43 protein-coding genes, 1 tRNA gene and 2 pseudogenes are annotated in these 45,953 nt (G+C 41.5%); 29 read left to right on the top strand and 17 right to left on the bottom strand.

Going from position 1 to position 45,953, the window contains the following annotated elements; translation table 11 throughout:
* Positions 1-181: 181 nt before the first annotated feature.
* On the top strand, positions 182-1,114 hold the full coding sequence (locus tag DXB52_RS08520) for an Rpn family recombination-promoting nuclease/putative transposase (protein ID WP_118106944.1): 933 nt from the start codon (positions 182-184) through the stop codon (positions 1,112-1,114).
* An 81-nt stretch (positions 1,115-1,195) separates the two neighbouring features.
* On the opposite strand, the gene DXB52_RS08515 is transcribed toward DXB52_RS08520, so the two are convergent.
* Complete coding sequence (locus DXB52_RS08515) at positions 1,196-2,062, bottom strand: LysR family transcriptional regulator (protein WP_117542584.1); 867 nt, start codon at positions 2,060-2,062, stop codon at positions 1,196-1,198.
* A gap of 241 nt (positions 2,063-2,303) precedes the next feature.
* On the opposite strand from DXB52_RS08515, the gene DXB52_RS08510 reads away from it, so the two are divergent.
* The 4 genes from DXB52_RS08510 (at position 2,304) to DXB52_RS17020 (ending at position 5,201) form a co-directional block, all read left to right on the top strand.
* A complete protein-coding gene (locus DXB52_RS08510; protein ID WP_117569970.1) occupies positions 2,304-3,569 on the top strand; it encodes an SLC13 family permease in 1,266 nt (421 codons plus the stop codon).
* 107 nt (positions 3,570-3,676) lie between these two features.
* Positions 3,677-4,576 carry a L(+)-tartrate dehydratase subunit alpha gene (ttdA, locus tag DXB52_RS08505; protein WP_015529419.1) on the top strand — a complete coding sequence of 300 codons (900 nt, stop codon included), beginning with the start codon at positions 3,677-3,679 and terminating at the stop codon, positions 4,574-4,576.
* On the top strand, positions 4,576-5,067 hold the full coding sequence (ttdB, locus tag DXB52_RS08500; RefSeq protein WP_472520049.1) for a L(+)-tartrate dehydratase subunit beta: 492 nt from the start codon (positions 4,576-4,578) through the stop codon (positions 5,065-5,067). The genes ttdA and ttdB overlap by 1 nt, the downstream gene beginning before the upstream one ends.
* On the top strand, positions 5,052-5,201 hold the full coding sequence (locus DXB52_RS17020; protein ID WP_472520048.1) for a hypothetical protein: 150 nt from the start codon (positions 5,052-5,054) through the stop codon (positions 5,199-5,201). The genes ttdB and DXB52_RS17020 overlap by 16 nt, the downstream gene beginning before the upstream one ends.
* A gap of 148 nt (positions 5,202-5,349) precedes the next feature.
* On the opposite strand, the pseudogene upp reads toward DXB52_RS17020, so the two are convergent.
* Positions 5,350-5,978, bottom strand: a pseudogene (gene upp, locus DXB52_RS08495) (uracil phosphoribosyltransferase).
* 265 nt (positions 5,979-6,243) lie between these two features.
* Between upp and udp the strand changes: the two are divergent.
* The 8 genes and pseudogenes from udp to DXB52_RS08455 all read left to right on the top strand — a co-directional run bounded on the left by udp (position 6,244) and on the right by DXB52_RS08455 (position 13,317).
* The gene (udp, locus tag DXB52_RS08490; protein ID WP_118106943.1) at positions 6,244-7,026 is read left to right on the top strand and encodes a uridine phosphorylase; all 783 of its coding nucleotides are present in this window, start codon (positions 6,244-6,246) and stop codon (positions 7,024-7,026) included.
* Between the two features lie 41 nt (positions 7,027-7,067).
* Positions 7,068-7,486, top strand: a pseudogene (locus DXB52_RS08485) (cytidine deaminase).
* A 143-nt stretch (positions 7,487-7,629) separates the two neighbouring features.
* A complete protein-coding gene (locus DXB52_RS08480) occupies positions 7,630-8,289 on the top strand; it encodes an IS607 family transposase (protein ID WP_118106942.1) in 660 nt (219 codons plus the stop codon).
* Positions 8,237-9,400 carry an RNA-guided endonuclease InsQ/TnpB family protein gene (locus tag DXB52_RS08475; protein WP_118106941.1) on the top strand — a complete coding sequence of 388 codons (1,164 nt, stop codon included), beginning with the start codon at positions 8,237-8,239 and terminating at the stop codon, positions 9,398-9,400. Before DXB52_RS08480 ends, DXB52_RS08475 begins: the two co-directional genes overlap by 53 nt.
* 179 nt (positions 9,401-9,579) lie before the next feature.
* Positions 9,580-10,566 (top strand): adenosine deaminase, encoded by a 987-nt coding sequence (add, locus tag DXB52_RS08470; RefSeq protein WP_118106940.1) that lies wholly within the window; start codon positions 9,580-9,582, stop codon positions 10,564-10,566.
* 54 nt (positions 10,567-10,620) lie between these two features.
* Positions 10,621-11,442 (top strand): purine-nucleoside phosphorylase, encoded by an 822-nt coding sequence (locus DXB52_RS08465; protein ID WP_117542238.1) that lies wholly within the window; start codon positions 10,621-10,623, stop codon positions 11,440-11,442.
* Between the two features lie 15 nt (positions 11,443-11,457).
* On the top strand, positions 11,458-12,648 hold the full coding sequence (locus DXB52_RS08460; RefSeq protein ID WP_055166470.1) for a phosphopentomutase: 1,191 nt from the start codon (positions 11,458-11,460) through the stop codon (positions 12,646-12,648).
* A 93-nt stretch (positions 12,649-12,741) separates the two neighbouring features.
* A complete protein-coding gene (locus DXB52_RS08455) occupies positions 12,742-13,317 on the top strand; it encodes an HD domain-containing protein (protein WP_117826968.1) in 576 nt (191 codons plus the stop codon).
* Positions 13,318-13,435: 118 nt separating this feature from the next.
* Here DXB52_RS08455 and DXB52_RS08450 read toward each other — a convergent pair whose 3' ends face one another.
* Positions 13,436-14,254 (bottom strand): ATPase P, encoded by an 819-nt coding sequence (locus DXB52_RS08450; protein WP_472520047.1) that lies wholly within the window; start codon positions 14,252-14,254, stop codon positions 13,436-13,438.
* 270 nt (positions 14,255-14,524) lie between these two features.
* The gene (locus DXB52_RS08445) at positions 14,525-15,970 is read right to left on the bottom strand and encodes a carbon starvation CstA family protein (RefSeq protein WP_118106938.1); all 1,446 of its coding nucleotides are present in this window, start codon (positions 15,968-15,970) and stop codon (positions 14,525-14,527) included.
* Between the two features lie 262 nt (positions 15,971-16,232).
* On the opposite strand from DXB52_RS08445, the gene DXB52_RS08440 reads away from it, so the two are divergent.
* The 3 genes from DXB52_RS08440 to DXB52_RS08430 all read left to right on the top strand — a co-directional run bounded on the left by DXB52_RS08440 (position 16,233) and on the right by DXB52_RS08430 (position 19,710).
* Entirely contained in the window at positions 16,233-17,222 is a 990-nt protein-coding gene (locus DXB52_RS08440) for a nucleotidyltransferase family protein (protein WP_117836476.1), read from the top strand.
* A gap of 31 nt (positions 17,223-17,253) precedes the next feature.
* Positions 17,254-18,666: a L,D-transpeptidase family protein gene (locus DXB52_RS08435; protein ID WP_055173435.1), complete on the top strand. Its 1,413-nt coding sequence runs from the start codon at positions 17,254-17,256 to the stop codon at positions 18,664-18,666.
* A 93-nt stretch (positions 18,667-18,759) separates the two neighbouring features.
* Positions 18,760-19,710 carry a DMT family transporter gene (locus tag DXB52_RS08430; RefSeq protein ID WP_118106937.1) on the top strand — a complete coding sequence of 317 codons (951 nt, stop codon included), beginning with the start codon at positions 18,760-18,762 and terminating at the stop codon, positions 19,708-19,710.
* On the opposite strand, the gene DXB52_RS08425 is transcribed toward DXB52_RS08430, so the two are convergent.
* Positions 19,649-20,461 (bottom strand): Cof-type HAD-IIB family hydrolase, encoded by an 813-nt coding sequence (locus DXB52_RS08425; protein WP_117542244.1) that lies wholly within the window; start codon positions 20,459-20,461, stop codon positions 19,649-19,651. The two genes, DXB52_RS08430 and DXB52_RS08425, sit on opposite strands and share 62 nt — an antisense overlap.
* 38 nt (positions 20,462-20,499) lie before the next feature.
* The gene (locus DXB52_RS08420; RefSeq protein ID WP_118106936.1) at positions 20,500-21,948 is read right to left on the bottom strand and encodes a nicotinate phosphoribosyltransferase; all 1,449 of its coding nucleotides are present in this window, start codon (positions 21,946-21,948) and stop codon (positions 20,500-20,502) included.
* A 246-nt stretch (positions 21,949-22,194) separates the two neighbouring features.
* On the opposite strand from DXB52_RS08420, the gene DXB52_RS08415 reads away from it, so the two are divergent.
* From DXB52_RS08415 to DXB52_RS08385, 8 genes are all read left to right on the top strand, one after another.
* Entirely contained in the window at positions 22,195-23,016 is an 822-nt protein-coding gene (locus DXB52_RS08415) for a CvfB family protein (protein WP_020436798.1), read from the top strand.
* A 252-nt stretch (positions 23,017-23,268) separates the two neighbouring features.
* A complete protein-coding gene (locus DXB52_RS08410; protein WP_055173445.1) occupies positions 23,269-23,511 on the top strand; it encodes a hypothetical protein in 243 nt (80 codons plus the stop codon).
* A gap of 117 nt (positions 23,512-23,628) precedes the next feature.
* Entirely contained in the window at positions 23,629-27,102 is a 3,474-nt protein-coding gene (locus tag DXB52_RS08405) for a DNA polymerase III subunit alpha (protein ID WP_118106935.1), read from the top strand.
* 148 nt (positions 27,103-27,250) lie between these two features.
* Positions 27,251-28,213 carry a 6-phosphofructokinase gene (gene pfkA / locus DXB52_RS08400; RefSeq protein ID WP_472520052.1) on the top strand — a complete coding sequence of 321 codons (963 nt, stop codon included), beginning with the start codon at positions 27,251-27,253 and terminating at the stop codon, positions 28,211-28,213.
* A 192-nt stretch (positions 28,214-28,405) separates the two neighbouring features.
* Positions 28,406-28,597, top strand: a complete 192-nt coding sequence (locus DXB52_RS17015) for a hypothetical protein (RefSeq protein ID WP_472520046.1) — start codon at positions 28,406-28,408, stop codon at positions 28,595-28,597.
* Positions 28,561-29,226 carry a glutamate racemase gene (gene murI / locus DXB52_RS08395; protein ID WP_472520051.1) on the top strand — a complete coding sequence of 222 codons (666 nt, stop codon included), beginning with the start codon at positions 28,561-28,563 and terminating at the stop codon, positions 29,224-29,226. Before DXB52_RS17015 ends, murI begins: the two co-directional genes overlap by 37 nt.
* Before the next feature lie 103 nt (positions 29,227-29,329).
* Positions 29,330-29,806, top strand: coding sequence for a YwiB family protein (locus tag DXB52_RS08390; RefSeq protein WP_117542249.1), 477 nt, complete (start codon positions 29,330-29,332; stop codon positions 29,804-29,806).
* Positions 29,807-29,880: 74 nt separating this feature from the next.
* Positions 29,881-31,284, top strand: a complete 1,404-nt coding sequence (locus DXB52_RS08385) for an alanine/glycine:cation symporter family protein (protein ID WP_118106934.1) — start codon at positions 29,881-29,883, stop codon at positions 31,282-31,284.
* A gap of 47 nt (positions 31,285-31,331) precedes the next feature.
* Here DXB52_RS08385 and DXB52_RS08380 read toward each other — a convergent pair whose 3' ends face one another.
* Positions 31,332-31,775 (bottom strand): hypothetical protein, encoded by a 444-nt coding sequence (locus tag DXB52_RS08380; protein ID WP_117542251.1) that lies wholly within the window; start codon positions 31,773-31,775, stop codon positions 31,332-31,334.
* 257 nt (positions 31,776-32,032) lie between these two features.
* Between DXB52_RS08380 and cls the strand changes: the two genes are divergently transcribed.
* The 3 genes from cls to DXB52_RS08365 are packed head-to-tail and all read left to right on the top strand — an operon-like array spanning position 32,033 to position 35,381.
* Entirely contained in the window at positions 32,033-33,508 is a 1,476-nt protein-coding gene (gene cls / locus DXB52_RS08375) for a cardiolipin synthase (RefSeq protein ID WP_117542252.1), read from the top strand.
* Between the two features lie 51 nt (positions 33,509-33,559).
* Positions 33,560-34,630: a trigger factor gene (tig, locus tag DXB52_RS08370; RefSeq protein ID WP_117836467.1), complete on the top strand. Its 1,071-nt coding sequence runs from the start codon at positions 33,560-33,562 to the stop codon at positions 34,628-34,630.
* Between the two features lie 25 nt (positions 34,631-34,655).
* On the top strand, positions 34,656-35,381 hold the full coding sequence (locus DXB52_RS08365; protein ID WP_472520045.1) for an aldose 1-epimerase family protein: 726 nt from the start codon (positions 34,656-34,658) through the stop codon (positions 35,379-35,381).
* 209 nt (positions 35,382-35,590) lie between these two features.
* Here the strand turns inward: DXB52_RS08365 and DXB52_RS08360 are convergent, their stop codons facing one another.
* From DXB52_RS08360 to DXB52_RS08320, 10 genes are read right to left on the bottom strand one after another with little or no spacing between them, the layout of a single operon-like run.
* On the bottom strand, positions 35,591-36,220 hold the full coding sequence (locus tag DXB52_RS08360) for a V-type ATP synthase subunit D (protein WP_055166441.1): 630 nt from the start codon (positions 36,218-36,220) through the stop codon (positions 35,591-35,593).
* 17 nt (positions 36,221-36,237) lie between these two features.
* Positions 36,238-37,623, bottom strand: coding sequence for a V-type ATP synthase subunit B (locus tag DXB52_RS08355; RefSeq protein WP_020436807.1), 1,386 nt, complete (start codon positions 37,621-37,623; stop codon positions 36,238-36,240).
* 15 nt (positions 37,624-37,638) lie between these two features.
* Positions 37,639-39,408, bottom strand: a complete 1,770-nt coding sequence (locus DXB52_RS08350) for a V-type ATP synthase subunit A (RefSeq protein WP_118106933.1) — start codon at positions 39,406-39,408, stop codon at positions 37,639-37,641.
* Positions 39,401-39,988: a V-type ATP synthase subunit E gene (locus tag DXB52_RS08345; RefSeq protein ID WP_227159757.1), complete on the bottom strand. Its 588-nt coding sequence runs from the start codon at positions 39,986-39,988 to the stop codon at positions 39,401-39,403. The genes DXB52_RS08350 and DXB52_RS08345 overlap by 8 nt, the downstream gene beginning before the upstream one ends.
* Before the next feature lie 36 nt (positions 39,989-40,024).
* Positions 40,025-40,333 carry a V-type ATP synthase subunit F gene (locus tag DXB52_RS08340; protein WP_118106932.1) on the bottom strand — a complete coding sequence of 103 codons (309 nt, stop codon included), beginning with the start codon at positions 40,331-40,333 and terminating at the stop codon, positions 40,025-40,027.
* A 30-nt stretch (positions 40,334-40,363) separates the two neighbouring features.
* Complete coding sequence (locus tag DXB52_RS08335) at positions 40,364-40,804, bottom strand: ATP synthase subunit C (RefSeq protein ID WP_117542256.1); 441 nt, start codon at positions 40,802-40,804, stop codon at positions 40,364-40,366.
* A 58-nt stretch (positions 40,805-40,862) separates the two neighbouring features.
* The gene (locus tag DXB52_RS08330; RefSeq protein WP_472520050.1) at positions 40,863-42,188 is read right to left on the bottom strand and encodes a V-type ATP synthase subunit I; all 1,326 of its coding nucleotides are present in this window, start codon (positions 42,186-42,188) and stop codon (positions 40,863-40,865) included.
* Positions 42,189-42,226: 38 nt separating this feature from the next.
* A complete protein-coding gene (locus tag DXB52_RS17010) occupies positions 42,227-42,796 on the bottom strand; it encodes a hypothetical protein (protein ID WP_472520044.1) in 570 nt (189 codons plus the stop codon).
* Positions 42,793-43,839 carry a V0D/AC39 family V-type ATPase subunit gene (locus DXB52_RS08325; protein WP_118106931.1) on the bottom strand — a complete coding sequence of 349 codons (1,047 nt, stop codon included), beginning with the start codon at positions 43,837-43,839 and terminating at the stop codon, positions 42,793-42,795. Before DXB52_RS08325 ends, DXB52_RS17010 begins: the two co-directional genes overlap by 4 nt.
* Before the next feature lie 3 nt (positions 43,840-43,842).
* The gene (locus tag DXB52_RS08320; protein ID WP_117542258.1) at positions 43,843-44,154 is read right to left on the bottom strand and encodes a hypothetical protein; all 312 of its coding nucleotides are present in this window, start codon (positions 44,152-44,154) and stop codon (positions 43,843-43,845) included.
* 192 nt (positions 44,155-44,346) lie between these two features.
* Between DXB52_RS08320 and trmB the strand changes: the two genes are divergently transcribed.
* Together trmB and DXB52_RS08310 are read left to right on the top strand one after the other, a co-directional pair.
* Positions 44,347-44,997: a tRNA (guanosine(46)-N7)-methyltransferase TrmB gene (gene trmB, locus DXB52_RS08315; RefSeq protein ID WP_117542259.1), complete on the top strand. Its 651-nt coding sequence runs from the start codon at positions 44,347-44,349 to the stop codon at positions 44,995-44,997.
* A 495-nt stretch (positions 44,998-45,492) separates the two neighbouring features.
* Positions 45,493-45,565: transfer RNA gene (locus DXB52_RS08310), tRNA-Lys, on the top strand.
* Positions 45,566-45,953: the final 388 nt, after the last annotated feature.

Here is a 45,953-nt window from a genome sequence, read left to right as displayed (position 1 = left end):
GAAGAATAATAGAAATTTAATGTTTCACATGATGAGAAAATATGTTCACATGATGAGAAAATATGTTATTCTTTTAAGTAGAAAATCAGATAACTGCCCAATACATTTCCATCTATGTAATGTTGAGAGAAGATCCAGTACAATTTAATCTTCGATTTGTTTTCATATAGGAGGAGAATGAATGACAATAGAAAAACGTCAGTTATCTGAGCAAAATGACAATTTTATCATGTTACCCACTGTAGACTTCTGCTTCAAAGAACTGATGCAAAATAAAGAAGTAAGAAAAGGTATTTTATCTGCATTGTTGGGAAAAAATCCGGAAGAATTAGAAGATACAGAGTTACTTCCAACAATTCTTCAACCAGAATATCAGGATGAGAAACTTGGAATTCTGGATGTAAGGTTTCTGTTTGCAGACGGGACACAAACGGATTTGGAGATGCAGGTAGTACAGTTTGACTTTTGGCCAAACAGAGTACTGTTCTATTTAGGGAAAATGTATACGGGACAGATTAAAAGAGGAGAGCCTTACGAGAAATTAAAGAAATGTATTCATGTCAGCATTCTTGATTTTCTTCATTTCCCAAAGGATGATAGATGTTTCCGTAAGATTACATTTTGTGATGTAGAGACAGGAGAGGTTTATACAGACCTGATGGAGATTTATGTTCTAGAGCTTGGCAAGCTTCCGACAGAAGATAGAAATGAGTCAGGTATTATTCGCTGGATGCGGTTTCTCAGTGGGAAATGCAAGGAGGACTTAAAGAAAATGGCAGAAAAAGATCCATATATTGAGAAAGCATATGAAGAATTAGAGAGAATGAGTGCGGATGAGAAGAAAAGACTGGAGTATGAGGCAAGAGAAAAGGCTCTCAGGGATTATAATTCACAGATGTCTAGTGCCAGAAGACGCGGTGAGGCAATTGGAAAGGAAATTGGAGAAAAAATAGGAATAAAACTTGGAGAGAAGAGTTGTGAAGAGAGAATTATCCTTAATATGCATCAGCTGGGAAAATCAGCTGAAGAAATTTCAGTTCTTACAGGATGCAGTGAGGAAATAGTATTAGAAGTTTTGAATCATGGTAAAAGCAATTTTGAAAAAGAGAATTAGAATCTATAAGAGGCGGGTATAGTTCAATGTATCTGCCTCTTAAAAATAATGAGTTGTCAAGCAAAATAATTGGCATAATGATTAATAATTCTTCAAATATTTAATAACTTTCTCAGTTACCGCATTCTGATACTTTCCTTTTCTCCAGATAACACCAATGCGCTGCTCGATTGCCGGAAAGACAGGTATTCCGACAAGATCTGGGTACATATCTACCATAGATTTATATAAAAAGCAGCCAATCTTATCGGCCTTTACCATGTTGATCAGTGTTGTGATCTGGCTGGTGTTTAGTACCACATGGGGATTTACTCCTGCGGCCTTGAACTGACGGGTCAGTGTCATAACCTGGACAGAATCGGTGTTAAAAAGAACTAATGGCTCGTCAGTCAACATATTTAGAAGAAGCGTGGATTGTTCTGCAAGTGGATGCTCCTTTGATACGCAGAAGAGCAGCTCTTCATTATCAATAACATGGAGGTTGCATTTATCAATCGCAGACTGTTCTGCATTGACAATCGCGAGGTCAAGTTTCTCTTCCAAAACAAGTTCACAGGCTTTGATCGATCCATATTCATATAGTCGCAAATCCACGTCAGGGAATTCTTCCTTCAAAGAAAGATACATATCCGGCAGATAAATGGTTCCAAGCATGGGAGGGATTCCAATACGGATAGGAGTGATCTGCTTCCGGAGTTCATGAAGTTCAGATCTGACTGCATCTGCATGGGCTAAAAGCTCCTCAGCACTTTGATAAAATTTTTCTCCTTCCGGTGTCAGTGTCAGTTTATTATTATTTCTGTAAAAGAGATTAATACCAAATTCTTCCTCCAAAGCTTTGATCGCATTGGATACCGAAGGCTGGGTGACAAAAAGCTCTTTGGATGCGCGTGTGATATTGTGGTATCTTGCAGCAACACAGAAATATTCGAGTTGTGTCAGTTTCATTTGTAAAAACCTCCTATATCTAAATTATTGCGTATTAAAGGTTTCCATAGTTTTTTCTTATAGTACCATATTTTTTTCAGAATGTACATTTTCGATTGTATTTTCTATAATACAACCATAGCAGAGAGGTAATCGAAACGGCCGGAAATTACTTAAAGCGAAGCTAAAATAATAGCTGAAAAAGATTTGAAAAAGTTAAGAAGTAAAAGAAAAACAGAAACAAAGGAATGGAGGAAAACATATGAGTCCATCAACAATAACTCTTCTGTTTCTCCTGTTTGCGGTAATCATGTTTGTATTAGAAAAGATACCGCTTGGAGTAACATCCATGATTGTCTGTATTGGTCTTGTAGTGACTGGGGTTTTAGACGTGAAAACAGCCTTTGCAGGATTTATTGACAGTAACGTAATCCTTTTTGTAGCAATGTTTATCGTAGGAGGTGCGTTATTTGAAACAGGAATGGCGAATAAAATCGGAGGAATTGTTACGAAGTTCGCCAAGACAGAAAGAACGCTGATCATTGCGATTATGGTGATCGTAGGATTGATGAGCGGAATCCTGTCAAACACAGGAACTGCAGCAGTTCTGATTCCGGTAGTTATCGGAATTGCAGCAAAATCAGGATACAAAAGATCCAGACTTCTGATGCCGCTTGTATTTGCAGCAGCAATGGGAGGAAATCTTTCCCTGATCGGTGCACCGGGAAACCTGATCGCACAGAGTGCACTCAGTGAAATCGGACTAAAATTTGGATTTTTTGAGTATGCAGTTGTCGGTATGCCGATCCTGATCGCAGGAATTATTTTCTACGCAACAATCGGTTACAAACTGCTTCCAAGTCACGATGTAAAAGATGATGGAGCATTTGATACAACAAAGGATTTCAGTGATGTGCCGAAATGGAAACAGTGGTTATCACTGATCATTCTAGTATTTACATTGCTGGCAATGATTTTTGAAGATAAAATCGGTATCAAGCTTTGCATCTCCGGTGGAATCGGAGCATTGCTTCTGATCCTTACAGGAGTTATCTCAGAGAAAGATGCACTTAAGTCAATCGATCTTAAGACAATCTTCCTGTTCGGTGGAACACTTTCACTCGCATCTGCTCTTCAGGAGACAGGAGCTGGAGAAATGATCGCCAATAAAGTAATCGGAGCGTTGGGTGCGAACCCATCACCATATATTCTGACATTTGTTGTATTCCTGCTGTGTTGTATCATGACAAACTTCATGTCAAATACAGCAACAACAGCACTGATGGTTCCAATCTGTCTCTCAATCGCACAGGGGATGGGAGCGGATCCAAGAGCTGTGCTGATGGCATGTGTAATTGGTGGCTCCTGCGCATATGCAACACCAATCGGAATGCCGGCAAATACAATGGTGGTTGGAGCCGGCGGATACAAGTTTATGGACTATGTAAAAGCAGGATTTCCATTAATCATTATCGCAACCGTTGTAAGTATGATTATCCTTCCAATTGCATTTCCGTTCTTCCCGTAAGAATGAGTGTTGTTGGACTGAGATATAAAAGAAACAATTAAAACAATAAACGAACCTAATCATCAAAGTTACTGAAAATTGCAACAGTAATGAAAGGAGACCTAAAAATGGATAAAAAAGCACAGGTAGAGCAGCTTACTACTTATATGGCGAACTTTGTTTCCTATATTGGTAAAGTACTGCCGGATGACATCAAAGCAAAGATTGACGAGCTTGCAGAGAAAGAAGACAGCCCGCTTTCAAAGGTTATTTATCAGACAATGCAGAAAAACCAGGTTCTTGCAAAAGAGCTGAACAGACCAAGTTGTCAGGACACAGGAGTATTACAGTTCTGGGTAAAATGTGGAACAAACTTCCCACTTATTGGAGAACTGGAAGCACTTTTAAAAGAAGCAGTTGTGAAAGCTACATTTGAAGCTCCGCTTCGTCATAATAGTGTTGAGACATTTGATGAGTACAACACAGGAAAGAATGTAGGAAAAGGAACACCGACAGTATTCTGGGATATCGTACCGGATAGTGATCAGTGCGAAATCTATACATACATGGCAGGTGGCGGATGTACACTGCCAGGAAAAGCTATGGTTCTTATGCCGGGCGAAGGATACGAAGGAGTTACAAAATTTGTTCTTGATGTTATGACATCTTACGGACTGAATGCATGTCCTCCGCTGCTTGTCGGAGTCGGTGTTGCTACATCTGTTGAGACAGCAGCATTACTTTCCAAGAAAGCTCTTATGAGACCACTTGGAAGCCACAATGAAAACGAACGTGCAGCATCTATGGAGAAACTGCTTGAGGATGGAATTAATGCAATTGGACTTGGACCTCAGGGAATGGGCGGAAAGTATTCTGTTATGGGAGTTCATATTGAGAATACAGCAAGACATCCATCCACCATCGGAGTTGCTGTTAATGTTGGATGCTGGTCACACAGACGTGGACACATTGTTTTTGATAAGGACCTTAACTACACAATCACAACACATTCGGGGGTGACATTATAATGTTGGAAATAAAAGATGGAAAAAAGATTTTAACAACACCAGTCTCAGCTGAGGATCTCAAAGATATTCATGCAGGAGATATCATTTATTTGAACGGAAGTATGACAACTTGTCGTGACGTTGCACACAGAAGACTCGTTGAAGAAGGACGTGAGCTTCCAGTTGATGTAAAAGATGCAGCAATCTTCCACGCAGGCCCAATTATCAGACCACTTGAGAATGACAAATTTGAAATGGTTTCTGTAGGACCGACAACAAGTATGCGTATGGAAAAATTTGAGTATGAATTTGTAAAAGAGTCCGGTGTCCGTGTAATCATCGGAAAAGGTGGAATGAAAGAAAACACAGAGCGTGCATGTAAAGAATTCGGAGCAATCCACTGCGTATTCCCTGCAGGAAATGCTGTTGTTGCAGCAACAGAAGTTGAGGAAATCGTTGATGCTCAGTGGAGAGACCTTGGAATGCCTGAGACACTGTGCACTGCCGCGTAAAAGAGTTCGGACCACTGATCGTATCTATTGACACAGAGGGACGCAACCTGTTTGAAGAGAACAAAGTAGTCTTCAATGAGAGAAAAGAAAAAGCGATCGAAGAGATCTGCAAACATGTAAGTTTTATTAAATAAGAATTTAAACCAATTTTACTGCCATGTAAAAATATACCATAAAATATAAGCCAAATGATCTGTTCGGCCAGGGACAGATAAAAAAGATATCGAGGCACACAGAAAATGAAAGTGTGCTTCGATATCTTTTTTATTTTGCAAAATCTATTTATTTTGTTCCGAAAATACGATCCCCGGCATCCCCAAGTCCCGGACAGATGTAAGCATCTTTGTTCAGTTCTCTGTCAATATGTCCTACGTACAGCTGAATATCCGGATGCGCTTCCATCAGACGTTCCACTCCCTCTGGAGCAGCAATGATAGCCATGAATTTGATTTTCTTTCCACCGTGCTGTTTGATAAAATCAACAGCAGCAACAGCAGAGCACCTGTAGCCAACATAGGGTCTGTAACAACGATCAGACGCTCAGAGATTGGGCTTGGCAGCTTGCAGTAGTATTCGTGTGGTTCATGTGTCTCTTCATCACGATACAGACCAATATGACCAATCTTTGCAGTTGGGACTAAAGCCTGAAGACCGCTTACCATTCCAAGACCGGCACGTAAGATTGGTACAATAGCAAAGTTCCTACCTGCAATCTGTGGTGTCATACATTTTTCAATCGGTGTTTCGACTTCCACATCTTCTAATGGAAGGTCTTTTAAAGCCTCGTATCCCATTAACATAGCGATTTCTTCTACCAGCGCACGGAATTCAGCAGTTCCTGTATTTTTGTCTCTTAATCGGGAAATCTTATGCTGAATCAGTGGGTGCTTCATCTCAATTACATTATTCATTTTGAATTCCTCCATCCATTTTCTGCCCCCTATTATAACGAGTTTCTTGTTTTGAGACTACCCCTTTTTTTAATAAAAGGGACTTTCGAACAAGATTATTGAAAGTTTGTCGAGTTTTATTTCATGCAATGAATAGGTAGCTTGAGTTTTACAAGATATTAGAGTAAAGTAATATTAAAAGAAGTCAAGAATTTCTACAGGTACTGTTCAAGGTAGTTGTGCCCTCAATGGCATAAGATATGAAGTGGTAGAGAGGTGAAAAATTATGAAAAATTATTCAGAAGATCCGAGCAGACAATACCATATTCAGGTAGCAAAAGGAGAAGTTGGACGTTATGTGATCATGCCGGGAGATCCAAAACGCTGCGTTAAGATCGCACAGTATTTTGATGATCCGGTTTTGGTAGCAGATAACAGAGAGTATATTACTTATACAGGAACACTGGACGGAGTAAAGGTAAGCGTTACATCTACAGGTATCGGTGGCCCGTCTGCATCAATCGCTATGGAAGAGCTGTATAAATGTGGAGCAGATACTTTCGTAAGAATCGGAACATGCGGAGGAATGCAGACGGAGATTAAGAGTGGTAATGTTGTAATCGCAACTGGTGCGATCCGTATGGAAGGAACATCCAAAGAATATGCACCGATCGAGTATCCTGCAGTAGCAGATCTTGATGTTACAAATGCATTGGTTGCAGCAGCGAAAGAGAAAAACTTCACACATTATACAGGTGTTGTTCAGTCTAAAGACGCATTTTACGGACAGCATGAGCCAGAGAAAATGCCGGTAGGATATGAACTTATCAATAAATGGGAAGCATGGAAGATGATGGGATGCCTCGCATCTGAGATGGAATCAGCAGCAATGTTTATCTGTGCATCTAAATTAAGAGCAAGAGCAGGTTCTTGTTTTCTTGTTGTTGCAAATCAGGAAAGAGAGAAACTTGGTCTTGCGAATCCAGTTGTTCATGATACAGATATGGCAATCCAGGTAGCCGTTGAAGCAATTCGTAAATTGATCAAAGCAGACCAAGAAAATAAATAAGAAAACTGGTAGTAGCATATGAAAGAAAAGAGGAGGCTGTGATGGAACAGGTTATGGTTGAGAAATTGATCGATACAGCGATTGAGCAACTTAAGTTTTCCTATACACCATATTCGAATTTCAAAGTTGGAGCGGCACTTCTTGCGAAAAACGGAGAGATTTTACAGGATGCAATATAGAAAATGCATCCTATACACCGACTAACTGTGCAGAGCGGACTGCTTTTTTCAAGGCAGTGAGCGAGGGAGTCAGAGAGTTCCGGGCAATCTGCATTGTGGGAGGTAAAGATGGAAAACTGACAGAATACACTGCACCTTGCGGTGTGTGTCGTCAGGTTATGATGGAATTTTGTGATCCGAAGACATTTCAGATCATTCTTGCAGTGGATAAAGAACGATATGAAATTTATACTTTAGAAGAGCTGATGCCTCTTGGGTTTGGACCATTAAATTTGGTATAATGTGAAGAAAAGGATATATTATACGAATTAAAAGCTGACAAAGGAAGGTTATTAATAGTTAGATATAAATTATAAAATCATATAAGTCGGTATTGAGTTTTATAAGATATTAGAGTGGAATATTATTGAAAGGAGTTGATACTTTGAGTAAATATTATTCTATACATGAATTTTCAAAAATTATAGGCGTATCTGCTCAGACATTACGAAATTGGGATGCCAATGGAAAACTTCATCCGCATCATACTACAGTAAGTGGCTATAGATATTATTCCGATGAGCAACTCAACCAAGTAATAAATGTAAAGCCTAAAAATCGCATTACAATTGGATATTGTTGCGTTTTCAGCCATAAACAAAAAGAAGATTTGGAACGACAGATTGATAATGTCAAGACATATCTTCTGGCAAAAGGGCAGCCGTTTGAGATAATAAGTGATATCGGTTCTGGGATTGATTATAAGAAAAAAGGGCTTCAGGAATTGATCAGACGAATCTCTCAAAATCAGGTTGAAAAGGTTGTTGTTTTATATAAAGATAGGCTATTGCGATTTGGTTTTGAGTTGATAGAATATATCGCTTCACTTTATAATTGTGAGATTGAGATTATTGACAATACTGAAAAATCTGAACAGCAGGAACTTGTTGAAGATCTAGTTCAAATAATCACAGTATTCAGTTGTAAATTACAAGGAAAACGAGCGAACAAAGCTAAGAGACTTATCCGAGAATTGATACAGGAGGAAACAGATGGTAAAAGCCATAAAAGTAATGTTGATACCAAACAACGTACAGAAAACTAAGATGTTTCAGTACGCAGGAGCTTCAAGATTTGCTTATAACTGGGCTTTGGCCAGGGAAAAAGAAAGCTACGAAAAAGGTGGCAAATTCATTTCAGATTCAGAACTCAGAAAAGAATTTACAAAGCTTAGACATTCTGATGAATACGCATGGTTATTAAATATTTCAAATAATGTAACCAAACAGGCAATCAAAGATGCCTGTACTGCGTATAAGAACTTTTTCAAGGATTTGCAAAAATTCCCAAGATTCAAGTCCAGAAAGAGATCAATGCCGAAGTTCTATCAGGACAACGTTAAGATACAATTCAGTAATACCCACGTTAAGCTTGAAGGTTTTTCTTCCAGCAGGAAAGCAAATAAGCAAAAAAAGAATTGGGTAAGACTTGCAGAACATGGAGGTATTCCAACAGATGTTAAATATATGAATCCGAGAATATCCTTTGATGGATTGAACTGGTGGATCAGTGTATGTGTAGAATTTCCTGACTGTAAGGAAACACTTAATGATGATGGAGTTGGCATAGACTTAGGAATTAAAGACTTAGCTGTCTGCTCTGATGCCGTTAAGTATAAGAACATCAATAAGAGTCAGAAAGTAAAGAAACTAGAAAAACAGAAACGTAGATTACAGCGTAGTATCTCTCGTTCTTACGAGAAAAATAAGAAAGGGGAAAGTTACTGTAAAACAAATAATGTAATCAAAAAGGAAAAACTTTTATTAAAACGAAATCACAGATTAACAAACATCCGTAAAAACTATTTGAATCAGACCATATCTGAGATCGTGAATCGAAAGCCAAGATTTATTTGTATTGAAGATCTGAATGTCAGCGGAATGATGAAAAATAGACATTTATCCAAAGCAGTACAGGAACAAGGATTTTTTAGGGTTAGAAAACAGCTTGAATACAAATGCAATGATAAAGGGATCCAGCTTATTGTGGCTGATCGGTTTTATCCATCATCAAAGCTTTGCAGTTGCTGTGGAAACATCAAAAAAGATTTGAAGTTATCTGACAGGTTTTATAGATGTGAATGTGGGAATATGATTGACAGAGATTTCCAGGCATCTATAAATCTTAAGGCTTATGGAGAACGATTTGCAAGCTAACACTGAAACGTTAATGCAAATATGTACGGATACGTTAGTCTGGAATTTACGCCTATGGAGAGTACAAGAACTTGTGAGTAGATAGATATTTATATCATCAAAAGCATACTCGTTGAAGTAGGAATGAAACATGGAAGTTTATAACTTTTTATAGGTTTTCAGTAACGGGGGATTTAACAATGACAAAGGAAGATATTATAAAATTGCCAAAGGTGGAATTGCACTGTCATCTGGATGGATCACTGAGTCGGGAGTTTGTGGAAAAGAGATTGGGAAGACAGGTGGGAAAAGAAGAACTGAGTGTGTCAAATGACTGTACCAGTCTTGCAGAATACCTGGAAAAGTTTGATCTGCCGGGGCAATGCTTACAAGATGAAGAAGGTCTTGAAGAAGCCGGTTATGATGTGCTTAGAAGTATGAAACAGGAGAATGTCATTTATTCTGAGATTCGCTTTGCACCGCTTCTTTCAGAGACAGAAGACATGAATTGCAATAAAGTGATCGAAGCAGTTTTAAAAGGTCTAGAGAGAGGAAAAAAAGATTTCGGAATCGAGTTTGGTCTGATCGTGTGTGCGATGCGTCATCATAGTGAAGAGATGAACTGGCGCATGATCCGCACAGCAAGAGAATATCTCGGCTCAGGAGTGTGTGCAGCAGATCTTGCAGGTGCGGAAGCCTCCTATCCTATGTCAGAGTTTAAAAATCTCTTTCAAAATACCCATAAGATAGGAATGCCATTTACAATCCATGCAGGAGAATGTGGAAGTGCTCAGAATATTATAGATTCTGTGGAGGCCGGTGCAGGAAGGATCGGTCATGGAATCGCAATGAGAGGACATAGTGATCTGATTAAAGAACTTGCCGGAAAAGGAATCGGAATTGAGATGTGTCCGATCAGTAATCTGCAGACGAAAGCAGTAGCAGGGCCGGAGGAATATCCGATCAGAGAGTTTTTGGATGGTGGATTAAAAGTAACGGTGAATACAGATAATCGAACCGTCAGTGATACAACCATGACAAAGGAACTGGAATTTATTCAGAAAACATACGGAATTCGAGATGATGAAATCCTGTGTTTGATGAAAAATGCAGCAGATGTGGCTTTTGCGGAAGATTATGTAAAAGATAAATTGTATCGGATAATGAGAGAAGTTTATGGCGCATAAGTATTTACACGAAATGTTACCGGTTTTCAAGTTCAGAAAACAAAGAAAAGGAGTGTGGAAATTGTGTATAAGAAATTAGTTACATGTCTCGAAAGTGTAAGAAAGAAGGTCGATTTTAAACCAAAAGTAGCACTGATTCTCGGATCCGGACTTGGAGATTTTGCAGATGGAATCAAGATTGAGCAGACCATCGATTATACAGAGATTGAAGGATTTCCGGTTTCTACAGTAAAGGGACATAAAGGTCGTTTTGTATTTGGTTATGTAGAGGATACACCGGTTGTGATCATGCAGGGACGTGTTCATTATTATGAGGGATATAAGATGTCTGATGTTGTTCTTCCGACACGTCTGATGGGAATGCTTGGGGCGAAGAAGATTCTTCTTACAAATGCGGCAGGTGGATGCAATCCATCTTATAAAGCCGGAGATTTCATGATGATCACAGATCATATTACAACAGGAGTTCCAAGCCCATTGATCGGACCGAATATAGATGAACTTGGAACGAGATTCCCGGATATGAGCGAAGTGTATAGCAAGCGTCTTCAGGATGTGATCCGCAAGTGTGCAGCGGAGTGTGGCGTTGAGATTCAGGAAGGTGTTTACGTTCAGTTTACAGGACCGAACTATGAGACACCGGCAGAAATAAGACTTGCACAGAGCTGGGGCGGAGATGCAGTCGGAATGAGTACCGCATGTGAAGCTATGGCGGCACGTCATATGGGAATGGAAATCTGTGGAATTTCCTGTATCACAAATATGGCAGCGGGAATTTCAAAAGTAGAATTGAACCATAAGGAAGTACAGGAGACAGCAGATCGTGTGGCAAAATCATTTAAGGAACTTGTTACAAAGGTCGTTGTAAACATGTAATGGGGTGTGACTTTTATGAAAAAATATAATCGAATTTTTACAATTGTGATCGATTCATTCGGAGCAGGAGCAATGCCGGATGCTGCAGAGTATGGAGATGCAGGAACAGACACAATGGGACATATTTCTGAGTCCGTGGATGAATTTCATATTCCGAATCTTCAGAAACTTGGAATCGCCAATTTGCATCCACTGAAACAGGTGGCACCGGTAGAAAGACCGATGGGATACTATTCTTTCCTGAAAGAAGCAAGTACCGGAAAGGATACGATGACCGGACACTGGGAGATGATGGGACTTCATATCACGAAGCCATTTAAGACATTTACAGAGACGGGATTTCCAAAGGAATTGATTGACGAACTGGAAAAGAGAACAGGACATAAAGTGATCGGAAACAAGAGTGCCAGTGGAACAGAGATTCTTGATGAACTTGCAGAAGAAGAGATTGCAACAGGTCATATGATCGTCTATACATCTGCAGATTCTGTATTGCAGATCTGTGGAAATGAGGAGACATTCGGACTGGATGAACTTTACCGCTGCTGTGAGATCGCACGTGATATTACGATGAAAGATGAGTGGAAAGTCGGACGTGTTATTGCAAGACCTTATGTTGGAAAGAAAAAAGGTGAGTTCAAGCGTACAAGTAACAGACATGATTATGCGCTGAAACCATACGGAAGAACAGCACTTAATGCACTCAAAGATGCAGGATATGATGTGATCTCAGTCGGTAAGATCTTTGATATTTTCGATGGAGAAGGTCTGACAGAATCAAATAAATCTAAGAGTTCCGTTCACGGAATGGAGCAGACGATTGAAATTTCAAAGAGAGATTTCAAAGGCTTGTGCTTTGTAAATCTTGTGGATTTTGATGCATTGTGGGGACACCGCAGAAATGTAAAGGGATACGCAGAGGAACTTGAACGATTTGATGTGAAATTAGGAGAATTTCTTGGTGGATTGAGAGAGGATGATCTTCTGATCATTACTGCAGATCACGGAAATGATCCGACACATACAGGAACAGATCATACAAGAGAAATGGTTCCGTTTTTCGCTTATTCTCCATCTATGGAAGGATACGGAAAACTGCCGGATTCAGATACATTTGCAGTGATCGGTGCAACAATTGCAGATAATTTCGACGTAAAGATGCCGGAGGGAACGATCGGAGCATCTATCCTGGATGAACTGAAATAAAAACTGAGAATGAAAATAATACGAAAAGCAAATTAATTTTCATCTTAAGGTAATGAAGTTTAGAACAAGGAGACAGAGAAAAATGGATGAAAGATGAAACGACAGCTTGATTTTGCATTGGAAATAGATAAGGAAAAAAATATTCTGAGACAGACACATCTCTCAGAGCATGGCAGACGGGAAAACGATGCAGAACATGCATGGCATATGGCGATCATGGCATATCTTTTCAGAGAGCATTCAAACGAATCGGTGGACATTGCAAAGGTAATGCTGATGTGTCTGATCCATGATATTGTGGAGATCGATGCGGGTGATACGTATGCATATGATACAGAAGGTTTGAAAACTCAGAAAGCAAGAGAAGATGCGGCGAAGGAAAGAATTTTTTCAATCCTTCCGGAAGATCAGAAACAAGAGCTGATTTCTCTTTTTGATGAGTTCGAGGCATTTGAAACAGCAGAATCTAAGTTTGCACATGCAATGGATAATCTACAGCCGCTGATGCTGAATAACAGCAATGGTGGAAATGATTGGAAAGAGCATGGAGTATGTGCAGATCAGGTTTATGGTCGCCAGAGGAAGACGAGACTTGGATCGGAAAAAATATTTGAAGTTGTAGATCAGATTATCCAGGAAAATGTAAAAAAGGGAACAATTAAAGAGTAAAATGTGAATAACTTTCTTATAAAATGAGAGGAATGTGGAAAAGAATAGCAGCTGTCTAACAAGTGTGTTGTGAGAACAGCTGCTATTCTTTTTGAGAGGGCAAAAATCAGGTGAAAAACTATTTATAATCCATTACCAGAAACATTGGCTTGATTGCAACGATTTCATCATACTCTTCTTTTTCAACTGTTACATTAGAATTCAGAGCTTTCAAATCATCTTTTAAAACCGTGAGTGCTTCGGGAATCGTTTGTGCACGGCCATCCTTCATGATATCCTGCATTCTCTTTAATACGACCGGATGTGCGTAATGTGCTGGAACCGGAAAGTCAGGATATTTCTGGATATAGGCTTCCATTTGCTGGATGGATCGTTCCAGCTGATTTTCGATATATTTTTTATTGTTTTTGGAGGTTGGCAATACATTCGCTCCTGCGAACAGGAAAATTGCTGCCAATCCAAATAACAGGAAATACATACCGAATCCGGCATGAGTCAGAAGGGAGTAGATTCCATAAAGGAATGCTCCGATGCCCAATATTACAACAGCAAGAGCGACCCATTTATAAGCGGGATTGCTTCTGTCATAGGTTCTCTTTTTCTTCGCCGACAGGCTCAGATCCATGTAGTAATCGGATTGCTTTTTAAGATAATTTTCTGCGCGTTCAAGCTTGGTAAGCCGCTTTTTGATTTCTCCCGGAAGAATGCGCTCGCGCTGCTTTTCTTCCAGCCATTTTCTTTTTTCTTCCAGTTTTCGCTCGGCTTCTATGCTGTGCAGCGGAATCTGAGGAAATCTTTCTTCAATATAAGCCAAAAGACGATCCACATCTTCTTCATGTTTGAAGTTACATTGTTTTTCTTTTCCATTTTCATATACAACTACGAGATAGGATAACGTTCCAAATGCTCCTTTTCCTGTAAAACCACCTTTGCTCATGGCAATTCTTTTAAATATTCTTTCTATGGAAGAAATGGGTATGTAATAACGTCTGTCAAAATAAAAACTGTTTAAATAAATTGCTTTTTCCCCAACACCGCAAGGGCCTATTTTTTTGCAGTTTTTTTTGTCAGTGGTTAATTCAGCATCCGGGAGTGTTACAGTTCCAAGTCGTTGTGGTTTAAACATAATATCATCTCATTTCATTTGCATATTTTAAAAGAACTGTGAAAAACCGGATGTCTGTCTGCTTTTCACAGTTCTATAATCTTAAGCCTGTTTTTTCGCAGGTTTTCTTGTTGCCCAGATAAAGATTCCAAGGAACAATGCTGCCAGGATAATTCCTACAGGATAAGCAACTGCTGTAGAGAGTCCAAGACATTCATCTGCACAGAAGAAATAGGTCATAGAAACAGCGCTCATAAATGTTGCAGGAACCGCTGTGATCCAGTAATTCTTCTTCTCACGGAACAGGTACATGCTTGCTGTCCACAAAACGATCATTGCCAGAGTCTGGTTTGTCCAACTGAAATATCTCCATACAATGGCATAATCAAGATGTCCTACAAAAGCACCGATTGCCAGAAGCGGTACACAGAGAACCAATCGTTTCTGCATTTTATTCTGATCGATCTTGAACCAGTCTGCAAGTACAAGACGGGCACTTCTGAATGCAGTGTCTCCGGAAGTAATCGGGCATACGATAACACCGATCATTGCCAATGCTACACCGATGCTTCCCATTGTCTTAATACACACATCGTAGATAGCGGCTGACTGACCGTTAGCAAGAACTTCGCTTAAACCTGTGTTGAGACCACCTGTCACTTTGTAAAGTGCACATCCTGCGGCTGCCCAGATCAGTGCAATCACACCTTCTGCTACCATTGCGCCGTAGAATACGAAATGTCCCTGTTTCTCAGATTTCATACAACGAGCCATCAGAGGGGACTGTGTAGAATGGAATCCGGAAATAGCTCCGCAGGCTACGGTGATAAACATGAAGCTCCAAATTGGTTTTCCGTCTGGATGCATATTTGTAAAGTGGTTCCAAATTTCAGGAATCGTATAATCAGGATTTGTAAAAATACCGATGATGACACCGAGAGCCATGATGATCAGACAGATACCAAAGAGTGGGTAGATTCGTCCGATGATCTTATCAATAGAAATAAAGGTTGCAATAAAATAGTATAACAGGATGATCCAAAGCCAGAATTCCGGGTTTGCCAGAAGCCCGGTGATACCTTTGTTCCCCAGCAAAGTGACGATCAGACCGGCAGGTCCTACTGCAAATACAGTACCGACCATGACCAGAAGTACTACACTGAATACACGCATTACATTTTTCATAACATTTCCAAGATAAATTCCGCATACTTCAGAGATAGATGCTCCGTCATTTCGTTCAGAAAGCATACCGGAGAAATAATCATGCACACCTCCGGCAAAAATTGTACCGAATGTAATCCAAAGGAATACGACCGGTCCCCATAAAGCACCCTGCATGGCACCAAAAATAGGTCCCAGACCGGCAATGTTAAGTAATTGCACAAGGAATAACTTCCATTGCGGCATAACGACATAATCTACTCCGTCATTGATTCTGACAGCAGGAGTTTCTCTGTCGTCAGGTGCGAATGTGTTCTCAACCACCTTTCCATAAACAAAATATCCGCCAATAAGTAACGCTAAACAAATAATAAAACTAATCATACAAACACCTCCAGAAGATTTAAATGTTAGCGTTTTTTCAACCTATCTACATTATAGGATTCTTTATAAAAAATTCAAGGTTTTTAGACAAAATTTATATAATTTGTCTAAAAATGAAGAAAAATATCATTTGAAGCTTCATGACTGGCGATTACCGTCGCAGATTGTTATAATAGAACTACAGTCTGCTTCCGTATTTGGCGGTCGGACAAGAGATAAGCAATGAAAAATATAGATATACAGTTCCGTGGAGGGAGAACTTATGATAACTTTAAATGATTACCTGTACTCCGGCGATACTATTTTCAGAGTGTTGCAGAATTACATTACAGATTTAAGAGAAGATGCGCGAAAAACAAAAAATGAAATTGACCTGATACATTGTAATTTCCTGATTCAGATCAGAGAACTTCTGGAACATAATGAATTCCTTACGACCCAGTCACAGCAGATACGGGAATTTTATAAATATATGACAAAAGAATATCCATATCTTGCATTTACAGTAAAAGGAAGAATCAAGTCTTTGATCCGTGCGGAAGAGAAATTTAATGGTTATATTGTTAAGTATATTTCAGATTATTACGAAGAGTATGGAAAGTATCCGACAACGGCAGAGTTAAAGAGCAGTCTTAGCTGTTTTCGTGATCTGATCGCATACCGGATCGTGATTTCTATGCCAAAATGTCATTATGAAAATGAAGAAGAGCGTCAGATCGCAGAACTGGAATGTCTGTACGGGATAGCGAATGTACTACCGGGCTTTCTTGAGGAAAGAGGGTTTACAGCGGAGCCAGCAAATGGTGTGATGGAAAGTCATTCCCCACTCATGGATGACAATGTCAGACCATATTACAGAGACTATATTTCAGACAGCCAGCCGGATGAATACCAGTCACTGCACATTACATTCTATGATAACTGTTCAAGAAGTTATATTGAGGTTCAGATCCGTACAAAGCAAATGGATGATATTGCAGAGATTGGGCCGGCAAACCATCTGGGATATGAGAAAAAACAAGAGAAAGAGCGCGCCAGAAGAAATGCGATTCCAAGAGGTGAGTGCATTTATTTTGATGAGGCGTATGAGCGCGGAATGAAGCTGTTGGGATTGGATCTGGCGAAGCTGGATGTAAATATGTTTGCAGCGATGAATAACAGTTTGATCAATGACGGGTGTGGATTGTTTCGAGGAAGACTGATCTTGCCGTATGAGCATTTGTCGAGATTTCAGAATGATCTGATTGATTAGAAAGAAGGAATTACAAAGGAGAACGTGTTTGATGGGAGACAACAAGAAAAAATGGTTATGGATCAGCCTTGGAATAGTTGCAGGAATCTTGGTTTTAGGGTACATAGGAACCGCTTTGTATTTTATGAGTCATTTTCTTCCAAATACAAAGGTTAACGGGAAAGATTTTTCATATGCTAAGGAAGAAGATGTGGCGGATTATCTAAAATCAGAAGTTAAGAAGTATGAATTGAAGATTACAGAACATGCGGGACTTTCTGATAGCATTACAGGAAAAGAGATCTCTGTTGAATATAAAGAAAATGGAGCGATAGATAAATTATTAAAGGAGCAGTCCGTTTTTCTGTGGCCGGCAGCATGGTCGGGAGAGGGAAAAGGATTGTCCATCACGGCAAGTGCGGATTATGATGGGAATGCATTAGATGCGAAGATTGCAAGTCTGACAGCTGTGACAACAGAACAGGTGCAGCCGATATCTTCTATGCCGGTGTTTGACGGAGAAAAGTTTGTTCCGGGAGACATTACGGAAGGGACAGCAATAGATGCAGATGCATTGAAGAAAGCGGTAGTCCAAGCGATAGAGGGACTGCAAGAGCAGTTGGATCTTGATGAAGCAGGATGTTATGTACAGCCGCTATATACAAAAGAATCACCGGAAGTTCAGCAGGCGTGCGATGCGATGAATGCATACCTGAATGCGAGTGTAACTTATGAGATGGGACTTGATACACCGGTTGTGGTTGATAAAACCGTTATTTCACAGTGGGTGACAGCAGATGAGAATTATGTGGTGACATTTCACCCGGAACTTATACAGGAATGGGTGACACAGTTTGCGCAGCAGTATGATACTGCAGGAAAGACCAGACAATTCACTACACCGGATGGAAGAGCAGCCGAAGTTTCCGGTGGAACTTACGGTTGGGAGATTAATGAAAAGGCAGAGTATGAGACACTTCTTGCGAATGTTGAAAGCGGAGAAACAATAAGTCGAGAGCCGGTTTATGTGAAAGGAAAGACTGCGGCATCGCATGGTGCGCAGGATTGGGGCTCCACTTATGCAGAAGTCGATCTGACGAATCAGAAAATGTGGTATGTCAAAGACGGAGAAGTTTTGATGTCAGCAGATGTAGTGACCGGACTTCCGAAAGGCGGAAGAAGTACTCCGGCAGGAGTTTATACGATTTTGGAACGAATGCAGAATAAAGTACTGCGCGGTAATTTAAGACCGGATGGAACAAGAGAGTATGAAACTCCTGTAAAATATTGGATGCGTGTAACGTATTCCGGTGTTGGTTTTCATGATGCAACATGGCAGAGTAGTTTTGGAGGAAATGTATATACCTACAGAGGTTCTCATGGATGTATCAATATGAGTTATTCGGATGCCGGGAAATTGTATGAGTTGATCCAGGTTGGAGATCCGGTGATTATGCACTATTAAGAAAAATAATAAGAAAAAATCAAAAAATCTGCCAATCGGCAGATTTTTTTGTATACTAGAGAGTGGCTAAAAATTGTAAAAGAGGTAAAAAAATTGAAAAAGAGGTATGCAAACAATTTAATACTTTTGATAATCGCGCTCATTTGGGGAGCTGCATTTGTTGCACAAAGTGCTGGGATGGACTATATTGGTCCGTTCACATTTAACTGTGCCAGAAGTATACTTGGTGGAATCGTATTGATTCCGGTGATTTATGTATTGGATAAGAAGAAAAAGAAGGAGGTATCACAAGGAAAAGAAGTTGTACAAAATAAGAAAACACTTATCATTGGTGGTGTTTGTTGTGGATTTTTTCTTATGCTGGGAAGTTCCCTGCAACAGATTGGAATACAATATACAACGGCGGGAAAAGCAGGATTTATCACGGCATTATATATTCTGATTGTTCCAATCCTGGGGCTGACCGTTGGCAAAAAGGCCGGAATTAAAGTATGGATTGGTGTGGTACTTGCAGTGATCGGAATGTATTTTCTGTGTATGACATCAGGACTATCCATTGCAAAAGGAGATTTTTATATTTTACTGGGTTCTGTTGCTTTTTCATTCCATATTCTTGTGATCGATCATTTTTCACCAAAAGCAGACGGAGTGAAGATGTCCTGTATTCAGTTTTTTGTTTGTGGAATCTTATGTATGATACCGACAATTTTATTTGAGCACCCGGAACTTTATTCTATATTGCAGGCATGGAAGCCAATTGCTTATGCAGGAATCATGTCTTGTGGAGTAGGATATACTTTGCAGATTGTTGCACAAAAAAATACAGACCCGACAGTTGCATCTCTGCTGTTAAGTCTTGAGTCTGTATTTTCAGTACTTGCAGGCTGGGTGATTCTTGGAGAAACTTTGTCTCCAAGGGAACTTTTTGGATGTGCCCTTGTATTTGCGGCTGTGATTCTTGCGCAGCTTCCGGAGAGAAGGCCTAATCTCTCATGTAGAGATTTACAACGTGAAGAATCCCGTCCTCATCATTCGACTTTGTGATAAAGTCAGCAGATTCTTTGACGACCGGCTGGGCATTCTCCATTGCTACACCAAGACCGGCATATTCGATCATGGACAGATCATTGAAGCCGTCGCCGCAGCAGATCATGGAATCGGCAGTGAGACCGATACTGTTCAGAAGCTTCTGCAGAGAGTGTGCTTTATCGATATTCTGAGGCATGATCTCTAAGAAGAATGGCTCAGAACGGTAGATGTTGAGCAGCCCGTGGTATTGTTTCTGCAGCTTCGGCATCAGGTCTTCCAGGATGGAAGGTTCACCTGGGATAAGCATTTTATTGACCGGGAAATCAAGTGCGGCAGGGAAGTCCTCAACCGGACAGATATCCATGCTGTTGATGGCGGCTTCTTTCTCAGTGTATTCATTACTTTTAATACCGGAGAGGATTACTTTATCCGTATAAGAGATAAGATCCAATCCAGGATATTCTTTTACCGCCTCGTAAATCGGACGGATGACTTCCTGTGGGATAACCTTATTATAAATAATTGCATTGTCAGAACAGCGGGTGATTCTCGCACCGTTAAAGGAGAGCATGAATCCGCCGTATTCTTTTAGATATAATTCCTCTGCCAGAGGTGCGACACCGTTGATCGGGCGACCGCTGGCGAGGACTACTTTTTTTCCATTCTGTTGAATTTCAATCAGAGCGTCCCTTGTAGGGGGCGTTATTTCTTTTTTTGAATTGGTCAGTGTACCGTCTAGATCAAGTACAATCACTTGGTATTTCATAATAATTAAAACTCCATTTCATCATATGGTGACAGTAATTAATGATGTGCTTCATTCAGCAGCTTGGTTTTTGTATCGTACAGTTTTTGGGAAAGATCCACATATACCTTATGTGGATTGAAGAGACGTTTTGTCTCATCCCAAAGCGTCTCTTTTTCCTGACGGCAGAATTCTGCAATCTCCTTTACAGATGGGGACTCATACTTACATTCTCCATGCTGGAAGATTGGGACAAGCAGTTCACGCATTGTGTAGGTTCCACCCGGAAGAAGTGTTTTCTTCCATGTAGCATTTGGGTCAAAGAGAAGAAGCTCTTCCTCTGTATTAAATGCCTCATCAGCAAAGCAGATCAGATCGGCACGCAGCATACCAGTCTCTTTGTCGTAAACACGATAAATGGTTTTATTTCCCGGATTAGTGATCTTCTCAATATTCTCAGAAATCTTGATCTTCGGCTGGAATTCTCCATCTGCGTTTTGAATAGCAGCCAGTTTATAAACACCGCCAAAGGATGGGCAGTCTTTTGATGTAATAAGATTTGTTCCGACACCCCAGGAAGTAATGGTGGCGCCCTGCATCTTGAGATCGTGGATCAGAAATTCATCCAGGTCGTTGGAAGCGGCAATGACAGCATCCTGGAATCCGGCGTCATCCAGCATCTTACGCGCCTTTTTAGAAAGGTAAGCGAGATCACCGGAGTCAAGGCGGATACCGTAACTCTTCGGTTTGATGCCTGCTTCGCGCATCTCTGTGAAGACACGGATCGCATTCGGAACACCGGATTTCAATGTGTCATAAGTATCGACAAGCAGTGTACATGCATCAGGATACAATCTTGCATATTCTTTGAATGCAGTATATTCATCTTTGAAAGTCATGATCCAACTGTGTGCATGCGTTCCCATAACCGGCACATCAAACATTTCGCCGGCGAGTACATTGGAAGTTCCGACGCATCCACCGATCACAGCAGCTCTTGCTCCGTACAATCCCGCATCCGGTCCCTGGGCGCGGCGAAGTCCGAACTCCATGATACCGTCTCCTTGTGCTGCATAAACAACACGGGAAGCTTTCGTAGCGATCAGACACTGATGATTCAGAATTGTAAGGATTGCTGTCTCAACAAGCTGAGCCTCCATGATCGGAGCTACGACTTTCAGAAGTGGTTCTCTTGGGAAGATGACGCTTCCCTCCGGGATCGCATAAATGTCTCCGCTAAAATGAAATCCGCTCAGATAATGAAGAAAATCCTCACTGAACAATCCGAGCCCTCTTAAATAATCAACATCTTCATAAGAAAAATTCAGATTTTTAATATAGTCAATGACCTGATCCAGTCCTGCCATGACGGAATATCCGCCTTTGTTTGGATTATCACGGAAGAAAACGTCGAATACAACGGTCTGATTTTCCTGTGTTTCAAAATATCCCTGCATCATAGTAAGCTCATACAGGTCTGTCAATAAAGTAAGATTTTGTGCACTCATATTGATATCCTCTCTTTTCAATTGCTCTTACATTGATGTAATTATACATAATTCAGAAAAGTAAATCAATTCATAGTAAAAAGATGTTAAGAAAATATCAAACTGTAAAATAAAATTACCTTTCAAAGCTGAAAATGATGAGATTTGATTGACAACGGGATAGAAAATACATTAAGGTATATGAAAGCATATATAAATACGAATTAAAAAATGGGCCGCGTAAGCCAGCGGCAGAATGGAGAAAAGATGAGATTAGGAGTAAAACAGGTACTTACGGTAGTAAAGCTGGTAGATTTTGGAGTATATCTTGGAAGTGACGAGGAGCGTGTCCTTCTTCCAAAGAAACAGGTTCCGGACGGAATCGAACTGGGAGATCCGATCGAGGTATTCCTCTATAAAGATTCTTCCGATCGTATGATCGCAACAACGAACGAGCCAAAGATCACTCTTGGACAGCTGGCTGTCCTGACAGTAGCAGATGTGGGCAGAATGGGTGCTTTTCTTGACTGGGGACTTGAGAAGGACCTGTTCCTTCCATTTAAGGAACAGACAGAGAAGGTAGAGAAGGGCGACCGCTGTCTAGTAAGTCTTTATGTAGATAAGAGCGAGAGACTTTGTGCGACAATGAAGATCTATCATCTTCTGCAGACAGACTCTCCTTATAAAAAGGATGATATTGTAACCGGAACAGTTTATGAGGTGAATCGTGATCTGGGAGCTTTCGTGGCAGTAGATAATCTGTATTCTGCATTGATTCCGAAGAGAGAGATGTATGGAAGAATGTATCCGGGACAGGAGATTGAAGCACGTGTGGCAGCAGTCAAAGAGGATGGAAAACTGGATCTAAGTGTCCGTGGCAAGATTCCGGAGCAGATGGATAAAGATGCAGAACTGATTCTGGAATGCATTGAGACTTGTGGGGGTAAACTTCCATTCACAGATAAAGCAGATCCGGAGCGCATCAAAGCAGAGATGGGAATGAGCAAAGCTGCGTTCAAACGTGCAGTTGGAAGACTTTTAAAACAGAAGAAAATCGTGATCAAAGAGGATGGTATTTATAGTTTGTAAAAGCAATCTGTATGCGAACCGTTACGTGTTAGAGAAAGTGACTATGACTTGTAGGAAGTGTTGTTTCAAATAGAAAAAAGTGTGAGATTCTATATGCTGAAAATAAAAAAAATAGTGATTCTTCCTACTTGTAATATGCTTTAAATACGTTATAATAACATTAGGAATGAGAAAATGATAGGTAATATCATTCCCAGATGAATTTAAGAAGAAAAGTTATAATTAAATTGTTAAAAGAAAGGGGTATTTAGAATGAAAGTTCAGAATATTGCAGATGTTGAAGGATTCTTTAAGGTAGTAGATTCCTGTAAAGGAAGAGTAGAGTTAGTAACAGGTGAGGGAGACAGACTGAACCTGAAGTCTAAACTTTCCCAGTATGTATCTATGGCTAATATCTTCTCTAACGGAGAGATTCCGGAGCTGGAAGTTATCGCTTATGAGAAAGAAGATACAGATAAGCTGATCCAGTTTATGATGGATGGTGGAAATAAATAAGATTTAACATTTTAAAATTTCCATAAAGAGTGTAAAATAAAGGGAAGGGATTCTGACCTGTGTATCAAGTCAGAGCCTTCCCTTTTCTTAGTTAAAATTTGATCATTGAGGTGAACTATGAGTTTTGTACATTTGCATGTCCATACAGAATTTAGTCTGCTGGATGGATCGAATAAGATAAAAGAATACGTGTCCAGGGTCAAAGAACTTGGGATGAACAGTGCGGCAATTACAGATCACGGTGTTATGTATGGTGTGATCGATTTCTATCGGGAAGCCAAGAAGCAGGGAATCAATCCAATCCTTGGATGTGAAGTGTATGTGGCTCCGAATTCTCGTTTTGATCGCGAGATCACAGGAGGAGATGACAGATATTATCATCTTGTGCTTCTGGCAGAAAATGAGGAAGGATATGCGAATCTGACGAAGATTGTTTCGAAGGGATTTGTGGAAGGTTATTACTATAAACCGCGAGTGGACAAGGAACTTCTGCGCAAGTACCATAAAGGTATCATTGCTTTAAGTGCCTGCCTGGCAGGTGAGGTGGCAAGATTCCTGACGAAGGGATTATATGAAGAGGCGAAGAAGACAGCCTTAGAGTATCAGGAAATTTTTGGCGAAGGGAATTTCTTCCTGGAGTTGCAGGATCATGGCATACCGGAGCAGGGACTTGTCAATCAACAGCTATTCAAAATGTCTGAAGAGACAGGAATTGAGCTGGTTGCTACGAATGATATTCATTATACATATGCAGAAGATGCGAAGCCACATGATATTCTACTTTGTATTCAGACCGGAAAGAAGCTTTCAGATGAGAATCGTATGCGGTATGACGGCGGACAGTATTATGTGAAGTCAGAAGAAGAGATGCTGCGTCTGTTCCCTTATGCGAAACAGGCGTTGGAAAATACACAGAAGATTGCGGACCGATGTCATGTCGAGATTGAATTTGGTGTGACAAAACTTCCGAAATATGATGTGCCGGATGGTTATACTTCCTGGGAATATCTGCAGAAGCTTTGCTATGAGGGATTGGAAAAGCGTTACGGTGATCCTTCGGAAGAATTGAAAGATCGTTTGTCTTATGAATTGGAAACAATCCATCAGATGGGTTATGTAGACTATTTCCTGATCGTGTGGGATTTTATTAAATACGCAAAAGATCACGGAATCTCAGTAGGGCCGGGACGTGGATCAGCCGCAGGAAGTATCGTGTCCTATTGTCTTGAGATTACTACGATTGACCCGATCCGCTATCAGCTGCTGTTTGAACGTTTCCTGAATCCGGAACGTGTGTCCATGCCCGATATCGACGTTGACTTCTGTTATGAGAGACGTCAGGAGGTTATTGATTACGTTACAAGAAAATATGGAAAAGACTGTGTGGCTCAGATCGTTACATTCGGTACCCTGGCAGCACGAGGTGTGATCCGTGATGTTGGACGTGTAATGGATCTGCCATATGCTTATGTGGATTCTATTTCCAAAATGATTCCGCAGGAGCTTGGAATCACAATTGATAAAGCTCTGAAAATGAATCCGGATCTGAAAAAGTTATATGATACGGATGAGACGGTGACAAATCTGATCGATATGGCGAAGCGTTTGGAAGGACTTCCAAGACACTGCTCCATGCATGCTGCCGGTGTTGTAATCTGTCAGAAGCCTGTAGATGAGTATGTACCGCTTTCAAGGGCAGCAGACGGAACAATCACAACGCAGTTTATTATGACAACACTTGAGGAACTTGGACTTCTGAAAATGGACTTCCTGGGTCTTCGTACATTGACTGTGATACAGAATGCAGTGCTGCTTGCAAGAAGAAAGCAGCCGGAACTGAATATCAATCAGATAGATTACAATGATCAAAAGGTGCTGGATTATATCGGAACCGGTAAGACAGATGGTGTGTTCCAGCTTGAGAGTGCTGGAATGAAAGGGTTCATGAAGGAACTGAAGCCGCATAACCTGGAAGATGTTATTGCCGGAATTTCGCTGTATCGTCCTGGCCCGATGGATTTCATTCCGCAGTATATCCGAGGAAAGAATGACAGTTCTTCTATCACATATGATTGCCCACAACTGGAGCCGATCCTTGCCCCTACTTATGGATGTATTGTCTATCAGGAGCAGGTTATGCAGATCGTACGAGATCTTGCCGGATATTCACTGGGACGAAGCGATCTTCTGCGCCGTGCAATGTCAAAGAAAAAGGCTGCGGTCATGGAGAAAGAACGGAAGATCTTTATTTATGGTGATGAAGAGACAGGCGTACCGGGATGTATAAAGAATGGAATTGATGAACAGACTGCAAATAAGATTTATGATGAAATGATCGATTTTGCAAAATATGCGTTCAATAAGTCTCATGCGGCTGCATATGCAGTGGTTTCTTATCAGACTGCATGGTTAAAATATTATTTCCCGGTAGAATATATGGCAGCACTTATGACATCAGTTATTGATAACCCGTCAAAGGTGTCGGAGTATATTTATGCATGTCGTCAGATGAATATTAAGATCCTGCCGCCGGATATTAATAAAGGTGAAGCAAATTTCTCTGTAGATGGCGGGGATATCCGTTATGGACTTGCTGCGATTAAGAGTATCGGAAGACCGGTGATCAAGGCAATCGTGGAAGACAGAGAAGAGCTTGGGTTGTTCCAGAACCTGGAAGATTTCATTACCCGTCTTTCAGCAAGGAACATATTAAATAAACGTACGATAGAAAACCTGATCAAGGCAGGGGCACTGGATACGCTTGGCGGAACAAGAAAACAGTTCATGAGTATCTATGTACAGATCGTAGATCATGTTACTCAAGAAAAAAAGAACTCTATGGTTGGACAGATGACATTGTTTGATCTGGTGAGTGAAGATCAGAAAGAAGAATTTCAGATCAGGATGCCTGATGTGGGAGAATACTCCAAAGAAACACTTCTCGCATTTGAAAAAGAAGTGCTTGGAATCTATGTCAGTGGACATCCGCTTGAGGCGTATGAGGAGAAGTGGAAGAAATCCATTTCTGCGACAACGGCGGACTTTCAGCTGGATGAAGAGACCGGTCACACAAAAGTGCATGATGGAGCGAAAGAAATTATTGGTGGAATGATCACAGAGAAGAACATAAAGCATACAAAGACGAATCAGATGATGGCCTTTATCACGATAGAAGACCTTTTGGGAACAGTGGAGGTTGTTGTGTTCCCGCGAGATTATGAGAAGAATAGAGATTATCTGGAAGCAGACAGTAAGGTATTTGTTCGCGGAAGAGTTTCGGAAGAAGATGATAAGCCGAGCAAGCTGATCTGCGAAAAAATCATTCCGTTTGAGCAGACAAAGAAAGAGCTATGGATTCAGTTCCCGGATAAAGAAACGTTCTTAGATCAGGAGCAGATCGTCTATGGCTATCTGGCGGATTCTGATGGAAATGATGAAGTTGTAATCTATTGTGCAAAGGAACGTGTGGTGAAAAGACTGCCGAAAAATAGGAATATCGGTATAAATGAACAAATTTTAAGCAGATTGATGAATCATTTTGGAGAGAAGCGAGTAAAAGTAGTGGAAAAACCTATTGAAAACATATTCTAAATAAGGTAGAATATTGGCGGAGTTGATAAAAAATTGACAATGATTGGTTTTGGCAGTAATCAGACATTTCAGAGAAAGGGTGGACTAAAACATGGCAGAAAATAAAAAAGTCGACAAGGAAAAATATCTTGATGAAATCGAAGACAGCATCCGTACAATCGGTATCCTGACAAGTGGAGGAGATGCTCCGGGAATGAACGCAGCAATCCGTGCGGTAGTAAGACGTGCACTTGCAAAAGGACTTAAAGTCCGCGGAATCCGCAGAGGTTATCATGGACTTCTGAAGGAAGAAATCATTGATATGTCAGCGCGTGACGTGTCTGATATCATTGAGCGTGGAGGTACAGTTCTTCAGACAGCCCGTTGTAAGACAATGCGTACAGAAGAAGGTCAGCAGAAGGCAGCTGCAATCTGTAAGAAGTACGGAATCGATGGACTGGTAGTAATCGGTGGAGACGGATCTTTCGCAGGAGCTCAGAAACTGGCAAACCTTGGTGTAAATACAATTGGCATTCCAGGAACAATCGACCTTGATATTGCATGTACAGACTACACAATCGGATTTGACACAGCTGTTAACACAGCGATGGAAGCAATTGATAAGGTTCGTGATACTTCAACATCTCATGAAAGATGTAGTATCATCGAGGTTATGGGACGTGACGCAGGATATCTTGCACTGTGGTGTGGTATTGCTAACGGAGCTGAGAAGATTCTTATGCCTGAGGAAAAAGATTATGATGAGCAGGCATTGATCGAAGATATTCTTGCAAATAAGAAACGTGGTAAAAAGAACTACATCATCATCAACGCAGAGGGTGTTGGAGATTCTATCAATATGGCAAAGAGAATCGAGGAAGCTACAGGAATTGAGACAAGAGCAACAATTCTTGGACACATGCAGCGTGGTGGAAGCCCGACATGTAAAGACAGAGTATATGCTTCTACAATGGGAGCTATAGCAGTTGATCTTCTTTGCAAAGGAAAGACAAACCGTGTCGTAGGATACAAGAACGGACAGTTTATTGATTTTGATATTGAAGAAGCACTTGCTATGAAGAAGACAATTCCTGCATATCAGTATGATGTAGCTAAGACTCTTGCTCTGTAAAAATGTGAAATAGCATTGCAAATATCACTTTGAGTTATTATAATAGAATAGCAATGGTTACCAGATGACTGGTAATGAAATATAACATTCAGCCATGCAGCCTTTGTAAGAAGGTTACATGGCTGAATTGTGTATCTGCGATAAGATAAAAATAACTGATAAGGATAGATTAAGGGGAGAACTTTGACGGACATGAAGAATAAAAAGATGGCACCGATCGGGGTGTTTGATTCAGGAGTCGGAGGACTGACGGTAGCGAGGGAGATATCAAGACAATTGCCGTATGAGACATTGTTTATTTTGGGGATACGGCGCGTGTTCCATATGGAAGTAAATCACAGAATACGATCATTCGTTTTTCAGAACAGATTATCCGTTTCCTGAGGACGAAACAGGTGAAAGCAATTGTGATCGCATGTAATACAGCGAGTGCACTTGCATTGGATGCAGTGAAGGATGAGTTTGATCTTCCGATTATAGGAGTAGTCATTCCGGGAGCGAGAGCAGCAGTAGAAGCTACAACGAATGGGAAAGTCGGTGTGGTAGGTACTGAAGCAACGGTTCAGAGTGGAATGTATACGAAAGTGATTCAGGGAATGAATCCTAAGATTGAAGTGATTGAGAAAGCATGTCCACTTTTTGTGCCACTGGTTGAGGAAGGGTTCAAAGAACATATTGTGACAAAACAGATCATAGAATATTATCTTGAATCCATGCGTAATACAGATATTGATGCGATGATCCTTGGATGTACGCATTATCCGCTTCTGAGATCCAAGATCAGAGAATATATGGGTGACAGGATCCAGATCGTGAATCCGGCATATGAGACAGCGATGGATCTGAAACGATTGTTGGAAGAGAAAGAGATGGCAAATGATGAAACGACAGAACACCATAGTGAGTATTCTTTCTATGTCAGTGATGCAGCTGAGAAGTTCAGAAAGTTTGCGAATACTGTGATGCCTTTTGATGTTCCGACAACAAATGTAGTAAATATTGAAGAGTATTAATTAGTGATTCTGAATCAGGAAAGTTATTTCGTGCTTGTACGTTGGTTGCGGAAAGACTGACGGAACGAAATCTTCCTGATTCTTTTCTATGGAGAATTCATTTATGACAAAAGATGTACTGGTAAGCATTTCCGGAATGCATGAGGAGATTGTGGCAGTTGCTCCGGAGATAGAGGAAGATGAGAACGAAGCGATTGAAGTTGTAACACCTGCAACATATTATTTGAAGAATGGAAAACATTATATTGTCTACGAGGAAGTTGTAGAAGGAACTTCCGGAGTGATCAAGAACAGAATTAAGATTAACGGAGAGGAATGTGTAGAGATCGTGAAAAGCGGTCTTTCAAACTCTCATATGATCTTTGAGAAAAATAAAAAGAATCAGACATTTTATAAGACGCCTTATGGACAGATGCTGATCGGAGTGAATACGAGACACCTTCAGGTTGATTTTGAAGAAGATAAGATAGCGGTTCAGATTGATTATGAATTGGACGTAAATCATGAACCGATGGCAGACTGTAAGATACGGATGAATATTGTTTCCAAGGACAGTGGAAAGTTTTCAGTGCTTAGTTAAGCTACAAGAACGCCGAGGCATTTTAGGATAAGCAGGCGGAAAAATGAAAAAGATAAGAATGAGAGGACAAGATAATGGTAATAACACTGATTGAGAAAATATATTCGTTTTTATGGGGCGATCTGTTTCAGATACCGCTTCCAGGCGGCGGAAGTGTGGGAATATCACTTCTGATTATTCTGTTGATTCCAACAGGAATTTATTTCACAATCTGTACGAGATTTCTTCCAATCCGTCTTTTCCCGGAGATGGTAAGATCGTTGAATAGTAAAAAAGGGAAAGAGGATGGGCTGTCTAATTTTCAAACTCTGATTGTATCAACAGCAACCCGTGTGGGAATGGGGAATCTGGTAGGTGTTGTTGCAGCTATTTCAGCCGGTGGAGCTGGAGCAGTGTTCTGGATGTGGATCACGGCACTGATCGGTTCTTCCACAGCATTTGTTGAGGCAACACTTGCACAGCTTCATAAAGAAAAAGATCCGTTGTATGGAGGATACCGCGGAGGTCCGGCATATTATATCCATCACTACATGGAAGAACATCAGGGAAAGAAAAAGAGATATTCAGTGATCGCAGTATTGTTTGCAATTTCAGGATTAATCTGTTGGTGTGGTATTAGCCAGGTGATCAGTAATTCAGTGACGTCTTCGTTTGAAAATGCATTTTCTATCCCACCGCTTTATACAACTGTGATTTTGGTGGTTCTGGCAGCAGCGATCGTGCTTCGAAAGAATGCAACAGTAAAGGTTCTGGATGTTATGGTTCCGATCATGGCAGTGTGTTATTTCCTGATCACAGTATTTTTAATCCTTACGAATCTGTCCAGCATACCGGGGGTGTTCTCACGTATTTTTGAGGAAGCATTTGGAATCCGTCAGGTGGCAGCAGGTGGTTTTGGAGCCGTTCTGATGAACGGAGTGAAGAGAGGATTATTCTCAAATGAAGCTGGTTCAGGATCTGCCCCATGTGCAGCAGCTGCGGCAGAGTGTGATCTCCCGGTAAAGGCAGGACTTGTTCAGGCATTGGGCGTATTTATCGACACAATTGTGATCTGTAGCTGTACAGCTATGATCATGTTGCTTGTTCCGCAGGATCAGATTGAGGGACTTGCAGGAATGGAACTGCTTCAGACAGCGATGAGATATCATCTTGGAGAAGCAGGGGTGATCTTTATCGCAGTGATGCTGTTCTTGTTCAGCTTTTCTACATTTCTTGGAATTCTGTTTTATGCAAGAAGTAATGTGGCGTATCTGTTCGGTGATAACTGGGCGTCCCAGACAGCATATAAAGTGCTTGCGCTTGTGATGCTATTCATCGGAGGAATCGCAGCGTATACATTTGTATGGGATCTAGGTGATGTCGGGATCGGACTAATGACGATCTTCAATACAGTGATCCTGTATCTGATGGGTGGTCAGGCGTTGAGGGAATTGAAGAAATACGAGGCCGAGAGAAAAGAACAAAAGAAAAAGAATTAAAAAAATAAGTTCAGTCGAATTGTTTGACTGAACTTATTTTAATGTTTTTATTTTTCTTTCTTTGAGAAAAATCTTTTTTTCTTCTTTTTCTCAGGAATATCAAGACCACCGCGGACACTCTTAATGCCTGTGATATAGATACCACTTACAACGACTTTCGCTTCTTTCTTCACCGGAAGAACTTCGAAAACCTTTGCGTCACACATCAGAGTCATAACCTTTGGTCCAACCTTTGCTTTTACAACCGGTACTTTAGAACGTCTTAAATACTTTGGTGTATTCTCAAGAACAACGGCCGGGAGTCCTGCATCTTTTAGCTTCATCTTCTTTTTATCAATAATGAGCATGCTGATGGTCTGCGCAACTGCGTCCATCTGCTGCTGCTGTTCAGCCTGCTTCTTCTGCGCTTTCTTTCCGAAGAAATAGAGTGCTACGCAAACCCCGATGAGAACTACGAGGACGATGAGCATGATTATCATAGGTGTACTCACGATAAAACCCTCCTATTTACTATTTTCCGCTTAATTCGCATTTAATATTGTAACATTCTTTATTACAAAGTGCAAGCAGACAGGGGACAATTTTACAATTTGGGGTTACTTTTAAGACGTAAACAGAGTATACTATGTATTATGGTGGTTTATTATTGTTTGCAGAAAGATAGAACAGTAACGCGCTGTCCGAAGAATGTGACGGGGTATAGTGAGCAATAATATTTTCACGTTGATTAAGAGAAAGGGAGAGTTGAATGGCAGAGACAATATGGAACACAGTGGTGATGGTTTTTCATTTTATTATGAAGAATATCGTTATCATTAATATTCTTTTATCTCTGATTATTGTATTCTTTGAAAGAAGATCACCGCAGGCAGTATGGACCTGGCTGCTTTTGCTTTATTTTATTCCGATTGTCGGATTTATTCTATATCTGATCATAGGGCAGGATTATCACAAGAATAAGATGTTCAAGGCAAAGGAGATTGAAGGTGAGCTGAAATACGCTGTGCGAAGGCAGGAGGAAACCATTTATCACAGGCAGCTGAAGATGACGAGTCCGGCACTTAACCGGTTCCGGGATCTTGTGCTGTATAATCTGGAGGCTGGACAGGCAGTTCTGACAGATAATAATGATATCCGTATTTATACAGATGGTAAAGAGAAGTTTCATGCACTGATCGAGGAAATGAAACGTGCGAAGAAATATATCCATGTACAGTATTATATTATCAGGAACGATGAAGTGTGGCAGGATATAGAGAAGGTATTGATCGAGAAAGCACATGAAGGTGTAGAAGTCAGAGTTTTGTTTGACAGTATGGGATGTCGTACCATGCACAAAAGAGATTGGGACAGGCTGAAATGCGAAGGAATTCGGGTCGCAGAATTCTTCCCGGCGATTCTGGGACAGCTTCAGATGCGTGTGAATTATCGAAATCACAGAAAGATTGTCGTGATTGATGGAAAGGTTGGCTTTGTTGGTGGTTTCAATGTAGGCAGGGAATATATTGGAAAAGACGAAAAGTTTGGTTATTGGAGAGATACACATTTGTGTATTGAAGGTGCAGCGGTCACATCTCTTGCAGTGAGGTTTGTCCTGGATTGGAATTATGCAGCTCATGAGAACTTGTTTTTGGAAGATCATTTGTTTGAGATTCCGCAGTATGACAGGCATGGATTTGATCCGGTACAGATTATCTCAAGTGGACCGGACTCACAGACGAAGACAATCCATGACAATTATCTTCATCTGATCCACAGTGCAAGAAATCATGTCTATATACAGACACCGTATTTCATACCGGATGCGTCCATTCTGGATGCGTTGAAGATTGCAAGCAGATCCGGGGTAGATGTCAGAATTATGATCCCATGCAAACCAGATCATCCATTTGTTTACTGGGCAACCTATTCTTATATTGGGGAGATGGTTGCAGCAGGCGCAAAATGTTATGTCTATAATAATGGATTCCTTCACGCAAAGACATTATCAGTAGATGGCATGGTTGCCTGTGTAGGTACAGCGAATATGGACATCCGAAGTTTTGGCCTGAATTTTGAAGTGAATGCAACAATCTATAGTGAGCGTACAGTGCAGAGGCTGGAAAGAGCTTTTGAGAATGATATGACAATGAGTACGCAGGTGACACGAAAGATATATGAGGAGAGGAATTTACTGATCCGGTTCAAGGAACAGTTTTCCAGATTACTGTCACCACTTTTATAGTGGATAAGACAAAAAATAAAAAAGAGATTATAAAAGAGGAGAAACAGGAAAATGAAAAAAAGAGTGATTGCGGTTCTTACAGCGGTTCTGATGACAGCATCTTTAGTAGGATGCGGAAGTGGTAAGTTGTCTAATGATTATGTGACAGTGAACAAATATAAAGGACTTGAAGTAACAGAGGTTGCCAAAAACGAGGTGTCCGATGATTCTGTAGAGCAGGAGGTACAGTCCAGACTGGAAGCTGCTGCGACAGAACAGGATGTAACAGACCGCGCGGCACAGAGTGGAGACTGGGTAAATATTGATTATACAGGCACGATGGATGGAACTGCATTTGACGGTGGCACAGCTACAGGATATGATTTGGAACTTGGATCAGGTTCATTTATCGGAGCATCCGGAGATTACCAGGGATTTGAAGATCAGATCGTGGGACATAATACAGGTGAAGAATTTGATATCACTGTACAGTTTCCGGAGGGATATCCGAGTGCGGATCTTGCGGGAAAACCGGCGAATTTTCACATTGTATTGAATAAGATTTATCAGAAAGTAGCACCGGAGCTTACAGACGAGTGGGTTGTGAATAATAGTGAAAGCAGCAAGACGGTTGATGAATACAAGGAAGAGGTGAAAAATTCTCTTCAGGAGCAGCAGGACGATTCAGGTAATTCACAGTTGAAACAAGAAGTACAGACTGCTTTACTGGATCAGATAGAGGTAAATAAATATCCTGACGGTGCGGTAGACGAGCAGGTGAAACAGGCAAATGACTACTATACACAGATTGCACAGATGTACGGAGTAGAGCTGAATGATTTCATTACAACTTATCTGAATATGACAGAAGATAAATTTAACGAAAAAATTGAGGAATCCGCAAAACAGGCTGTGCAGCTTGAAGAGGCTGTAAAACTAATCGCAAAGAAAGAGAAACTGGAACCGTCTGATAAGGAATACGAAGAAGGAATGCAGGAGTATGCGGACAAGGCAGGAGCAGATCTGGATACCTACAAAGAGCAGGTGGGAGAAGATGTTCTGAAAGATGCAATCCTTCGTGATAAAGTACTGGACTATCTGGTAGATAATTGCGTACAGGTAGAACAGTCCGATAAAAATTAAAGGGGAATAAAGGAGGAAGAAAATCATGATTAAAATGGAGAATGATGTGCTCAGCGTAGAGATTGCAGAGCATGGTGCGGAGCTGACAAAACTGTATAACAAGAAAACAGGTACAGATCTTCTCTGGGATGCAGAACCCCAATTTTGGAAACGTCATTCACCGGTGTTATTTCCAAATGTGGGAAAAACCTATAAGAACACAGTGAAGATCAACGGTACACAGTATCCGACATCACAGCATGGATTTGCAAGAGACAGTGAGTTCAAATGTATTCATGCAGGCAAAGAAACATCAACCTTTCTTCTGACATCAACAGAAGAGATGAAGGAAGTTTATCCATTTGATTTTGAACTTTTCATTACTTACACACTGGAAAAAAACGTACTCCATGTAAAATGGGAAGTAAAGAATCCGTCTGATGAGACAATTTATTTCACAATCGGAGCGCATCCGGCCTTCCGCTTTGCAAAGAACGAGGAAGGAAAGACAGATTATATTCTGAAGTTCCCTGGAAAAGATGAATTGAAGTATTGTTTGATCAATATGAAAGAAATGGCTCCTGATCCGGAGGAACTGCATGAGATGAAACTGAATGAAGAGACATATCCGTTGACAGAAGAACTTTTTGAAAATGATGCGTTGATCTTTGATAATACGCAGATTGAAGAAGCATGGATCTGTCATAAAGACGGAACTCCGTATGTGGGAGTTAAGTCTGAAGGATTCCCAAGCTATGGATCTGGTCCGTAAAAGACGCACCGTTTGTCTGCCTGGAACCATGGATGGGAAGATGCGATAATATTGGATTTGATAAAGAAATCTCTGAGAAGCCTGGAATTAATAAGGTAGAGGTCGGAGAGACTTTTGAAAAAGAATATCAGATCATTGCAGCAGTAGAATAATGAATAGTTAGGGATACTCATAACACTCCTCCTTCAGTAAGGAAAAGCCCCCGGAAGTTAACCGGAGGCTTTTTTCTCTTTCATTCTCTTGATCACTTTCAGACGCGTGAACTCTTCACGCTCTTTTTCTTCCAGTGCATTGGTGATCGAGTAGACCAAATTCGAATACATTGGAATTGTAATATTCTGAAGTGCATTTGCTCGTTTCTGCGTCTTCTTAATATTACTTGCAAGACGGTAAGCAGCGTTTTCTACCATGGAAAGCTTGATCGTAAGGTCCTTTACCTTGCGGAAGGCCTCACGGGCAATATCAATCGATTCCTTTGTGGTACTGAAAGCATAGGTCGGCTGACCTGCGTCCGGGATATATTTCACATGAGGAATCTCGGTTCCCATGATACTTCGCGTCTGGATCGTGATAGAATTTTCAATCGGTACAGTATAGGCAAGCTGTTCTACCATACTGATACCGTTTTCGATATTAGCACGCTGCAGACATTGATACGCATAAGTAAATGTTGAATCAATCTCTTCCTGTATGGTGCGTGCTTCTTCAATCAGATCCATCAGTTCACGAATCAGGATGTTACGCTTCTTATCCATCAGATCATAACCCTGCCGGGCAAGTGCAAGAGAGTTCTTGGCCAGCATCAGATTACCTTTTGTTGGAAATGTACGTGGATCCATGAAGCTCCCTCCTTTCCCTAATCTTCTACAGCAGGTTTATAGTATTTATCAAGAATCTTCGTGTCAACACGGTCCAGTTCTTCTCTAGGGAGTTTTCCTAAAAGTTTCCATCCCAGATCCAAAGTCTCTTCCATTGTACGGTTCTCATTAACACCCTGTCCGATGTAATGTTGTTCGAAGTCGATTCCGAATTCCAGATATTTCTTATCCAGTGGTGAAAGTTCATCTTCACCGATAACAGAAGCCAGATTTCTTGCATCTCCAACCTTTGCATAAGCGGAGAACAACTGATTGGCAAGATCCTGATGATCTTCACGTGTAAAACCTTCTCCGATACCGTCCTTCATCAGACGGGAAAGAGATGGCAGGATATTGATCGGAGGATAGATTGACTGTCCATGAAGCGGGCGGTCAAGTACGATCTGTCCTTCGGTAATGTATCCTGTCAGGTCAGGGATCGGGTGGGTGATATCGTCATTTGGCATAGTAAGAATTGGAAGCTGTGTTACAGATCCGTTTACGCCTTGTACAATACCGGCACGCTCGTAGATGGTTGCCAGTTCACTGTACAGATATCCCGGGAATCCTTTACGGCTGGGAATCTCTCCTTTTGAGGAAGAGACCTCACGCATGGCTTCAGCAAAAGAAGTCATATCGGTAAGGATAACGAGGATATGCATATTTTGTTCAAAAGCCAGATACTCCGCAGCTGTCAGTGCAACCTTTGGCGTGATCAGACGTTCTACAACCGGGTCATTTGCCAGGTTCAAAAACATTGCCACGTGATCGGCAACACCGCTTTCTTCAAATGTGTTACGGAAGAAATCAGCAACGTCATGTTTTACTCCCATAGCAGCAAATACGATTGCAAATTTTTCATCAGAATCACTTCCAAGAGAGGCCTGTTTTACGATCTGTGCAGCAAGCTGATCGTGCGGAAGTCCATTTCCGGAGAAAATCGGAAGCTTCTGTCCGCGGATCAGAGTTGTCAGTCCGTCGATCGCGGAAATTCCGGTACGGATATAGTTTCTTGGATATTCTCTGCGGACCGGGTTGAGTGGAAGTCCGTTTACATCTCTTTTTAAAGTGGAGACAAGCGGCCCGAGATCATCGATCGGCTGACCGATACCGTTGAAGGTACGGCCAAGGATATCCGGGGAGAGTGCAATCTCCATCGGGTGTCCGGTCAGTTTCGTATGTGTATTTTTGAGTGACATATTTTCGGAACCTTCGAAGACCTGGATCACTGCTTTGTCTTCATAGATCTCTACAATACGTCCTATTTTGCGTTCTGTGCCGTCTACGACAAATTCAACGATCTCATCGTAAAAGGCGTCCTGTACGCCCTCTAACACGATCAGAGGGCCGTTGATACTGCTTAAGCCAAGATATTCAATTGACATGATAGTGGTCCCTCCTTATGCATTTTTCTCAAGTACGTGCTGATAGAAAGCGTCAATATCTCTGTGATACTGTGCAAACATTTCCGGGCGGTTATTTGGAACATCATATTTGATCGCAATGACACGATCGAAAATATTCTCAGATTTTAATACGGACATCGGATGTCCCATTGTGACAAGGGTACGTGCCTGCTTGTAAAGGTACAGGATCGTATCCATCATCAGGAACTGTTTTTCCATAGAAACGCAGGTGTCATCCGGGTGGAATGCATTTTGCTGCAGGAAACCAAGACGAATCACACGGGCAATCTCAAGGACAAGTTTCTGGTCATCCGGGAGTACATCACTTCCGATCAGTTTTACAATCTCAAGAAGACTGCTTTCCTGATTCAAAAGTGCCATCAGACGGTTGCGGTAGTCAACGAATTTTGGAGACACATTGTCCTGATACCAATGGCTTAAGTCATTCAGATACTCACTGTAACTGGTCAGCCAGTGGATCGCCGGGAAATGTCTCGAGTAGGCAAGACTCTTATCCAGTCCCCAGAAGCAGCGGACGAAACGTTTGGTGTTCTGTGTGACCGGTTCGGAGAAGTCACCGCCCTGCGGGGAAACTGCACCGATGATCGTGACAGAACCGTCAGTTCCGTTCAGGTTATGCATCATGCCGGCGCGCTCGTAGAACGCAGACAGACGAGATGCGAGGTAAGCCGGGAAGCCTTCCTCGGCAGGCATCTCTTCCAGACGTCCGGAAAGCTCTCGAAGAGCCTCCGCCCAACGGGAAGTAGAGTCCGCCATGATCGCTACATCGTAGCCCATATCACGGTAATATTCTGCAAGAGTAAGACCTGTGTAAATGCTGGCCTCACGGGCGGCAACAGGCATGTTGGAAGTATTGGCGATCAGTGTAGTACGGTCCATCAGAGGCTTGCCGGTACGAGGATCGGTCAGTTCGCTGAACTCTTCCAGAACCTGAGTCATCTCATTTCCACGTTCACCGCATCCGATATAGATGATGATATCTGCATCAGCCCATTTCGCAATCTGATGCTGTGTCATTGTCTTTCCGGTTCCAAATCCTCCAGGGATGGCAGCAGTACCGCCTTTTGCGATCGGGAACATGGTATCGATGATACGCTGTCCGGTAACAAGCGGAACAGATGCTGGGAAACGATGATGAGTCGGTCTCGGAGTACGGATCGGCCAGTGCTGAGTCATAGTCAGCTCTTTCTCCTCTCCGTTAGGAAGTTCCAGACGAACCAGAGGTTCGTCAATTGTGTATTCACCATCTGCGACAGTGACAAGAACAGTTCCTTCTACTTCAGGAGGAACCATACATTTATGTGTGATCGCATGTGTCTCAGGAACTTCTGCGATGATATCACCGGCGTGGAGATAATCTCCCTGCTTTACAGTGATATGTGTCTTCCATTTTTTTGTGCGGTCCAGAGAATCGACACTGACACCGCGTGTGATAAATGCACCGCCTGAAGATTCTGCAATATTCTCCAGCGGGCGTTCGATACCGTCAAAAATATTATTCAGGATACCCGGTGCAAGTGTTACGGATACAGGGCTTCCACTGGCGATAACTTCCTCGCCCGGGCGAAGTCCGGTTGTCTCCTCATAAACCTGAACTGTTGTCATGTCTTTATCCAGTGCGATGACTTCACCGACCAGCTTCTGCTTGCCGACATAGACCATCTCGGACATACGAAATCCTGTGTTGCCTTTCAGATAAATGACGGGACCATTGATGCCGTAAATTTTCGCTGTCTTAAGCAATGCCGTCACCTCCTAAAAATACAAATTTGTCATACTGTTCTTTCAGCTGTGTGCTGAAAGAATTATCGATCAAAATGTTGCGGGAACGGATGACAGCACGGACACCGCCCCGGAAATCTTCAGTGCTGATCGTCAGATGAACTCTTGTAGCATCTTCCAGATCAGAACGTTTCTTCTCATCAGTTGGGTTAATATAGATCGTAAGCTCATCATTTCCGGCAAAATTTACCGCTTTGCGGATGCATTTGATAAGAAAATCATCATAAGCTTCCGTCTTCATAAATTCATCGATTAATGCGTCTGCTTCCTCAAAGATCTTGTCTTTCAATTCCTGCTGGATCTTGCTTTGACGACGTTTGATCTCCAGCTGGGATTTGGCGAGCGCCTGGTTCAGTGAGAGTTTCGCATTGGCAGCTTCCGCCTTGACGCGAGTCTCTGACTGTCTTGTGGCTTCCGCTTTATGATCTTCGAAAACCTTTTCCAGGGCGGCCTGATGGGTGTCAATGATGACATTTCCCTCTAAGCGGGCCTGTTCCATGGATGTAGCCTGCAGGTGTGCGATTTTTTCTTCCAGAGTCAAGAGGAATACCTCCTTTAGTTCATGATATAATTGCGTTTATAATTTCAGTCCGATCGCTTCAGTGATATATGAGGTGATAAAGTCTTTCTGACGACCGGTTCCGTGGCGGTCAGGAATTTCGATCAATAACGGCATCTTTCGTTCCAGTCGGAAAGTGTCGATAATGTCAGGAAATTCCTGGCCGAACTTCTCAGTCAGAAGAACAATGCCGACAGTTGGGGCGGAAAGAACCTTTTCCAAAGCTTTCTTCAGCTCATCCCGTTCATGGACGACAACTCCGTCTACACCGGCAAGACGCATTCCGGTGTAAGTGTCGACATTGTCACTGATCAGATACATTTTCATAGGCGGCTCCTTTCTGTTGAAAATCAGAAATTAGAGATTTCCTAAGATCATGAATGAGATGATCAGTCCATACAGACAAACACCTTCGGCAAGTCCTACGAAGATCAGAGATTTACCAAGAACGCTGGAATCTTCGCTGATCGCTCCAAGTGCTGCGCTGGCTGCACTTGCAACAGCGATACCACCGCCGATACAGGAAAGACCTGTAACAAGTGCGGCTGCAAGGTATCCCATACCAGTTGCGAGTGTTGCACCGGAAGCTGCGGCAGTTTCAGCAGCCTGTACATTTGCCGGTCCTGCAAGCATCATGATGGATGCAATGGCAAATGCGCCGAAGAAGAAAAATGCGTTGACACCGATAGTACGTTTATAGCGTTTTTTGTTCTTTTCACCGATCAGATAATATCCGAATGGGATGATGATACTTAAAACAAGTGCTGCGATAAAGATGATTTTTGTTGCTAAACTCATAGTGGAATCCTCCTGATTTCTATACATTTTATGGCTGTCATAGATTTAAGCCAGACAGTTATTTCGTTTTCTTTTTTGTATATGGGTCGAATGCACGTCCGCTTCCTTTGTAGAAACGGCTGAACATCTCATAATATTCCAGACGAAGTACCTGAATACCTACAATCAGTCCTTCGAATCCGCATACGAACAGGTTGCCAAAGATCACTCCGAACCAGTTCGGATTTCCGCTTTCAGCGCCGGCCAGCTGAAGTACTACTTCCATGATAGCGGCATGGCTGACAGCAAATGCACCGATACGGATAAAGGAGATTGTGTTTGAGAAATAACTGAGCAATGTCTCAAACATTTCGAAAAATCCTTGCACGGCGTACATTCCAGGTCCTGTTTCCATCTTGTCGGCACGTTTTTCAATCATACGGGTCAGAGGCTCTCTCAGGAAAATGAGAAGCAGCGGGACACCGAACATGATACCCATGACAATACCACCCGGAAGCGGATTGCCTGTCATAAAGAGAACGATGGTTGCTACAACGGCAATGTAGAAAATAAGTCCGGCAACACCGTTTGGATCAAACCAGGTACTTTCAATATCTTTGCTTCTTGCGGCATTGATAATATGCAGGATCATCGCCACGATGATCAGGAACATACCAAATGCAACTGCAACGATAAATACAGTGTTCAGTTTACCAAGGAATGGCAGTGTAGTCATATGATCGATCGGTCGTATCCACAATGGTTCAATGATGTCTTCGAATCCGAAAATACTTCCGAACATAAATCCGAAGACTGTGGAAAATACACCGGCAGTTGCGATAATTCCGGCAAGTGGAGCTTTCTTAAAGTGATAAATCAAGGCTCCGCCGATTAAAAGCAAAAGTCCCTGTCCGACATCTCCGAACATAACTCCGAAAATAAAGGAGTATGTGATCGCTACGAAAATAGTCGGATCCATCTCATTGTGAGCCGGAAGACCATACATCTGAATGTACATCTCAAATGGTTTGAATAGCTTCGGGTTTTCCAGCTTTGTCGGCGGTTCGCCGAAGTATGCATCATGGTCATCTTCGACAACAACAAAGACTTTATCATCATCCTTGATCTCTTCTAAGAACTTCTCTACATCATCTTCTGCCATCCAACCGCAGAGAATATAAGAATCATCCTGGCTGTCTTTCATCCGGGCAGCCATCTTACGGATGTCAAAGTTCTTGGAGAGTTCCTCCAGACGGTTTTTCGCTGCGATAAGCTGTGGAGCTCTGTCAGAAAGCATCTCACCGGCTTCTTTATCCAGATCCTGGATCTCCAGATTGATCCGTGCAATGTCACGTTCCAGTGACTGGTAAGCGAAAGCCGGAGTTCCTTCAAATTCATCTTTCAGATCAATGCGTTCAAAATGAAGAGAACGGAAAACAGCATCTACCTTTTGCGCCTCTCCCGGAGAAACGAAGTAAGCACCGTATACGAAGCTTCATCACGTTCTCCTTCAACGAAGATTGCACTTAAATCATCCATCAGATATTTATTCATCTTGTGATAAGATTCCAGCGCGATCCGTCCGAAACGATATGTAATATATCGATATCCGAGGACCTTGTGAAGATCACAGTCGAGGGGGCGGAATGGAGAGAGCAGTTGCTGTTTCGCACGAAGTTCCTCAATCTTAGCTTTCTTTTTCTCTTTCTTTGCCTGCAGACCTTCATAATCCTCGCAGGCTTTGCGAACAACTTCAAACATGTCGTCAAGACCTAAAGAATCATCCGGTGTAACATCATCTACATTCGGAAGATAACCGACGAACTGAGTTGCCTGGGCAAGTACATCCCGGTACGGATTAAGCTCTACGAACGGGCGAAGATTATCGACTGTCTTGAGTTCGGACAGTGCGGACTCCAGCTGGATCTCATAACGTGAGAGATACAAGTCTGTGACACGGTCGATATCATCCCTGGGACCGGAAATGTTGATAAATTTCATTTTAACAATCATTGGGTTCTACCTCCAACGTACGCTAACGTTTCGCTTGGTGTCAGTCCATAACGGATGCATTCCAGAGCGGTAGTCAGCTTTTTGATTTCTTCTTCTTTTAAGAAGAGGTAAGTGTTGACAGCGGCGATGGAGTATGGATTCCTCCTTCTGTCAATAGTGTACAGATGATGGAGACATTCTGAATACATTTGCTCCATGGTAAGCTGCTCATTGGATTCATAGCGGCGGGCATAAGGCGTCTGATTGCATAGTGTCTGCAATTCCTCTAATGTTGTTGCCTCGACCATTCCTTTGATCAAGTCAGTAGACAGACGATAGTGGATCGGAAGAATCAGCTGGTAAATGTCAGCAGGTTTCATATTAAAATATTTCTTCGCTCTGTAGATCCACTGCATGTTGAGCAGATCAATCTGAGTGCCGCAATCCCGCTGGTATAATTTCTTGTCTTCCTTTTTCAGAACCTTTTTCCGTGCTTTCCAAAGAGTTGTAAAATAATAAAGATTTAATGCCAGATCGTAGTCATAAAGAGTGACCGAAGGAGAATCCTTTAATTTCTTTAATGGTTCATAATATTCTGTATCCTTTAATGTCTCGATCAGTTCATCAGTGGTGCGTGAGGTGATCAGTTTTTCAATCGATATCTGTGAATACCGGTCGAAGAAAGGACGTTTGTAATCAAGATCAAAAGGTTTCTGATAATGGTTGATCACAATCCTTAAACAATAATTGATCAGCTCGATTTCATAAGATTTCAGGCGGAGCTTCATAAGCTTGCGCTGTTTCTGTCCACAAAAGCGATAAAGCTTTGCGTAGTCGCGGTAAAGTGAACGAGTCAGAATCTTCTCAATACTTCCTCTGTGAAGCTGTTCTGGGGCCAGCTCTTCTAAAATATCTGCGTAAGCTGTCTCCTTCTTCAGATATTCAACTACATCGGGGACATTGTGCAGAGAAGCAATTTCCTCAAACTGTGCCTGGGTAAGGAGTTTGGCTTCCATTGCCCGGGTTTTCGTTACGATACCACTGTATTCCAGTAGATTTCCCATAGGCTATACCTCGGTGATCCGTCGGAGAATCTCATGAGCATAATCAGAATGCTTTTCATCGTATTCCTTCTGTAGGGCGTCGAGTTCATCCTGACTTTCCTGACTTTGCCCGGATAAGATCCGTGAGGTCTCCGATTCCAGCTTGTCACGAATTCCCTGAATCTGCCGCTGCGTATCAGCTTCAAGCTCTTTGTCGAAATCCATCCGCTTTTTGTCGAATTTTTCATCTAATGCGGATTTTTCGGCTTCTGCATGTTGCACGATTGCAGATGCGGCGGATTCAATCTCTGTCAATTTGTTTATAATAGAGTCCATAACCAGCCTCCTTTTTGTTAGAAATTCATAATATCTTTTATAATACACCTTTTGGAGAAAAATACAAGCTTTTCTGGAAGCTGTTTGCTTGTGAGACGGATTAATTCATGTTATGATAATGCATGTGTAAAAATAAACCGGCAGATTTGTAATGTGACAGATCTGTCAGAGAATATCAGGAGATTGTAATTAATGAGATTAAGAAATATACCAAGAGCAGATGGTGTGATCGACGTACATCATACAGTGATCAAGAAACCGGAAGAACAGAAAGGAAACTGGAATCATGTGTTTGGTAACGAAAAGCCGATTCAGATTGAAATTGGGATGGGAAAAGGACAATTTATTCTAAATATGGCAAAGGCACATCCAGAGATTAATTTTATAGGAATTGAGCGTTATTCCAGCGTTCTGCTGCGCGCACTTGAAAAGTATGATACAGAAGAATTTGAAATGCTGGAGAATATCCGTTTTATCTGTATGGATGCAAGAGAGATTGAAAATGTGTTTGCACCGGCAGAGGTGGATAAGATCTTCCTGAACTTCTCGGATCCGTGGCCGAAGGCAAGACATGCGAAGCGTAGATTGACATCTACGGAATTCCTCGCAAGATACGAAAAAGTGCTTGTGGAAAGCGGAAGAGTAGAGTTTAAGACAGATAATACAGAACTTTTTAACTTTTCTCTGGAACAGGTGAAAGAAGCCGGATGGGCATTGATTGCTTATACTTATGATCTGCATCATCAGGAAGAGATGAATGAAGGAAATATTATGACAGAGTACGAGCAGAAGTTTTCAGAAAAAGGAAATCCGATCAATAAACTGATTGCACAGAGAAAATAAGTGTTACTGTTCACACGATGTGCGACCAGCAACGCATCTCGCCATTTTAAATCGCCTTTGGCGATGGGGCGAGATGCATTCAAGTCAAAACACACATCCTCCGTGTCAATCAGCAGAGTGATTGACACGGGAGTGAACAGTAACAAATAAGTTTCATATATTATATAGGAAGAGTGGGATTCACAGGAGAACAGGATGAGACGGGGGAAATGTTGGAAAGCCGGGATCCGTGAGTTGTGTTATTGCCATCAGAGACTGAATCGAAGGATTGTCTGCATTTGCAGATCCTTCGAGGAGGTATATCGAATTTTAAATACGGGATATTGCCACAAAGACAAGGGAAAGAATAAACGTTGTTGATATCGTCTAAATTGTATATGAAATTAATAATTTTGAAAAAAATGAAAAAATTTGAAAAAAGGGGTTGCATTCCGGCAACAACTGATATATAATACTATTTGTGTTGAGGAACACGAGACACAAAAACAAAAGAATGCGCGATTAGCTCAGTTGGTAGAGCACCTGACTCTTAATCAGGGTGTCCAGGGTTCGAACCCCTGATCGCGCACTGACAATCACTGTTTTTACAGACATTGGAGCTGTGGGGACGGTGATTTTTTGTGCGTAAATATGCGGTTTCTGACCATTGAACCAGAAATCACTATGAATTGTAAAGACGAAGTGACTTGCCGCGAAATCGGTCGCGAACTGGTCGCAGATTGGTCGCAAGGAAATAAATAGTCCCAAAAAGTTCTGAAAAAGATAAAAAGAGTAATTGATGTTTATGAGTATGTAACATCAGTTGCTCTTTTTTTTATTTTTAAATGTATATTATCTTATGATGTAGGAAGTCCAGCTAATAAATGTCAATAGTTAAATGAAAAAATTGCTCTTATTTTCTGGCTAAAAAAGGGTAGACATCCCCCTTGGTGAAAATATCGTTCTTTTGAAAGATA

It is taken from the genome of Ruminococcus sp. OM04-4AA (genome assembly GCF_003462585.1).
Classification (GTDB): Bacteria; Bacillota; Clostridia; order Lachnospirales; family Lachnospiraceae; genus Mediterraneibacter; species Mediterraneibacter faecis.
This window is presented reverse-complemented; position numbering and strand designations above follow the sequence as displayed.

Coding starts and splice junctions, on each gene's coding strand:
- DXB52_RS08520 (WP_118106944.1), top strand. CDS start 182: ATGACAATAGAAAAACGTCAGTTATCTGAGCAAAATGACAATTTTATC.
- tig (WP_117836467.1), top strand. CDS start 33,560: ATGAAAAAAAGAGTGATTGCGGTTCTTACAGCGGTTCTGATGACAGCA.
- add (WP_118106940.1), top strand. CDS start 9,580: ATGACAAAGGAAGATATTATAAAATTGCCAAAGGTGGAATTGCACTGT.
- trmB (WP_117542259.1), top strand. CDS start 44,347: ATGAGATTAAGAAATATACCAAGAGCAGATGGTGTGATCGACGTACAT.
- DXB52_RS08390 (WP_117542249.1), top strand. CDS start 29,330: ATGACAAAAGATGTACTGGTAAGCATTTCCGGAATGCATGAGGAGATT.
- DXB52_RS17015 (WP_472520046.1), top strand. CDS start 28,406: ATGAAGAATAAAAAGATGGCACCGATCGGGGTGTTTGATTCAGGAGTC.
- DXB52_RS08515 (WP_117542584.1), bottom strand. CDS start 2,062: ATGAAACTGACACAACTCGAATATTTCTGTGTTGCTGCAAGATACCAC.
- DXB52_RS08355 (WP_020436807.1), bottom strand. CDS start 37,623: ATGTCAATTGAATATCTTGGCTTAAGCAGTATCAACGGCCCTCTGATC.
- cls (WP_117542252.1), top strand. CDS start 32,033: ATGGCAGAGACAATATGGAACACAGTGGTGATGGTTTTTCATTTTATT.
- DXB52_RS08360 (WP_055166441.1), bottom strand. CDS start 36,220: ATGGATCCACGTACATTTCCAACAAAAGGTAATCTGATGCTGGCCAAG.
- DXB52_RS08445 (WP_118106938.1), bottom strand. CDS start 15,970: ATGATTAGTTTTATTATTTGTTTAGCGTTACTTATTGGCGGATATTTT.
- DXB52_RS08420 (WP_118106936.1), bottom strand. CDS start 21,948: ATGAGTGCACAAAATCTTACTTTATTGACAGACCTGTATGAGCTTACT.
- DXB52_RS08450 (WP_472520047.1), bottom strand. CDS start 14,254: ATGAGCAAAGGTGGTTTTACAGGAAAAGGAGCATTTGGAACGTTATCC.
- ttdB (WP_472520049.1), top strand. CDS start 4,576: ATGTTGGAAATAAAAGATGGAAAAAAGATTTTAACAACACCAGTCTCA.
- DXB52_RS08455 (WP_117826968.1), top strand. CDS start 12,742: ATGAAACGACAGCTTGATTTTGCATTGGAAATAGATAAGGAAAAAAAT.
- DXB52_RS08385 (WP_118106934.1), top strand. CDS start 29,881: ATGGTAATAACACTGATTGAGAAAATATATTCGTTTTTATGGGGCGAT.
- DXB52_RS08405 (WP_118106935.1), top strand. CDS start 23,629: ATGAGTTTTGTACATTTGCATGTCCATACAGAATTTAGTCTGCTGGAT.
- DXB52_RS08320 (WP_117542258.1), bottom strand. CDS start 44,154: ATGGACTCTATTATAAACAAATTGACAGAGATTGAATCCGCCGCATCT.
- DXB52_RS08510 (WP_117569970.1), top strand. CDS start 2,304: ATGAGTCCATCAACAATAACTCTTCTGTTTCTCCTGTTTGCGGTAATC.
- DXB52_RS08475 (WP_118106941.1), top strand. CDS start 8,237: ATGGTAAAAGCCATAAAAGTAATGTTGATACCAAACAACGTACAGAAA.
- DXB52_RS08410 (WP_055173445.1), top strand. CDS start 23,269: ATGAAAGTTCAGAATATTGCAGATGTTGAAGGATTCTTTAAGGTAGTA.
- udp (WP_118106943.1), top strand. CDS start 6,244: ATGAAAAATTATTCAGAAGATCCGAGCAGACAATACCATATTCAGGTA.
- DXB52_RS08415 (WP_020436798.1), top strand. CDS start 22,195: ATGAGATTAGGAGTAAAACAGGTACTTACGGTAGTAAAGCTGGTAGAT.
- DXB52_RS08335 (WP_117542256.1), bottom strand. CDS start 40,804: ATGAGTTTAGCAACAAAAATCATCTTTATCGCAGCACTTGTTTTAAGT.
- DXB52_RS08340 (WP_118106932.1), bottom strand. CDS start 40,333: ATGAAAATGTATCTGATCAGTGACAATGTCGACACTTACACCGGAATG.
- DXB52_RS17010 (WP_472520044.1), bottom strand. CDS start 42,796: ATGATTGTTAAAATGAAATTTATCAACATTTCCGGTCCCAGGGATGAT.
- DXB52_RS08435 (WP_055173435.1), top strand. CDS start 17,254: ATGGGAGACAACAAGAAAAAATGGTTATGGATCAGCCTTGGAATAGTT.
- DXB52_RS08440 (WP_117836476.1), top strand. CDS start 16,233: ATGATAACTTTAAATGATTACCTGTACTCCGGCGATACTATTTTCAGA.
- DXB52_RS08460 (WP_055166470.1), top strand. CDS start 11,458: ATGAAAAAATATAATCGAATTTTTACAATTGTGATCGATTCATTCGGA.
- DXB52_RS08425 (WP_117542244.1), bottom strand. CDS start 20,461: ATGAAATACCAAGTGATTGTACTTGATCTAGACGGTACACTGACCAAT.
- ttdA (WP_015529419.1), top strand. CDS start 3,677: ATGGATAAAAAAGCACAGGTAGAGCAGCTTACTACTTATATGGCGAAC.
- DXB52_RS08325 (WP_118106931.1), bottom strand. CDS start 43,839: ATGGGAAATCTACTGGAATACAGTGGTATCGTAACGAAAACCCGGGCA.
- DXB52_RS08365 (WP_472520045.1), top strand. CDS start 34,656: ATGATTAAAATGGAGAATGATGTGCTCAGCGTAGAGATTGCAGAGCAT.